This is a genomic window from Desulfuromonas acetoxidans DSM 684, assembly GCF_000167355.1.
GTDB classification, from domain to species: domain Bacteria; phylum Desulfobacterota; class Desulfuromonadia; order Desulfuromonadales; family Desulfuromonadaceae; genus Desulfuromonas; species Desulfuromonas acetoxidans.
Map to the genome: position 1 here is coordinate 1 of NZ_AAEW02000011.1, position 57,671 is coordinate 57,671.

Annotated in this window: 44 protein-coding genes, 1 tRNA gene and 1 riboswitch; of the genes, 26 read left to right on the forward strand and 19 right to left on the reverse strand. The window is 51.2% G+C overall.

What is annotated here, in order from left to right; all coding sequences use genetic code 11:
• Positions 1-60: 60 nt before the first annotated feature.
• The 7 genes from DACE_RS10135 (at position 61) to DACE_RS17360 (ending at position 14,467) form a co-directional block, all read left to right on the forward strand.
• A complete protein-coding gene (locus DACE_RS10135; protein WP_006000948.1) occupies positions 61-609 on the forward strand; it encodes an NADH peroxidase in 549 nt (182 codons plus the stop codon).
• 153 nt (positions 610-762) lie between these two features.
• Entirely contained in the window at positions 763-2,388 is a 1,626-nt protein-coding gene (locus DACE_RS10140) for a PfaD family polyunsaturated fatty acid/polyketide biosynthesis protein (RefSeq protein ID WP_040366964.1), read from the forward strand.
• The gene (locus tag DACE_RS10145; protein ID WP_006000952.1) at positions 2,381-9,484 is read left to right on the forward strand and encodes a type I polyketide synthase; all 7,104 of its coding nucleotides are present in this window, start codon (positions 2,381-2,383) and stop codon (positions 9,482-9,484) included. Before DACE_RS10140 ends, DACE_RS10145 begins: the two co-directional genes overlap by 8 nt.
• A gap of 91 nt (positions 9,485-9,575) precedes the next feature.
• Positions 9,576-10,433 carry a damage-control phosphatase ARMT1 family protein gene (locus tag DACE_RS10150; protein ID WP_006000954.1) on the forward strand — a complete coding sequence of 286 codons (858 nt, stop codon included), beginning with the start codon at positions 9,576-9,578 and terminating at the stop codon, positions 10,431-10,433.
• Positions 10,434-10,502: 69 nt separating this feature from the next.
• A riboswitch (cyclic di-GMP riboswitch) is annotated at positions 10,503-10,578 on the forward strand.
• Positions 10,579-10,711: 133 nt separating this feature from the next.
• Positions 10,712-11,794 (forward strand): two-component system sensor histidine kinase NtrB, encoded by a 1,083-nt coding sequence (locus DACE_RS10155; protein ID WP_006000956.1) that lies wholly within the window; start codon positions 10,712-10,714, stop codon positions 11,792-11,794.
• Positions 11,775-13,124 carry a sigma-54-dependent transcriptional regulator gene (locus DACE_RS10160; RefSeq protein ID WP_006000965.1) on the forward strand — a complete coding sequence of 450 codons (1,350 nt, stop codon included), beginning with the start codon at positions 11,775-11,777 and terminating at the stop codon, positions 13,122-13,124. Before DACE_RS10155 ends, DACE_RS10160 begins: the two co-directional genes overlap by 20 nt.
• 161 nt (positions 13,125-13,285) lie before the next feature.
• Positions 13,286-14,467 (forward strand): response regulator, encoded by a 1,182-nt coding sequence (locus tag DACE_RS17360; RefSeq protein WP_006000967.1) that lies wholly within the window; start codon positions 13,286-13,288, stop codon positions 14,465-14,467.
• 85 nt (positions 14,468-14,552) lie between these two features.
• On the opposite strand, the gene DACE_RS10170 is transcribed toward DACE_RS17360, so the two are convergent.
• Positions 14,553-15,167 (reverse strand): arylesterase, encoded by a 615-nt coding sequence (locus tag DACE_RS10170; protein WP_006000969.1) that lies wholly within the window; start codon positions 15,165-15,167, stop codon positions 14,553-14,555.
• 206 nt (positions 15,168-15,373) lie between these two features.
• Between DACE_RS10170 and DACE_RS10175 the strand changes: the two genes are divergently transcribed.
• The 5 genes from DACE_RS10175 (at position 15,374) to DACE_RS10195 (ending at position 22,489) form a co-directional block, all read left to right on the forward strand.
• The gene (locus tag DACE_RS10175) at positions 15,374-15,805 is read left to right on the forward strand and encodes a thermonuclease family protein (protein ID WP_162013602.1); all 432 of its coding nucleotides are present in this window, start codon (positions 15,374-15,376) and stop codon (positions 15,803-15,805) included.
• A 91-nt stretch (positions 15,806-15,896) separates the two neighbouring features.
• Positions 15,897-16,334, forward strand: a complete 438-nt coding sequence (locus DACE_RS10180; RefSeq protein WP_006000975.1) for a hypothetical protein — start codon at positions 15,897-15,899, stop codon at positions 16,332-16,334.
• 436 nt (positions 16,335-16,770) lie between these two features.
• A complete protein-coding gene (locus DACE_RS10185) occupies positions 16,771-18,030 on the forward strand; it encodes a TolC family protein (protein ID WP_162013603.1) in 1,260 nt (419 codons plus the stop codon).
• 3 nt (positions 18,031-18,033) lie between these two features.
• Entirely contained in the window at positions 18,034-19,374 is a 1,341-nt protein-coding gene (locus DACE_RS10190; protein ID WP_006000979.1) for an efflux RND transporter periplasmic adaptor subunit, read from the forward strand.
• 10 nt (positions 19,375-19,384) lie between these two features.
• On the forward strand, positions 19,385-22,489 hold the full coding sequence (locus DACE_RS10195) for an efflux RND transporter permease subunit (protein WP_006000981.1): 3,105 nt from the start codon (positions 19,385-19,387) through the stop codon (positions 22,487-22,489).
• A 333-nt stretch (positions 22,490-22,822) separates the two neighbouring features.
• Here the strand turns inward: DACE_RS10195 and DACE_RS10200 are convergent, their stop codons facing one another.
• From DACE_RS10200 to DACE_RS10215, 5 genes are all read right to left on the reverse strand, one after another.
• Entirely contained in the window at positions 22,823-23,380 is a 558-nt protein-coding gene (locus DACE_RS10200) for a TetR/AcrR family transcriptional regulator (RefSeq protein WP_006000983.1), read from the reverse strand.
• 3 nt (positions 23,381-23,383) lie between these two features.
• The gene (locus tag DACE_RS10205; protein ID WP_006000985.1) at positions 23,384-27,895 is read right to left on the reverse strand and encodes an efflux RND transporter permease subunit; all 4,512 of its coding nucleotides are present in this window, start codon (positions 27,893-27,895) and stop codon (positions 23,384-23,386) included.
• Positions 27,892-29,046, reverse strand: a complete 1,155-nt coding sequence (locus DACE_RS10210) for an efflux RND transporter periplasmic adaptor subunit (RefSeq protein ID WP_006000988.1) — start codon at positions 29,044-29,046, stop codon at positions 27,892-27,894. Before DACE_RS10210 ends, DACE_RS10205 begins: the two co-directional genes overlap by 4 nt.
• A 493-nt stretch (positions 29,047-29,539) precedes the next feature.
• On the reverse strand, positions 29,540-29,737 hold the full coding sequence (locus tag DACE_RS18170) for a hypothetical protein (RefSeq protein WP_155809093.1): 198 nt from the start codon (positions 29,735-29,737) through the stop codon (positions 29,540-29,542).
• Between the two features lie 7 nt (positions 29,738-29,744).
• Positions 29,745-29,975, reverse strand: coding sequence for a hypothetical protein (locus DACE_RS10215; RefSeq protein ID WP_040366977.1), 231 nt, complete (start codon positions 29,973-29,975; stop codon positions 29,745-29,747).
• 90 nt (positions 29,976-30,065) lie between these two features.
• On the opposite strand from DACE_RS10215, the gene DACE_RS10220 reads away from it, so the two are divergent.
• Positions 30,066-30,446 (forward strand): helix-turn-helix domain-containing protein, encoded by a 381-nt coding sequence (locus DACE_RS10220; protein ID WP_006000990.1) that lies wholly within the window; start codon positions 30,066-30,068, stop codon positions 30,444-30,446.
• A gap of 115 nt (positions 30,447-30,561) precedes the next feature.
• Here the strand turns inward: DACE_RS10220 and DACE_RS19010 are convergent, their stop codons facing one another.
• Both DACE_RS19010 and DACE_RS18175 read right to left on the reverse strand, forming a co-directional pair.
• Positions 30,562-30,846 carry a DUF4019 domain-containing protein gene (locus DACE_RS19010; protein WP_081449995.1) on the reverse strand — a complete coding sequence of 95 codons (285 nt, stop codon included), beginning with the start codon at positions 30,844-30,846 and terminating at the stop codon, positions 30,562-30,564.
• Positions 30,770-31,243, reverse strand: coding sequence for a DUF4019 domain-containing protein (locus DACE_RS18175; RefSeq protein WP_040366986.1), 474 nt, complete (start codon positions 31,241-31,243; stop codon positions 30,770-30,772). Before DACE_RS18175 ends, DACE_RS19010 begins: the two co-directional genes overlap by 77 nt.
• Between DACE_RS18175 and modA the strand changes: the two genes are divergently transcribed.
• Positions 31,242-32,015, forward strand: coding sequence for a molybdate ABC transporter substrate-binding protein (modA, locus tag DACE_RS10230; protein WP_050770009.1), 774 nt, complete (start codon positions 31,242-31,244; stop codon positions 32,013-32,015). The genes DACE_RS18175 and modA overlap by 2 nt on opposite strands.
• A 505-nt stretch (positions 32,016-32,520) precedes the next feature.
• Positions 32,521-33,630 carry a hypothetical protein gene (locus DACE_RS10235; RefSeq protein WP_006000994.1) on the forward strand — a complete coding sequence of 370 codons (1,110 nt, stop codon included), beginning with the start codon at positions 32,521-32,523 and terminating at the stop codon, positions 33,628-33,630.
• Positions 33,631-33,681: 51 nt separating this feature from the next.
• On the opposite strand, the gene DACE_RS10240 is transcribed toward DACE_RS10235, so the two are convergent.
• The 10 genes from DACE_RS10240 to DACE_RS10285 all read right to left on the reverse strand — a co-directional run bounded on the left by DACE_RS10240 (position 33,682) and on the right by DACE_RS10285 (position 44,706).
• A complete protein-coding gene (locus tag DACE_RS10240; protein ID WP_040367045.1) occupies positions 33,682-34,209 on the reverse strand; it encodes a lipocalin family protein in 528 nt (175 codons plus the stop codon).
• A gap of 59 nt (positions 34,210-34,268) precedes the next feature.
• Positions 34,269-37,265 carry an autotransporter domain-containing protein gene (locus DACE_RS10245; RefSeq protein WP_006000998.1) on the reverse strand — a complete coding sequence of 999 codons (2,997 nt, stop codon included), beginning with the start codon at positions 37,263-37,265 and terminating at the stop codon, positions 34,269-34,271.
• A gap of 154 nt (positions 37,266-37,419) precedes the next feature.
• Positions 37,420-37,494, reverse strand: a tRNA-Gly gene (locus DACE_RS10250).
• Between the two features lie 38 nt (positions 37,495-37,532).
• Positions 37,533-38,801 (reverse strand): tRNA nucleotidyltransferase/poly(A) polymerase-related protein, encoded by a 1,269-nt coding sequence (locus DACE_RS17365; protein ID WP_006000999.1) that lies wholly within the window; start codon positions 38,799-38,801, stop codon positions 37,533-37,535.
• A gap of 31 nt (positions 38,802-38,832) precedes the next feature.
• Positions 38,833-39,711: a peptidylprolyl isomerase gene (locus DACE_RS10260; protein WP_006001001.1), complete on the reverse strand. Its 879-nt coding sequence runs from the start codon at positions 39,709-39,711 to the stop codon at positions 38,833-38,835.
• Positions 39,712-39,765: 54 nt separating this feature from the next.
• A complete protein-coding gene (gene rsmA / locus DACE_RS10265; protein WP_006001003.1) occupies positions 39,766-40,557 on the reverse strand; it encodes a 16S rRNA (adenine(1518)-N(6)/adenine(1519)-N(6))-dimethyltransferase RsmA in 792 nt (263 codons plus the stop codon).
• Positions 40,550-41,062: a DUF2062 domain-containing protein gene (locus DACE_RS10270; RefSeq protein ID WP_006001005.1), complete on the reverse strand. Its 513-nt coding sequence runs from the start codon at positions 41,060-41,062 to the stop codon at positions 40,550-40,552. Before DACE_RS10270 ends, rsmA begins: the two co-directional genes overlap by 8 nt.
• 5 nt (positions 41,063-41,067) lie before the next feature.
• A complete protein-coding gene (tsaD, locus tag DACE_RS10275; RefSeq protein ID WP_006001006.1) occupies positions 41,068-42,111 on the reverse strand; it encodes a tRNA (adenosine(37)-N6)-threonylcarbamoyltransferase complex transferase subunit TsaD in 1,044 nt (347 codons plus the stop codon).
• Positions 42,112-42,179: 68 nt separating this feature from the next.
• Positions 42,180-43,499, reverse strand: a complete 1,320-nt coding sequence (locus DACE_RS10280; protein WP_006001008.1) for a PhoH family protein — start codon at positions 43,497-43,499, stop codon at positions 42,180-42,182.
• 43 nt (positions 43,500-43,542) lie between these two features.
• Positions 43,543-44,706, reverse strand: coding sequence for an aminotransferase class V-fold PLP-dependent enzyme (locus DACE_RS10285; protein ID WP_006001010.1), 1,164 nt, complete (start codon positions 44,704-44,706; stop codon positions 43,543-43,545).
• A gap of 283 nt (positions 44,707-44,989) precedes the next feature.
• Here DACE_RS10285 and DACE_RS10290 point away from each other — a divergent pair, with 283 nt between their 5' ends.
• Positions 44,990-47,206 carry a vitamin B12-dependent ribonucleotide reductase gene (locus tag DACE_RS10290; RefSeq protein WP_006001012.1) on the forward strand — a complete coding sequence of 739 codons (2,217 nt, stop codon included), beginning with the start codon at positions 44,990-44,992 and terminating at the stop codon, positions 47,204-47,206.
• 366 nt (positions 47,207-47,572) lie between these two features.
• Positions 47,573-48,729 (forward strand): IS3-like element ISDac1 family transposase gene (locus DACE_RS17920; RefSeq protein WP_155809094.1). Its coding sequence is split into 2 segments (ribosomal slippage): positions 47,573-47,822 and positions 47,822-48,729, totalling 1,158 coding nucleotides; the frame shifts between segments, so codons are not numbered across the junction.
• Positions 48,730-48,981: 252 nt separating this feature from the next.
• Here the strand turns inward: DACE_RS17920 and DACE_RS17925 are convergent.
• Positions 48,982-49,698: a helix-turn-helix domain-containing protein gene (locus tag DACE_RS17925; protein ID WP_006001015.1), complete on the reverse strand. Its 717-nt coding sequence runs from the start codon at positions 49,696-49,698 to the stop codon at positions 48,982-48,984.
• Between the two features lie 168 nt (positions 49,699-49,866).
• Between DACE_RS17925 and DACE_RS17930 the strand changes: the two genes are divergently transcribed.
• The 9 genes from DACE_RS17930 (at position 49,867) to DACE_RS10345 (ending at position 57,645) form a co-directional block, all read left to right on the forward strand.
• Positions 49,867-50,157 carry a helix-turn-helix domain-containing protein gene (locus tag DACE_RS17930; RefSeq protein ID WP_081449997.1) on the forward strand — a complete coding sequence of 97 codons (291 nt, stop codon included), beginning with the start codon at positions 49,867-49,869 and terminating at the stop codon, positions 50,155-50,157.
• Complete coding sequence (locus tag DACE_RS17370; RefSeq protein ID WP_050770010.1) at positions 50,150-50,623, forward strand: hypothetical protein; 474 nt, start codon at positions 50,150-50,152, stop codon at positions 50,621-50,623. Before DACE_RS17930 ends, DACE_RS17370 begins: the two co-directional genes overlap by 8 nt.
• Positions 50,624-50,640: 17 nt before the next feature.
• Complete coding sequence (locus tag DACE_RS10315) at positions 50,641-52,551, forward strand: transposase domain-containing protein (RefSeq protein WP_006001016.1); 1,911 nt, start codon at positions 50,641-50,643, stop codon at positions 52,549-52,551.
• A gap of 84 nt (positions 52,552-52,635) precedes the next feature.
• Positions 52,636-53,616: an AAA family ATPase gene (locus DACE_RS10320; protein ID WP_006001017.1), complete on the forward strand. Its 981-nt coding sequence runs from the start codon at positions 52,636-52,638 to the stop codon at positions 53,614-53,616.
• Positions 53,613-53,891: a hypothetical protein gene (locus tag DACE_RS10325; RefSeq protein ID WP_006001018.1), complete on the forward strand. Its 279-nt coding sequence runs from the start codon at positions 53,613-53,615 to the stop codon at positions 53,889-53,891. Before DACE_RS10320 ends, DACE_RS10325 begins: the two co-directional genes overlap by 4 nt.
• Before the next feature lie 44 nt (positions 53,892-53,935).
• The gene (locus DACE_RS17375) at positions 53,936-54,394 is read left to right on the forward strand and encodes a regulatory protein GemA (protein WP_006001019.1); all 459 of its coding nucleotides are present in this window, start codon (positions 53,936-53,938) and stop codon (positions 54,392-54,394) included.
• Entirely contained in the window at positions 54,394-54,648 is a 255-nt protein-coding gene (locus tag DACE_RS10335; protein WP_040366998.1) for a hypothetical protein, read from the forward strand. The genes DACE_RS17375 and DACE_RS10335 overlap by 1 nt, the downstream gene beginning before the upstream one ends.
• Positions 54,649-54,734: 86 nt before the next feature.
• The gene (locus DACE_RS10340) at positions 54,735-56,555 is read left to right on the forward strand and encodes a hypothetical protein (RefSeq protein ID WP_006001021.1); all 1,821 of its coding nucleotides are present in this window, start codon (positions 54,735-54,737) and stop codon (positions 56,553-56,555) included.
• The gene (locus DACE_RS10345; RefSeq protein WP_006001022.1) at positions 56,530-57,645 is read left to right on the forward strand and encodes a hypothetical protein; all 1,116 of its coding nucleotides are present in this window, start codon (positions 56,530-56,532) and stop codon (positions 57,643-57,645) included. Before DACE_RS10340 ends, DACE_RS10345 begins: the two co-directional genes overlap by 26 nt.
• Positions 57,646-57,671 lie beyond the last annotated feature (26 nt).

Genomic DNA, 57,671 nt, shown 5'->3' on the forward strand with positions numbered 1-57,671 from the left:
TTATTTATAACCCATTTTGTTTTCTAATCAACAACTCAACGATCAAGGAGAATTACCAACATGAAAAAATGGGTTTGCACAGTATGCGGTTACATTCACGAAGGTGAAACAGCTCCGGACAAATGTCCTCAATGTGGTGTTGGCGCGGACAAATTTGAAGAACAACAAAATACCGAGGGCTTGGCCTGGGCAGATGAACACCGCATTGGTGTTGCAAAAGATGTTGACCCTGAGATCCTCGAAGGTCTGCGCGCCAACTTTACCGGTGAGTGCACTGAAGTTGGCATGTATCTGGCCATGAGCCGTCAAGCTGACCGCGAAGGCTACCCTGAAGTTGCTGAAGCATACAAACGTATTGCCTGGGAAGAAGCCGAACATGCGGCAAAATTCGCCGAACTGCTTGGTGAAGTCGTGGTTGGCGATACCAAAACCAACTTGCAAATGCGTGTTGATGCCGAGCATGGCGCTTGTGCCGGCAAGAAAAAACTCGCCACTCGCGCCAAAGAACTCAATCTTGACGCGATTCACGACACCGTTCACGAAATGTGCAAAGATGAAGCACGCCACGGCATGGCTTTCGCCGGCCTGCTTAAGCGATTCTTCTCTTAATAATTTCTTTTACCTTTAAAAAACGCTGCCTGTTTCGGGCAGCGTTTTTTTTTGCCTTAAACGTCGGAAAGTGGCATAATTCCTCTTTTGCAATGTTTCCCGAGAGACTCCAAATTTACACGTTATTTTCACGACGAAAGTTTTAAGATTATCATGACTTATGAGCAATCTCCTTTAGGTCGTCTCATTCCGTCTACAGATCAATCTCTGTCGACAGTGGACACATCGACCTTGCGTGAGGCACTAATGCGACTTGCCACGCCGGTCTGCATGACCAACGAGGGGGTAACCACTCAAGGTACGGTGTGTTTCGACCCTCAGTCCACTCAGGGCACCCCTTTAACCGGATTGGCCCTGCCCCTGCCACTTGAGCGGTGTGGCGATGCCGTTTTTTGTGCTGCCCATGGCCTGCGCTACCCGATGGTCGGTGGTTCCATGGCCAAAGGGATCAGTTCCGCTGCCATGGTGATTGAACTCGGCCAACATGGCATGCTCGGTTTCTTTGGTTCTGCGGGCCTGCCACTTGAAACCGTGGATGCTACCATTACCCAGTTACAGCAAGCGCTTCCTGAAGGGCCGTTCGGGGTCAACCTGATCCACAGCCCCAATGAACCAGATCTGGAAAATGCTCTGGTTGATCTGTATCTGAAACGCAACGTGCACCTCATTGAAGCCTCGGCGTTTTTATCTCTTAGTCCGGCTGTCGTGCGCTATCGTCTTCACGGCATTCACCGTGATGGCCAGGGAAATATTGTCACACCGAACCGAATTATTGCCAAGGTGTCCCGAGAGGAAGTTGCACGCCATTTCCTGTCGCCACCGCCACAGAAAATACTCGACGAACTGGTTGCTCAACATGTCATCACTGCCGAACAGGCTGCGCTGGCACGTCAGATCCCCATGGCCGAAGACGTGACGGCCGAAGCGGACTCCGGCGGTCATACCGACAACCGTCCAGCGTTGTCGTTATTCCCGACCATCTGTGCCCTACGCGATACGCTCCATCAGGAGTTCGGTTATGCAACCAAACCACGTGTTGGTCTGGGCGGCGGCATTGCGACGCCGACTTCTGCCGCAGCAGCCATTGCCATGGGCGCAGCTTATCTGGTCACCGGAACCGTTAACCAGGCATGCTGCGAATCCGGCACATCTGACATTGTTCGCCAGATGCTGGCCGAAGCCCGTCAGGCAGACATTGCCATGGCTCCAGCCGCAGATATGTTTGAGATGGGTGTTGATGTGCAGGTATTGAAACGGGGCACCATGTTTTCGATGCGTGCAGCCAAACTGTATGAACTGTACAAACGTTATGCCAGCCTCGACCAATTGCCGGTTGACGAACGCGACAAACTTGAAAAAACTTTTTTCCGGGCGTCGCTCAACGATGTCTGGAACAGCACCCGGGAGTTTTTTCTCAAACGCGATCCACGCCAAGTTCAACGAGCCGAGCAAGACCCCAAACATTTGATGGCGTTAGTCTTCCGTTCTTATCTCGGCCAGGCCACTCATTGGGCCAACGACGGTGACACCAGCCGTCGCATGGACTTTCAAATCTGGTGCGGCCCGTCCATGGGGGCTTTTAACGAATGGGTTCGCGGCAGCTTTCTCGAGCAACCACACCAACGGCGGGTGGTTTGCGTCAATCTCAACATTCTTTTCGGTGCGGCCGTTCTGACACGGGCCAATACCCTGCGTCGGCAAGGCGTTGTCCTCAACGAAGCCGACGTGCTGACCACACCATTAACCACTGAACAGATCAAGGAGTGCCTACGTGACTGATTCGGGTGCACAGACACAGACCACGGACAAGAACACCGCAGCCAAACCACTGGCTATTATCGGTATCGGCTGCCTGTTTCCTCAGGCCAATGGCAAAGACGCCTACTGGGCCAACATCAAAGGTGCGATTGACAGCATCACCGATGTTCCGGAAACCCACTGGCGCACTGCGGATCTTTACGATCCCGACCCGAAAACACCCGACCATACTTACGGCAAACGGGGCGGTTTCCTTGACCCCATCGAATTCAACCCGATGGAATTCAGCATTCAGCCGAATATTCTTGAAGCCATTGACACCTCACAACTGCTTGGTCTGATTGCCGCGCGCGAAGCCTTGCGCGATGCCGGTTATGATCCGCAAAGCGATTTTGCCCGTGATCGCGTTAGTGTTCTTCTCGGTGTCACCGGTGCTCTGGAGATGGTGATCCCTCTCGGTGCCCGTCTCGGTCATCCCCAATGGCGCAAAGCACTCAAAGACGCCGGTGTCCCTGCTGATGTTGCTCAGGAGGTTGTTGAACGGATTGCTGACTCCTATGTGCCCTGGCAGGAGAACTCCTTCCCTGGCCTGCTTGGTAACGTGGTTGCCGGACGGATCAGCAAGCAGTTTGACCTCGGCGGCACCAACACTGTTGTTGATGCAGCCTGTGGCAGCTCTTTGAGCGCCGTGCACATGGCCGCTATGGAATTGGCTTGTGGGCGTAGCGACATGGTCATCACCGGTGGCATTGACACGTTTAATGACATCTTCATGTACACCTGTTTCAGCAAAACCCCGGCGCTGTCACCGTCCAATCTGGTCCGCCCGTTTGATCACCAGTCCGACGGCACCCTGATCGGTGAAGGTTTGGGATTGATTGCCCTCAAACGTCTGGAAGATGCCGAGCGCGACAACGATCATATTTACGCCGTTATCCGCGGTGTAGGCGCCGCCAGTGACGGCAAAGGTGGCGCTATTTACGAACCCAGTGCTTCTGGACAAAAACGCACCTTGATCGATGCATACCGCCAATCCCAGGTTGATCCACGCACGATCAGCCTTCTCGAAGCGCATGGCACCGGCACCAAGGTCGGTGATGCCACCGAGATCAAAGCCCTGCGCGAGGTGTACGGCGAAAGTGATGGTGCCCCCTGGTGTGCTCTGGGGTCGGTCAAATCACAGATTGGCCACACCAAAGCCGCGGCCGGTTCCGCCGGTCTGATCAAAACAGCTTTGGCTCTGTATCACAAAATTCTGCCGCCCACCATTAATGTGGAGCAGCCGCAAACCGTCATCACTGAAGGGAACAGTCCGTTCTACGTCAACACGGTCACCCGTCCCTGGCTGGCCAACCCGAATCATCCGCGGCGTGCCGCCGTGAGTGCTTTCGGCTTCGGCGGCAGTAACTTCCACTGCGTCCTTGAAGAGTACCTGAGCGAGCCGACCTGCTGCGATTTCAGTGACGCACCGCTGCTGTTTGCCCTATCCGGTCAGGACCGTTCCACATTGGAAACCGCCCTTGGTCAGCTTGCTTCAGCCCCTAAAGATGCTGTTCGTCGTCGGGCAGCGCAAAGCCGTCAGGCGTTCAATTCAAACGATCCACACCGTCTGCTGTTTGTCGTTGACAAGCCTGCTGATCTGCCTGGTGTCATCGACAAAGCGAAAAAGGTGTTAACCACACAAGCGCCCCTCAACGGCACCCCGCAGGGGATCTGGTATGGCCAGGGCCCGTCACAGGGAAAACTCGCCGTGCTGTTCCCCGGCCAGGGCGCCCAATACCTGCAGATGCTGGCCGACCTGTCGTGCCATGCACCACAACTTCTCGCCCAACTGCAGGATGGTGATGATGTACTGAGCCTCGACGATGGTACATCCCTGAGCAGCCTGATCTATCCTCACTCGTTGTTCAGCAGCGAGCAGCGCCAACAGGCCGAGCAGCGTTTGCAGGCAACACAACACGCCCAGCCTGCCATCGGCACGGTCAGCCTTGGTGCCTGGAACTATCTGCGCAACCATTACGGCCTTGAAGCTCAGGCGTTTGCCGGGCACAGCTATGGTGAATTGACGGCCCTGTGTGCGGCTGGCTGCTATGGCAGCGACGACCTGTTGCGCCTGTCTCGCTTGCGCGGCACCCTGATGGCCGGTGACGGCAGCGATAAAGGCACCATGCTGGCCATTTCCGCACCCTTGGATGAGATCGAACAGATGATTCGCGAGGAGAATCTGTGTCTGGTACTGGCCAATCACAACACCCCGAATCAGGGCGTCCTTTCAGGAGAGCGTGAAGAGATTTCCCGCGCCGAAACATTGTGCAAACAACGCAAAATGCGTTGTACACCTCTCGATGTGGCGGCAGCATTCCACAGCCCATTGGTTGCGGCAGCGTCCAAACCGTTCCACAATGCGTTGCAGGAGATTGACGTCCAGGTGCCGCAGTGCGCCGTTTATGCCAATAAAACCGCTCTGACCTACCCTCAGGAACCCGGACAGATCACCACCCTTCTGGCTGAACAGATCGCCAGTCCAGTCAAGTTTGTCCGCCAGATTGAACAGATGTATGCCGATGGCTTCACCACTTTTTTCGAGGTCGGCCCTGGAGCCCGCCTGACCGGAATGGTGAAAAAGATTCTCGCCGACAAAGAGGTTCAGACCATTGCCTTGGACGCCTCCAATGGTAAACGCTCCGGCCTGAGCGATCTGGCCAAAGCCCTGGTGCAACTGGCGGCACTGGGTTGCCCTGTCGACCTGAGTCGTTGGGATGACCAGTTTGTTACCCGGATGGAGCAATTGCCGGAACCAAAACCGGCCAAAATGACGGTAACACTGACCGGGGCCAACTACGTGAAAGAGAAACCGGCACGCCCGGCCAGCAAACGTCATCTCGTTGATGCCGACCAGATTCCGACACCGACACCAGTCGCTCAGCCGACAACGCAATCCGTCGTATCTCATGCCAGCAATGACGATGTTGCGGCACTGAAATCTCTGCAAGAGAACATGGCCGTTCTGCAACAGATGCAGGAAGATACCGCCCGACTCCATCAGAAGTTTCTTGAAGGTCAGGCCGCTGCCGTAGATACCATGCGCGTCCTGATGGATCAGCAACAACCGACGATGGCCGCAACACGCCCGTCTACGCCACCAGCAGCAGTACCCAAGGCCCCTCAAGCACCACGCATGACAGCGCCTCAGCCCTCTGCTGCTCGCCCCGTGTCTCAGCCCGCGCCCCAGCCAAACGCTGAACCGGGCAATAGCGTGCAAGACGCTCTGCTTGATGTTGTTGCCGAGAAGACCGGTTATCCGCAGGAGATGCTGGAACTCGAGATGAGTCTCGATGCCGACTTGGGCATTGACTCCATCAAGCGGGTTGAAATCCTTTCTGCCCTGCAGGAAGCGGTCCCCGGTTTGCCGGCGGTTCAGCCGGAACAACTCGGCAGCCTGGAAACATTGCGCCAGATCGTCGAAGCCCTGGGTGCGGTTGACCTGTCCGCGCCCCAAGTTGTGGCCTCAGCGACAGCTGCAGCTTCAGGCTCAGACACCAATGTTCAGGCCGCTCTGCTCGATGTTGTTGCTGAGAAGACCGGCTATCCGCAGGAGATGCTGGAACTCGATATGAGCCTTGATGCTGATCTGGGCATTGATTCGATTAAACGGGTTGAGATCCTTTCCGCGTTGCAGGAAGCGGTTCCCGGTCTTCCGGCGGTTCAACCGGAGCAACTCGGCAGCCTGGAAACATTGCGCCAGATCGTCGAAGCCCTGGGTACGGTTGACCTGTCCGCGTCACCCGCAGCTTCAGGCTCAAACACCAATGTTCAAGACGCGCTGCTCGATGTTGTCGCCGAGAAAACCGGTTATCCGCAGGAGATGCTGGAACTCGATATGAGTCTCGATGCCGACCTGGGCATTGATTCGATTAAACGGGTTGAAATCCTCTCCGCGCTGCAGGAAGCGGTTCCCGGTTTGCCGGCGGTTCAGCCGGAACAACTCGGTAGCCTGGAAACATTGCGCCAGATCGTTGAAGCCCTGGGTAGCGTTGAGATCGCAGCCCCAACTGTGGCTGTTGTGGCCTCTGCGGTTTCTCAAACAGCGGGCACTCTCCAGACGGCGCTGCTTGATGTTGTGGCAGAAAAAACCGGTTATCCGCAGGAGATGCTGGAACTGGACATGAGTCTCGATGCCGACCTGGGCATCGATTCGATTAAACGGGTTGAAATCCTATCTGCGTTGCAGGAAGCGGTCCCCGGTCTCCCTGCTGTCCAGCCCGAGCAACTGGGGAGCCTGGAAACGCTGCGTCAAATTGTCGACGCCTTAGGAGCAACAGATACACCACAACCACCTGCTGCGATTGATCAAGCGCCTCCTTCGGCACCTTCCGCCAGCACAACAGCCAAGTCCGTTCAGGAGGCTCTAATTGCCGTTGTCGCTGACAAAACCGGCTACCCGCAGGACATGCTCGAACTGGATATGAGCCTCGATGCCGATTTGGGGATTGATTCGATCAAGAGGGTCGAGATCCTCTCTGCGCTGCAGGAAGCGATCCCTGAACTTCCTGCCGTTCAACCGGAGCAACTCGGCAGTCTGGAAACCTTGCGTCAGATTGTTGAGGCGCTGACCCAACAGGCTCCCGGAGCTGAGGAACAAACAGCAATACAGACCCCGGTCGTCACGACGGAAACGCCTGCAGTTCCCTCCCCGTCTCAGGTCAGCTCGCAACCCGTCGCGCCTGCGACCGTGAAGGAACCTGATCCGAATGCAACGGTGCGCCGCGAAGTAATTCAACTCGATGTGGTCGGCCAACAACGCCAGCCATACACTCTGAGCACCAATGCTCCGCTGTGGTTGGTCGATGATTGCTCGTCTCTGGTGCCGACCCTGGCCTCCACATTGAAGGGCGAAGGCTATCCGGTCAAGATCGTCAGTCCGACCCAGACGGAAGTCCCGGATCAACTGGCCGGTCTGGTTATCATTGCTCCGGAAATCGGCACGGACAGTCACTTTCTCCGTGACGCCTTTTCCCTGGTCCAACGTTGTGCACCGGCTCTGAAAAAGCAATCTGCACAACAAAGCGCCTGCCTGGTCACCGTGTCACGCCTTGATGGCCAATGCGGGTTCGGCAGCCAGAGTCTATTGCGTGATCCATTGTCTGGAGCTCTGGCGGGCTTATGCAAAACCGCCCGTCTCGAATGGCCGGAACTCACGTGTAAGGCGATCGACGTCAGTGACACTTTGACGGACAAAGAGCTGAGCACAGCCTTGATTGACGAACTGCTCTTGACCGGGCCGATTGAAATCGGTATCAGTCGTGAGGGACTGACAACACCGGTTCTGGTTGATGCACCTCTGCCTGAAGACAGCGACTCCATTCAAATGACAGGCGATGACATTGTTGTCATCAGTGGCGGTGCCCGCGGTGTAACGGCTGAGGTGGCCACTCACCTGGCTCAGTGTGGGCAGCCAACCCTGCTGCTGCTTGGTCGCAGTGCATTGCCGGAAGTCGAGCCCGACTGGCTGGCGGCAGCGCGCACGGATGCGGACATCAAACGGACCTTGATGGAGCATGCCGAAGCACCGCTTAAACCACGCGAGCTCAATGATCAATGCACGCGGGTGCTGCAACAGCGCGAATTGACTGCCAACCTTGATCGGCTGCGTCAGGCCGGGTCCAAAGTGATCTACAAAGCTCTTGATATCCGCGACGAAAAAGCGGTCGCAGAGGCACTTGACGAAGCTCGTCAAGAGGGCACGGTTCGCGGCATTATTCACGGAGCCGGCGTTCTGGCAGATCGCAAAATCGAAGACAAAACCCTTGAGCAATTTGACCAGGTCTATTCCACCAAAGTGGCCGGATTACAGGCTTTGCTGCATGCCAGCGCAAACGATCCGCTACGTTTTATTGTGATGTTCTCCTCATCAACCGGCCGTTTTGGTCGCGTTGGCCAAGTTGATTACGCCATGGCCAATGAGGTACTGAACAAAACAGCCCAGGCCCTGTCTCGCCAGAAAACAGACTGTCGCGTCCTGGCAATCAACTGGGGGCCATGGGACGGTGGTATGGTTACTCCGGCGCTGAAGAAACTCTTTGCTGATGAAGGCATTGAAGTGATCGATCTGGCTGCGGGTTCCCAATATCTGTTACAGGAGCTGACCCGCCAAGATGGTCAGGTCGAAATTGTCATCCTCGGTGAGCATAAAAAACCCAACGACCATGACCAACAGGATGCAGAGACTTCGGTTGATCTGAGCGCCAGCCCCATTACCGAATGCTATCCGGAGCTGGCGTTAACCCTCCAGATTACGCCTCAAACTATGGCTGTGTTACAGGATCATGTCATCGATGGCATGGCGGTCGTGCCGACGGCTTTAATCATTGAATGGATGGCGCATGGGGCCATGCACAATTATCCCGGAATGCAGTTTATCGGCTTTGATAACCTGCGCATTTTCAAAGGGATTCGCCTGACCGCGGATGAAGAATACGACGTGGAGTTGCGTAACCAGCAGGGCCGCTTTGAAGAGGACCTGATGCGTATTCCCATGCAGATTGTTGCGGCCAACTCCAAGCGGATTCACGCCAGTGGCGATATTCTACTGTCATCGTTCCGCGAACTGACCGCGCCAACCATCACACCGCTCTCAGTCGATACGGAGCGAGCGCAATCTCACGAGCAGATTTACGCTTCAGGCCAACTGTTCCACGGCGCGCTTTTGCAGGGGATTCAACAGATTACCGGTGAAGGGCCGGAAGGAATCGTGGGCGTTGCAGAATCGGCCCCCTCGCCGCAACAATGGATGGCATCACCGTTACGTTATGACTGGCTGACCGATCCGATGATTCTTGACAGCAGCTTTCAGATGATGATTCTGTGGAGCTTTGCAGAGAAAAGTCAGGGGTCGTTACCCATGTTTGCCGGACGCTATCGCCAATATCGTGAATCGTTCGGCACAACCCCGATTTATATTCAATGCCGCGTGGTCAAACAGAGCGGCCAGGTTGTCGAAGCCGATATTGACTTTATCGATGCGAACACGCGTGAGATCGTCGCTCGTCTTGAAGGCTATCAATGCACCATGACACCGACCCTGGAACAGGCCTTTGCCAACAACACCTTAGTCTAACAAGCCTGAAAAACCCTCACATGGGACCTTTTCAACATCATCCTCATACAAAGCCCGGTTAAACCGGGCTTTGTGATTGAATGTCAGTGCTATGAAAACATCTCATCGTTGCTTACCGTGTTTTGTCGAACAAACCCTGAGTGTGTTGCGTATGACCGACGCATCACCGCAACAGACGGAAACCATTCTGCGTCAGGCTTTATCCCTGCTCAGCCAGATCGATTTCGATGCCACACCGCCGCAGACCGCCCGTCTGTTACACGCCCTGATTCGGGAAAAACTGGACAACCCGGATCCCTATGCCGATGAGAAAAGCCGCTATCAGACTCTGGCTCTGCAACTTTATCCAAAACTCGAACAACAGGTAAAAGAGAACACAGATCCGCTGCTAACCGCTTTAAAGCTGTCTATTGCCGGAAACAGCATTGATCATGGCGTGTATCACGCCATGGATGAGGCGCGCGCTCTGCAGGCGATTGACAGTGCCCTTCATCTGCCTCTGGTCGGTGATATTGAACGACTACGCCATGATATTGCTTCTGCGGAATCGATTCTTTTTTTGGCTGACAATGCCGGTGAAATCGTCCTTGATCGCTTATTGATTGAGCAGTTGCCGTTGAATAAAACAACAGTGGTTGTTCGAGGAACTGCGATTATCAACGATGCCCTTTATGCAGAAGCCCGTGAGGCGGGTTTGACGCAGATTGTTCGCGTTCTCGACAATGGTGACAATACTCCCGGAACCGATCTGTCCTTGTGTCGGCCCGATGTACGAAAAGCTTTTGACAGTACTGATCTGATCCTGGCCAAGGGACAGGGAAATTACGAAACACTCAGTGAGATAGATGCCAATATCGTCTTCCTACTCAAAGCAAAATGCCCGGTTGTCGCAGAACACATCGGTTGCCAACTCAACGATGCTCTAATCTTGCACCGTCTCCATTGTTAAATCGTATTATCTATATTGACAAAAATTAACCGCCTCTATAATATCCCCATCTCTATAAGAATCATTCATGCAAGATAAAGGCAAAACCGAAGTAATTCGGTGACGCAAAGCCACGGGTCCATAACTGGATCGCCGGGTTGCTCAACTGGTGGAGATCTCTCATCACCGTGATAAACAGACACTGATTTCAACGGCCGGCGTCCTGTTTCTTTCACCCGCCCTTTGCGACTTGCCCTATCAACGATACACACGTGTTACCTTTGACAGGAGCAGTGACCATGCCTCTTCATCCATGTCGCGAAAATCACATCTGTCCGATCGGAAAAGGCGCCTGTCCTGGCGTGTGCATCTTTGCCGATATTTTTGAAGACATCAATCTGGGAATAATGGTCTTTGACCTGGAACATGAAAAAATTGCTTTTTTCAACCCTGCGGTCGAAAAACTGCTTACACCACAGCTCGACATTGAGGATTATCCGTCCCTCAAAGAACAACTGTTTAAAGACCTTGAGGCCGATATTCCGGTGACCGCACCCGTTTCATCGTCATTTCAATTCTATGACAAAGTACTCGGCTATTCGGTTTACCCGATTTCCGCTAACCGCTTTTTGTGGGTGTTTATTCAGGACATCACGGAAAAAATACGCCTGGAATCCATCGCTGATGCCGTGAACACCATGGATAATCTTGGTTATGTGTTTTCCGGGATTCGCCATGAAATCGGTAATCCGATCAATTCAGCCAAGATGGCTCTGAGTGTTCTCAAGGATAATTTTGCCACCTTTTCCAATGACACGGTTCTCGAATTTGTCGACCGTTCTCTGGACGAACTGAAGCGGGTGGAATTTCTGCTGAAAAGCTTACGTAATATTAACATGTACGAAACCCCGGATCTTTCCCATATCAATCTGTCCCATTTCCTGGACAACTTTATCTCCTTGGCGTGGTCTGACTTCTCAGACAAGGGGATCTGCATCAATACCGATTTTCATCTTAAGGCCAAATGGGCCTTTGTCGATCCACGTCCTTTACAACAGGTGCTGTTAAATATTTTCACCAATGCTGCCGATGCCCTTGAAAACAGGGAGCCCAAAACCATTGAGCTGTGTACCCGCCTCAATCACGGTTTTATCTGGATTCATATTACCGATTCAGGGTGCGGTATTGCTGAAAAAGAGCTCAACAATCTGTTCAAACCATTCTTTACCCTCAAACCACAGGGCACCGGACTGGGCCTGGTTATTTGTCGCAAAATGCTGGCGCGGATGAACTGCACCATCGAAATCACCAGTGAAGAAAACATCGGGACCACCGTGTCAATTTCAATTCCGGAGGGTTGCAGTGACACCTTGCTCGGCTAAAAAAAATCTGTTGATCATTGATGATGACGAATTGTTCTGTGATGCGGTGAAAATCGGCCTACACAGTGCCGACCTGGCCATTCACGTTGCCCACAAGGGACAGGATGGTTTGGCGTTCTGTAAAAAGAACCATGTGGATGTCATCCTGTTGGACCAAAAATTACCCGACGGAGAAGGACGCAACTTCTGCCCGCAATTGCTTCAGGTCAACGATCAGGTCAAAATCATTTTCATCACAGCCTACCCCAGCTTTGACAATGCCGTCAGGGGAATACAGGTCGGAGCGCATGACTACCTGTCTAAACCATTTGAGCTGGAGGAACTTCGTCTGACCATTGACCAGATGTTTCACACCCAGAAGCTGGAAAAAAACGTTGCCCTGCAACATTACAAGCGCCATCGTGAGCACAGTGATACCGTTCTGATCAGCCACGGCGGTTTAAACGACACCCAGGATGTTGTCCATCGAGCCGCGCAGAGTCAGGCGCCGGTCATCATTACCGGAGAAACCGGCACTGGAAAGAATGTTGTCGCCAAATACATCCACTTTCACAGTCAACGTAGCGATAACGGTTTTCTCAATATCAATTGTGCAGCCCTGCCGGAAAACCTCATTGAGGCGGAACTGTTCGGCACCACCAAAGGAGCGTTTACCGGTGCAACCGAAACCCGCAAAGGGATTTTTGAAATAGCCGATGGCGGCACTTTGCTGCTTGATGAAATCGGCGAAATGCCTCTACACCTGCAAACCAAGTTGCTGAGCGTTCTCGAAGAGGGGCAGATCAGGAAACTGGGCAGCCACAGTGTTAAACCGGTAGATGTGCGGATTATCGCCGCCACCAACCGTGATCTTGAGCAGGCGGTCAAAGAGAATCGTTTTCGTGAAGACCTCTATTTTCGCCTGAATGTCTTGCGTATTCATGTGCCGCCGTTACGCCAACGACAACAGGATATCCCTGATCTTTGCCGTCATTTTTTGCAGAAAATCCCTGATGCGACCCACATGGTTCTCCCCGAACAGGAACTCGATCAATTGTGCCACTACCATTGGCCGGGCAATGTCCGTGAACTGAAAAACATCATTGAGCGGGCCGTCATCTTCCAGCGTCAGGGGACCATCTATCCTTCACAACTTCTTCAGACCACCCAGGAGAGTTCAGCACCCTCTTCGGCTGCTGTCCATCTGTCTCTGGAAGATGTGACCCGGCGCCATATTCTCCAGGTACTTGATGCCCATCAGGGCAACCAGACACAAACCGCCACCGTTCTCGGCATCTCTTTATCAACGTTAAAGCGCCGTTTGAAGCAGTACGACACCCGTTCAAACTGACCTACCCGTTCAAACTGACCCAGTCACTCTGATCTTCCTGGGTTCCCCGTAGACCCATCTAAGTCCATAACTACCTATTATTAAAAGACTAAATAGCGATTAACGCTTATGGCACAGCGGTTGCTCTACTTTGAGGTCAAACTCAAACCGTAGAGGAGCCCATGAAACAGATCCTCATCGTTGACGATGAAAAGAAATTTCTGCTCAGCCTGACCGAAGGACTCAAATCACGCCTCAATGACGTCAAGGTCTTTACCGCCCACAACGGTAAAGAGGCGCTGGAGGTTTTAAAGTTCACGACCGTCGATCTGTTGGTCACGGATCTGAAGATGCCGATCATGGATGGCTTTGAATTATTGGCCATCATGAGCACGCATTTCGCATCAACACCGGTCATTGTAATGACCGCATTCGGCACGCCACACATTGAAAAACACATCCGTCAATTCGGCTCCGTCCAATATCTGGAAAAGCCTACAGAACTTGCTGTCATGGCCAACAAAATCCGCCAGACATTGGCAGATAAAGCGCAGGGTTTTATCCAGGGGATCACCTTGCCCACTTTTGCCCAGCTCATGGAACTGGAAAAGAAAAGCTGCACATTGCGGATCAAACAGGGCGACAAGATCGGCCAGCTCTATTTTTATCAAGGCGATCTGGTTGATGCCACGTGCAATGGCCAAAACGGTGATGAAGCGGCCTATGCCATTTTCAGCTGGAAGGATGTCGTGATCGAGATGCAACCCGCCGACCGCCAACGTCACCGTTGTATCACCACCAAGTTAAGCCACATTCTGCTTGATGCGTTGCGTCAGGAAGATGAGAAACAGACACCTCAAAAGGAACAAACTAACGATAGCGTCGCGTTGGACCCATGCGGACCACAACCCGACACAATCCCCGGTAACCAACCGGACTCTAACACCCCAACCAAGGAGATCAATATCATGACTGTTCAAGAAAAACTCAAAGAATTCAATCAAGTTGACGGATTTGCCGGTGTCGGCGTTTTCACACCCTCCGGAGAATCACTGGCACTGCTGACCTCGGAAGCCAAAGGCAACATGAAGGAAGTTGGTGTTCTGGCCAACAATCTGCTGATGACCGCACAAAAAGCCACCATGGAAATGGGTATCGGTCTGGGGCAACTGGTTCATATCGAATCTGAGCATGCCCATATCTTTGCCTGTTGCTTCAACGAAGGCAGTGACCCGTTAAAATCACAGCCGGGGAAAGCCCACATTCACCTGGTTCTGGTGCTAACGTCGGATTCAGGCGTCGGCATGGCTAAACTAAAAATCGAAAAATTGACCAAAGTGATCGCTGAAGATTTCCGCATCTGATCTAACAGAACATCAGCGAAAAAGGCCACAGTGCAAATCGTTGCATCTGTGGCCTTAATTCATTTTTACTCTCTTCAAACAACCGTTAAAAAGCTCCTTCCCGCTCCAGGACCGAATAGATCTCTTCGGCCATCACCCGATAACCACGGGCATTGAGGTGGATGGTGTCCGATTTATACGATGGTGTACGCAACAGATCAGAGATCATATCATCAATCAACACCACCTGATACTCTTCCGCCAGTTCCCGGTACAGCGGGGCCTGTTCAGAAAACAGATTTTTTTCGGGAACCGCGATTAACACCACTTGCACACCCTGGTTCTGGGCATATTCGATCATAGTGGCGAGATGATTCCGGGTTTGAGTCAGGTTATGATTGCGCAGAATGTCATTGCCGCCTTCAAGCAAAATCAGCAACTCCGGTTCCGTATCGGCCAGAACCTCCGGCAGCCTCTTAGCCCCCTCGGCTGTGGTTTCTCCTGAGATCCCGGCATTGATCACCTGACGCCCGGTAAGCTGTTGCAACACGCTGGGGTAACTGTCGGAACGATTGGCGCCAACCCCGACAGTCAGACTGTCACCAAAAGCCACAATCACCCCGTCTGGTGAAACTTCAGAAAGATGAGAGCGTTGACAGCCCGACAGCAGACTAAGGGTCATCACCACCCCCAACAACCATGTCACAGTATGTCGCTTCACATTCAACCTCATAATTTCAGTTGTCTTTTCAATTTAACCACCATGCTACGGCGCTTTTCGCGACAGGTCAACATTACAAAAACATAACAAACTATTCGCACCAAACGGTCGACAAGAAACTCACGGTTTTTCGGTTATTTTTACGGAGTCACATTTTGAAAAAAATGATACTAATTCTAATTTTCATTGCAGTGGCTTTGCTGCCAATGTTCTCATTTGCAGCATCGTCTATCGTTGTTGAAAACATTGACCGCCAACATACCCTGACAATTGTGATCGATGGTTTTCACCGTAAACAGGTACGTCTCTACGGCATTGACATTCCGGATGAAGACCAACCTTTTGGCGTTGCCGCAACTCACCGTTTGAAACAGCTCACCCGCCAGCCGTTTCAGCTCAAAACCATTCGTCAGGATGAACAGGGCCGAGCCATTGCCCTGCTTACCCTCACATCTGGCCATTCAATCAATGGACAAATGGTTGCTCAAGGTTATGCGTGGGTGGATAACAAGCAGTACCGCAAAGAGATCTGTTCGGAGTGGCTGGATGCACAGATTGACGCCAAGCAGAAAAAGATCGGACTGTGGTCACAACACAATCCGCTCCCGCCCTGGCAATGGCGCAAGAAACAACACTGATCCGACTCAAAACATGCCGCTGTGCGGGCATTATTCTCCAGGATAAAAAAGACCTTGCCCTTGCGCTACCACTCCGATTAGAGTAGCAATCATGACCGTGCGCAAAAGCTACAAACATATTTTTTCCACCCTGTGCCTGATCCTCATGCTGTTTATCTGTCAGACGAACATTTACGGCTTCGTCTGGTGTTTTTGCGATCAGGACAACACCAAACTTGAGCAGCTTCATTTTGGTTGTAACCAGCAATGCGCATCAGAACAGAACAATCAGGCTGACGATCATCAGTCTCACCATATCGCCCAGGAAGACCATACCGGCCCATGCCTGGACCTCTTAACCTCCGGCAGTTATACCTCCCGTCAGCGTCATGATCTCTTTAAACAATCGATTACGCCACTGATCCTTCCGACGGCTCCGGTTGTTAAAATGGTGAAAGAACCCGCCGGCCTTCCGCAGCTCACCCAGCTTGACAAGCCACGTGTTTCTCAACACATCCTTCATCACCGCACCATCGTGTTACGTCATTAAACACTCCTGAAACGCCCTAGTACTCTGGCAACACTAAATCTTCGGATTTGGCTTCGCTTCGCACCATTCCCACTGCGTTGCAAAATCTTGTAGTGAGTGGCCACTTCGTCGATTTCGCGCCTTGTGTGAATGACACGATGCTGTGCCATTCACTCGAATTTTCAGCATTGACAGAGCACTAGTTAGATCATCGCCCGCACAATCGACAGCACAATTGCGTCTATGACGCTTGTGTTTGCACCACCACCTGCGGACCGTAAACACAACAAGTATTCAATGATGGAGGTGTACGATGCCCTGTACGGCAAAGTCCCTTAGCAGGCAGCTGAAAAACAGCCTGTGGAACCGATGGACGGGACGTTTTCAACATCCTGTTAAATCGCTGTGGCTGGTTTCTGGCGTTTTAGCGACACTGCTGTGTCTGCCGACGTTGGGAATGACGTTTCCCTCTGAACAGAAACACCCACAGGCGCACAATAAATCGGTTCAACGCTCTATAACCCTGGAGCAAGCCACTCTTTTAGCACTTAAAAATAATGCCGGCCTCAAAGCAAGCTACCATGAAGGTCTGGCGATCGAAGCCGAAGGCCGACAACGTTCTGTGCTGCCAAATCCCGAAATTGCCCTCGAATTCGAAGAGTTCGCCGGTAGCGGAGAGCATTCCGGCAGTGAGGCGATGCAAACCTCATTGACCATCAGTCAGCGCATTGAACTTGGCCACAAACGTGCCCGCCACCAACAGGTTGCCGTGCGCAAAAACGATGTCACAGCCGCTCAACAAGCATTACAGGCGACGGAAGTCATCCGCCAAACCCGGCAGTTTTATCGTCACGCCCTCGTCGCGCGCGAACAATTGCGTCAGGCGAATAAAAATGTGGTTCAGTGCCAAACCCTGATCACCAGTATTGAAGAATCGATCCGGGCCGGCAAAAAAGCCCCAATTGAAGCCCAGCGCATCATGCCACTTCAGGCGCAAGCACAATTACGCCTGCTCGCTGCCCAGACCACACTGAAAGCCAGCCGACAACAATTGTGCTCGATGTGGCAGGGCCGCGAAGAAGAGCTGGGTGTTCTGGACGGGTCATTGAGCGACATTCAGCATCTTCCCGGTCTCGCGGAGTTACACAACCAAATCGACCAGACCACAACAGTGCGACTGGCCCGGAAAAACCATCACCTCAAACAGGCCCGATTCGAACTTGAACAGGCCAATAGAATTCAGGATGTCACACTGTCTGTCGGCGTCAAACACGACAGTTCAACAGAAGACACTGCACTGATCGCAGGCCTTTCCGTACCATTCCCCCTGTTTGACCGCAACAGCGGCAACATTGACGCGGCCCGGAACCGCACCGATCAAGCAGAACAAGCGCTGCTGCAAGCCCGACAAACGGTCTGGCAGAAGCTTATTGAAAGTCATCGACTGGCATCCATTGCCCAACAGGAGATCGTCACCTTTGAGCAGCAGTTATTACCCACGGCTCAAGCGGTATTTGAGTCGGTAACGTTTGGCTACAACCAGGGCAAATACACTGTTTTGGATGTTCTGGATGCGCAAAACCGTCTGATGAAAAGTCAAGATCGTTACCTGAACGTCCTTGCCGATTATCACAGCAGTCTCACCAACCTGGAAGCTCTGTTTGATTTTCAACTCACTAAAACAACAGCAGCTTTTGCTGATCCTGATGAGGAATAAAAAATGACGAAGAACTGGAAAAACAGTCTGGCTTTAACAGCGATCACCCTGCTGTCAGTCGGCATGATGACATCACCCATTCAATCGGCAACACATGACCATGCTCACGAACAGGAGCATGTTGAAACAACCCACGATGATCACGGTCACGAAGCGGATGAACATGAAGGCCATAATCACGGCAGTGCCACCGACTACTGTCCGGAGCATCAGATGCTGGAAAAGGTCGATGCCCTGTGTCAGGCCGGTCATATTGGCGATTTGCCTTTGGGCCAAGGGATGATGGTTCGGCTGTACGATGAAAATGTTGCCGCAAAAACCGGCATCGTCACCGCCCGTCCGCAGCCCATTCACAGCCTGGGAGGTGAAACCTTTCTCGGCCAGGTGGCCCTCAACCGCAATCGACTGGCAAAGATCACTTCCCCGGCTCCGGGTCTGGTGACAACCGTCCATGTCCAACCGGGAACACAGGTCTCACAGGGACAAGCCCTGCTGACCGTGGACATTCCCCAACTGGCCACACTGAAAAGTGACTATCTTGCCGCCCAGGCCAGAGTTGAGCAAAGCCGCACCCACTATGAACGGGAACAACTCCTGCTCGAAAAAGGGATCACCTCAAAACATGAATTTCAGCAGGCACGCAGTCTGGCGCTTCAGGCCGGAAGTGATGCCGACCGCTATCATCAGCAATTGCTCAACACCGGTCTGACCAGTGACGAGATCAACCAACTTATGGAACAGCGCCACACCGAAACACGCATCACCTTGCGGGCGCCATTTGCCGGTACCGTCACGGATGTGGCCACCGCTCAAGGGGAGCGGATCAGCGATCAAACGGCCGTCATTACTCTGGCCAACCTCGACACCCTGTGGCTAGAAGTCGCTGTCCCGGAAACACAGCTTCAGCACCTGCACGCCGGAGCGCCGGTTCAGGCACGTTTTGCCGCTCTGCCCGGCAGAGTTTTTACCGGCAAGCTGTTTTTTCTCGGCACACAAATTGACCCGCGCAGCCGCATGCTAACGGCCCTGGCTGAAATTGACAACACAACCCACCTGCTCAAGGCCGGTCTCTACGGTGATGTGGCTCTGGTCGCAGAAGAGTCAGAACAGGAGCTGGCCATTGATGCCAATGCCGTTCAGATGCTGAATAACACACCCTATGTGTTTATTGCCCATGAAGACGATCTGTTTGAAATCCGCCGGGTTGAGATTGGCACCCGCACCAATCATCTGGTTGCCGTGACTGGTATCAACGCCGACGACGCCATTGTCGTGCAACAGGGCTATGCACTTAAATCAGAAGTGCTCAAAGCCAGTCTCGGCGCCTCCTGCGCGGATCACTAGGGGGGCGCTGATGTTCAATAAACTGATTGAAATCTCCCTGCGTAATCGTCTGGTGGTCGCCCTGCTGTTTGCCGTGGCCTTTGCCAGTGGCAGCGTGGCTTTGCTTAATCTGCCCATCGATGCATTTCCCGACACCACGCCGGTTCAGGTACAGATCAACACCATTGCTCCGGCCCTCGGACCGGAAGAGATCGAAAAGCAGCTTTCGTTACCCGTTGAACTGGCGGTGTCCGGCCTGCCGGGGCTGGTGCATGTCCGATCCATTTCAAAATTCGGCCTGTCACAGGTGGTGGCCATTTTTGAAGATGAGATGGCGATTCTCGACTCGCGCCAATTGATCATGGAACGCCTCGCCTCTGTGCAGTTACCGGAAGGGATCGACCCACCGGAACTGGGGCCGATCTCCACCGGGCTCGGCGAAGTGTTTCACTACATGCTGCGCTCCGACAATCCCGAACGCACCCTGGCAGACCTGCGCACGTTGCACGACTGGGTGATCAAGCCTCAGTTGCGCAAAGTGCCCGGTGTTGCCGAGATCAACTCCTGGGGTGGCAAAGAGAAGCAGTATCACGTCATTGTGTCGCCGACATCCCTGATAAAATACGGTCTGACCTATGACGATGTGGCCACCGCCCTGCGCGACAACAACGCCAATGTCGGTGGTGGTCAGGTTGAAACCGGCGGCCAAACGCTGCTGGTTCATGGCCTCGGTCGGGTCAGCAACACCGAGGAAATTGGTGCAATCGTCATTGATGCCGTTGATGGTGTGCCGATCCGCATCAGCGATGTCGCCAAGGTCGCCATCGATCATGAGCTGCGTCGTGGTGCCGTCTCGGCCGGTGGCCGTGGGGAAGCGGTGATGGGTCTGGGCTTTATGCTCATGGGCGAGAACAGTCGCGACGTTACCCTGGCACTGAAACAGGCGCTGGACACGGTGGCCCAATCCCTGCCCGACGACGTTATTCTCGAAACCGTCTATGACCGCACCGAGTTGATTGATCAGGTCATAGCCACGGTGGAACACAATCTGATCGCCGGAGCGATTCTGGTGATTGCCGTGCTCTTTTTGCTACTCGGCAATCTGCGCGCCGGCCTGCTCGTCGCTGCGACCATCCCCATGGCCATGCTATTTGCCGCGCTGGGCATGCAATCGCTCGGCATTACTGCCAGCCTACTGTCTCTCGGTGCCATTGATTTCGGCATTCTCGTTGACGGTTCATTGGTCATGACCGAAGCCAACCTGCGTCGTTTGACCGCGCGTCAGATCGAGCTTAATCGCACCCTGACCGCCGGGGAACGCTTTGCCGTCATCCTCGAATCCAGCCGCGATGTGGTGCGGCCGATTATCTTCGGCATGGCGATTATCATCATCGTCTTTCTACCGGTGCTGACCCTGGAAGGGATTGAAGGCAAGATGTTCAGTCCCATGGCCCTCACCTTCATTGTCGCGCTGGTTGGTGCTTTGCTGGTTGCTGTATTTCTGACGCCGGTCTTGTCTTTTGCCTTTCTGCCGCGCACGTTCAAGCCACGCACGCGGGCGATGACACAACGGATGAAAGACCTATACGCCAGCCTGCTTTGCCACGCCCTACACTGGCGTAAAGCCTTTTTCAGCGTGGTGGTGCTGGTGTTCCTTGCCACCATGGCCATCTCATTTCGCCTCGGCGGTGAATTTTTACCCAAGATGTCGGAAGGCTCCCTCGTCGTCAGTGTTGTCCGCCTTGCCGGTGTGTCCATCGAGGAATCCATCGCCTACAACACCCGCATGGAGCAACTGCTGATCGACGAGTTCCCCAATGAAGTGCGAACGGTATGGAGCCGCATCGGCAGCGCTGAAGTTGCGACTGATCCGATGGGCACCGAACTAACCGACATGTTCCTTGCCCTGACGCCCAAAGAACAATGGACACGAGCGTCCAGCCAGCATGAGCTGACAACGCAGGTTGAGCAGGCCTTGCACGGACTGCCCGGAATCCGCAGCGTCTTGACCCAACCCATTGAACTGCGGGTCAATGAAATGATCTCCGGCATTCGCGGTGATGTCGGCATTAAGATCTACGGCGAGGATTTTGACACCCTGGTGGAACTCGGGGAACAGGTCGAGCACGTCATGACCACCATCCCCGGTGCCGCCGATGTCGCCGTTGAGCAGATCACCGGCCAACCCACCCTGCAGATTGAAGTGGATCGTCAGGCGTTGGCCCGTTACGGGGTTGCTGCCAAAGATGTGCTGGATATTGTCAGTGCCATCGGCACGCCGAAAGTTGGTGAAGTTTATGAGGGGGAACGCTCGTTTCCCCTGGTTCTGCGCGTGCCCGACCAATTGCGTCATGATCCGGTCGCTCTGGCCAACACCCTGATTCCCACCCGAACCGGAGCAGTGCTGCCGTTGAAGCAACTGGCCACTCTGAGCGTGGTTGACCGCCCTTCCACCATCAACCGCGAATGGGGACGTCGTTTACTTAAAGTGCAGGTCAATGTCCGCGACCGTGACATTGCCAGCTTTGTCGATGAAGCCCGAGCACGCATCTCAGATGAGATTATCTTACCCGACGGCTACCTGATTGAATGGGGCGGCCAGTTTGAGAACCTTGAGCGTTCTCAACAACGGCTGATGATTGTCGTGCCCATCACCTTGCTGCTGATTTTCATCCTGCTCTATTTCAGCCTCAAGCGATTCAGCGATGTGCTGATTATTTATACGGGGATTCCGCTGGCCGCCATCGGTGGTGTGATCATGCTCTATGGTCGCGGTATTCCGTTCAGTGTCAGTGCAGCCATCGGTTTCATTGCTTTGTCCGGCATTGCCGTACTCAACGGCCAGGTGCTCATCGCAGCCATCCGCAGTATGATCAATGACGGCATGGCACTGCGTCAGGCCGTGGTTGCCGCATCACGCCAACGGCTGATTCCGGTGTTGGCCACAGCGATTACTGATGCGGTCGGCTTTTTACCCATGGCTCTGTCGGTGGGCGTCGGTGCTGAAGTTCAACGCCCTCTGGCCAGTGTTGTGGTTGGCGGAGTGCTCACGTCAACAGTGCTGACACTGTTTGTGTTACCGAGCCTGTATCTGATCATCCATGAACGATCGGCCCGAAAAATAGAGACAGAATAAAAACAACCTACCCATTAACGACTCACAAAAGGTCTCTCGGAGTTTCCAGGAGACCTTTTGTATTTTATCGGTAACGCCTTATCATTCCAAACATGGAATATACGGCGTGGAATCGACGTCTTTCCACATCTACCTATAAGGGCTGGCACAAACATTTCCCATTGATGTGCAGCCTGTTTTTCACCTCAACGCGTGATGACAGTCAGTACGATATCTGGAAGTTGAATCTGTAGGTAGAAAAGACGAGAAAGAAACAAGCCAGGCAGCAACATCACGATTCCCGGCTCTTTTAACAGAGAGGATGGCAAAAGATCGCACTCATGGAAACTCTTATCACGGCTTTGTCATCTCAACAAGCCGGTCCAAAAGAGCAAAATAGTCCTCAGAACTAATCGCTCCCATAAGGTTGGCCGACCAGACACCGTCAAACGCATAACGGGCAATATGCAGAGCTGGATCCTGATCTGTCTCCTGATGAGACGCCAGACGGCCGTGAATCCATTCGTTCCACAAAACTCTGAATTGCGGTTCGGTCAGGGCACAGAGTGAGAAGGCTTTCCACACATCCGCTTCCCGTTGCGGAGCGATATTTTGAAGAGCCACCATGATATAGGCGCGAGTAAAGCGTCCATACGCCACGGGATCCTGCTCAAGCGCCTGGTCAATTTCCTCGTCCAACTTTGTGAGAAAATCCTTGAAGACCGATTCAATCAGTTGCCGTTTATCACTGAAATGGTGAAAAAGTCCACCTTTTGTCACCCCGGCGGCGTCGGCGACAGCCTGAATGGTCAGGCCTCCCGGTCCCTGTTCAGCGGCAATGCGTGCCGCACATTCGATCAGCTTACTGCGGACTTTTTCAGGTTGTTTTTTGCGTCTAGACGGGGTGGTCATTATTTACCTCATTTCCATCTCTTGTAACGCTTCCATCGGCGTCCAACCGCCGCCCATAGCGCGATAGAGACGCACGATATTTTGGCTGACGGCACCTTCACTGACAACTCGTTGCTCCTGAAAGGAGAGTAACGAGCGTTGCGCATCAAGCACAGCATTGAAGTCGGTCAGCCCGTTACGATATTGGTCTTTGGCCAAGAACTCGGCTGTTTGTGCTGCGGTCACGGCACGATTCAGCGCAACATAACGCTCCTGCTCTTTGCGGTAATCCATCAGTGCATTACGCACCTCTTCCACTGCGGTCAGCACGGCGGATTCATAGGCTTGTAAATATTGTTCGCGAACTGCTTGCTGAACCTTGATGTTGTTGCGGATGGAGCCAAAGTAAAAGATCGGCCATTGCACCCCGGGGATAATGCTGTAGCGTTCACTTTCCGAGGTCAGCAAATCCGAGGTGTTGAGAGATTCGAGACCAATGGAACCGGTCAGGGTAAAGCGTGGGTAGAGATCAGCCGTAGCCACACCTATCCTTGCGGTCTGAGCGGCGAGCTGACGTTCGGCACGCTGAACATCCGGACGGCGACGAAGCAGATCCGCAGGAATGCCTTCAACCTCCACCGTGGAACGGGGAATTTGACTCAAAGGTTCCAACGCCACGCTACCCGGTAAGACCCCGATCAGCACGCACAGTGCATTGTAGGCGGATTCCACCTTAGCTTCGAGGGTGGGAATGGATGAACGGGTACTTTCCAAATTGTAGGTGGCCTGCTGCAGAGCCAGGTCATTGTCCAGTCCCGCCTGCCTGCGGTCAGCGAGAATGGCATGGGTTTCCTGCTGGATGGCCAGATTGTCGCGCGCCACGACCAGTTGATATTGCACGGTGCGCAATGCGATATAAGCCAAAGCGGTCTCAGCGGCAACAGAAACCTGCACATCGCCTAGATCGATCAACATGGATTGCCAATCGGCATTGGCTGCTTCAACACTGCGGCGGGTGCCTCCAAACACGTCGATCTCCCATGCCGCATTCACACCGGTATCATACAAAGTCGATTCACCGGCATTCTCAGATGCATTCTCAGACGTTTTGCTGCGCGAAACCGAACCGAGCGCGTCCAATGTCGGCCACAAGGCGGCTTTGCTACGAGCCAGCGTCGCACGCGCTTCGCGCACCCGTGCCACTGCCGTTTTCAAATCACGGTTGTTGGCCAGTGCCTGCTGCACCAGTTCAGTCAACAGTGGATCATTAAACTGGGTCCACCAGTCACCAACATCCACTGCTTGTTCGAAAGCACCTTCAATCACGACAGGATCAGGACGTTGATAATCAGGCCCGACTGTTATGCACCCGTTCATGATAAACGGCAGGATCATCAGCACCAGGGTGGTCAGATGAGAGCGACTGTGGCGCAAACGGAACGCATGGCCTTTCTCCCGCCAGGTCTGAAACATCACGTAGAGTGCCGGCACCAGAACAATGCCGACCAGCGTCGCGGCAACCATCCCGAAAAATACCGTCGTGCCGATGGAACGGCGGCTGGCAGACCCGGCACCAGAGGCAAACACCATGGGCAGCACACCGAGGATAAAGGTAAACGCGGTCATCAGCACGGCTCGAAAGCGCTGTCCGGCCCCTTCGGATGCGGCTTCAAGGATTGACAGCCCCTCTTCACGTTGGGTTTTGGAAAATTCAACAATGAGTATGGCGTTTTTACTGGCCAGACCAACCAGAAGAATAATACCGAGCTGGGCATAGATACTCAGTGGCAAACTGACCGCGATCAACCCGGCCAACGCACCAAAGATGGCAACGGCGGTTGATACGATAACCGGCAGTGGAATAATCCAGCTTTCATATTGCGCGACCAGAAACAGATAACCAAACAGCACGGCCATCAGCAACAGAACATAAGTGCCACCGGAAGAACGCGCCTCCTGATAGCTCAGGCTCGACCAGTCAAAGGTGTAGCCACGCGGCAAATTCTGTTGCGCAACGGCGGCGACCTTAGCCATTGCATCGCCACTGCTGGTTGACGGCATGGCAACGGCGTTGATGCTGGCCGATGTAAACTTGTTGTAGCGCTCGATATTTCGCGGTGCCTGCATGGTATCTATGGTGACCAGACTGCGCAACGGCACCATGGCACCGGTGGTGCTCTGCACATAGATGCCCTCAAGGGCATCGACATTGTTGCGAAACGGCCAGTCCGCCTGAATCACAACCTTATTGACCTGACCGGCAAAGTTGACATCATTGACATACAACGAGCCAAAATAATTTTGCAGCACACCAAACAAACGATTGACATCGACATTCATCAAGGCCGCTTTGACCCGATCCACCTCAAGATGCAGGTGCGGCGTGTTGGACGAATAGGTACTGAACGCCATCATGATCTCCGGCGCCATGTTCAGTTGCATGAGAAAGCTGTTTAACACCGCCTGCAGTTTCTGTGGATCGTCTTCTTCCGTGGACAGTAACCGGATATCCATACCGCCGCTAACACCGAGGCCCATGATGGCCGGTGGCGTAAACAGATTGATTTGGGCACTCGGCACAGCCGCCACGCGCCCCTGAAGCTTTTGTTGAATGGCAGAAATCGTCAAATCCGCGGAATCGCGCTTGGCCCAGTTTTCCAAGCCGACTAGAAAAAAGGCAACATTTTCACCGGAGCCTCCCATCATGCTGAAACCGGTGATCTGCATAACAAAATTAACGCCTTCCTCATCTTTCAACGGCGACACCACCTCATCCAAAACCCGGCTGGTTCGACCAAGACTGGCCCCTTCGGGCAACTGCAACATGCCGAAAATAATCCCCTGATCTTCATCGGGCAAAAAGGTGGTTGAACTGTGCGAAAACAGAAAATAACTGCCGCCGATGGCTCCGAGCAGAATGAGTGCCGTCACCACCAGTCGACGGGCAATTCCCAGACTGAGCGCTACATAATGGCCACGCAACCGTCCCAGGGTCGTGTTAAACCATTTCAACGGTCCATGCTCTTTAGGAGGAACAATACTGAGCATCGTGGCGCACAACGCCGGACTGAGGGTTAAAGCGTTCACGGTTGAAAAAAGGACGGCGGCGGAAATGGCAACGGAAAACTGCTGATAGATTTTACCGGTAATGCCTTCCATGAAGCCCACCGGGACAAAGATCGCCAGCAAAACCAGTGTCGTGGCGATAACCGCGCCACTGACTTGCTCCATGGTCTTAATCGTCGCCTCTTTGGGACTGAGCCCTTCGCGGGTCATCAATTCCATGACCCGTTCGACAACGACAATCGCATCATCCACCACCAGTCCAATCGCCAGCACAAGACCAAACAGCGTGAGGATGTTAATACTGTAACCCAGCACACTCAGCACCATAAAGGTGGCGCACAACGACACCGGAATCGTCAACGCAGGAATCAGGGTAGCACGCCAATTCTGCAAGAAGACATAACACACCAGAACGACCAGAAAGAAGGTCAAGCCCAGCGTGGTGGCAATCTCCCAGATACTGGTACGGACGAATTCCGTCGCATCATAGGGCAACACAAGTTCCAGCCCTTCGGGAAACTGGGCTTTCAAATGCTCCAGCTCGCTGCGCACCGCATCCATGGTATCAAGAGCGTTCGAGCCCGGCGTACGGTTCAAGCCCATGGCCACACAATTGTCGCCATTGTATTTGGCGTTATACAGGTATTGATCGGCGCCCTTTTCCACACGGGCAACATCTTTGAGATAGACCACAGCACCATCGGCAGCGGTGCGAATCACGATATCAGCAAACGCGTCCGGATCATTGAGGCGGCCCTCGGTTTTCAAGCTATACACCAGTTTGGACGAACCATCACCCGGTGTTGCTCCAAGTGAACCAATGGATGCCTGGAGATTTTGAGCCCTGATGGCTGAGGCAACATCTTCCGGGCTGAGGTTTAGAGCCGCAAGACGATCAGCATCCATCCACACACGCATGCTGTATTGAGCGCCCCACACCTGAGCACGGCTGACACCCGCGATACGCTCCAGCGCCGGCTTGATGATCTTTGACGCATAGTCACTCAGGTAAAGATCATCCAGGCTGCCGTCCGTTGAACGCAGCAGCATAAACCCCAGCATGTCACTAGATTCCGTCTCAACGGTCACCCCCTGCTGAGTAACTTCACTTGGTAACAGCGGCTCAGCCTGGGCAACACGGTTCTGTACCTTGACCTGCGCCATGTCGGTATCCGTACCAACCTCAAACGAGATGGTGAGCTGATAACTGCCTGTGTTATCCGAACTCGACGACATGTAGATCATGTTTTCAACGCCGTTAACCGCATCTTCAATCGGGCTGGCCACCGTCGCCGCCAGCACTTCGGCACTGGCACCGGGATAACTGGCCCGAACATTGACCTGCGGTGGTGTCACTTGCGGATACTGGGCAATTGGCAGAGCAAAAACCGAAAGAATGCCCGCCAGCATCAACACGATGGAAACAACACCCGCCAGACGGGGACGTTCGATAAAAACGCGAGAGATCATTGTGCCCCCTCTTGCAGAGTCACTTGGGCCGTGACACCCGGCTGCACCTTCAGCAAGCCTTCGATCACAACACGATCCCCCTCCTTAAGGCCTGAAAGCACCTCCCGGTCGCGACCGAGGGTTTTCCCCAGGGTGACACGTGCCACGCTCAACAAGCCGTTGTCATCCGCCGTCAGCACATAATCCCCTTGCGCATCAACCAGCAATGCCTGTTGCGGCACACTCAACCCCATGGGCCGCTGCGTTTTTTCGAGGAAAATATTGACATAACTACCGGGAATCAGAAGTCCGTCAGGATTGTCAAACTGAAACCGCAAAGCAATGGTGCCGGTTTGTGCGTTCATTTCGTTATCAGCAAACGCCTTGCTGCCAACCCCGTCATAAAGCGTCTTGTTCGGCAAAAGCACCTTGGCGGCATAATCATCAGCCGTGCCAGACACTTCACGCTGGCGTAGTGAGACATACGAACGATCCGTCATGGAAAAAACCACCCGGATGGGATCCATCTGAACAATTTTGGCCAGCTCACCCGATGCCGGGGTGACATAATTGCCTTTGGTCACCAACGCCGCACCAATGCGACCACTGATCGGCGCATGAATCTCACAAAAGCTTAGATCAAGCTTTGCCAGATTCAGGGTGGCGTGCGCCTGCTGCACAGCCGCGCGAGCCTGTTGTTCAGCGCTCTCCGCCGTATCAAAATCCGTTTGTGAAATACTTCGTTCACTGGCCGCGCGCAACCGATTCAGATATTTTGTTGCCCGTTCCAGCTCAGCACGCGCCTGGGCCAATTCCGCCTGGCGCACCTCAACAGTGGCCTGGTAACGCCGCTTATCAATGGTGAACAGCAGCTCACCCTGCTTAACAAGATCCCCCTCCTTAAAACGAACCTCATTGAGATAACCGGAAACTTCAGGCTTTACCACCACATCCTGAATCGACTCCACCATGGCGATATATTTATCCTGCGTATCTAAAGGCGTCATACCAATCACCTGCGCCACCACTTTGGGCTGCGGCCTTTGACCGCCGGCCATCGGTGCTTGCAGAACCTGCCCCGGCCCCATCAGGCTATGGGCAAAAAATCCCGCTGCCACAGCAACTGCGATGCCAATCAAATAGCTCAATGTCTTTGCGGCATTGTTCTTCATAAAATGAACAGCTCCTTCAAATAAAAATATCAACACGCTCCGCCGGAATTGGCCTTTCAAATCGACCGCGGGTATGGTGATAAACGCCCTGCCCCCGCTTTTCGCATCAACATACCGACCATACGGTATGTTTTCAACTTAAAATAGCCTGTCGGAAAATGTTTTTTTGCCGACAAACAACGGTTGGCAACTGTCATCCCTGTTGCTATCAGACAAAAGCTGTTACTCATAAAGGATTAAAAATACGATGATTTCACCTGACAGGCTGTTGAAAAACAGCCTGCGGAGCCCATGGACGAGCGACCAACATCAAGGACCGTTTTTCACGTCCTTGATGTTGTCAGTAAGACGGAAATTGCATTTTCGGCTTGCGCCGCTAAAAAAAACCGGATGGTTTTTTTTCAACACCCTGCTAAAAAAGCCACAAAAATTTGGATGTTCACGATCCCAATGAAAAAGATAGGCTGACCTCTACGTTGATAAGGTCAGTGGACTATTCTCTGTCAGAGCACAACGGCTCAAAAGCCAAACGTTCGTGCCGCAGCAACCGCAACACCCGCCGATACGCCAGATACGATCCATAATCGGACCAGTAGATGGAGAAATGGCCGTGCGATCGTGCCTTACGGTACGACTCCCGAGCAGTCCAGGCATTTCGAATAGTGACGCAATAGGCAAAGGTTTTTTTCATAGCACCACTACCTCGCAGAATCACGTCGATAATGCTTATTGCGCCAGGCAATCACTTCGTCCCTCACCCAATGCAGTTTCCCCTTTCTTGCTGGATGGCCGATGGCTACAGGAAAATTCGGCAGGGTTTTGATCTCGGTCATAAAGGTGTGATAGCTGCAGCGAAACACCTGAGTCGCCAATTCATCCGCCGTCAATAGATCACTCTCCAATTCACCGGGTGAGTTTTTCCTGTCCATCCCCCCTCCTCTTTTGTGCTACTATTTTGTTTCTTTTGCTTTTGTTTGCTTTTTTTAAAATATAACAATTAATAACACTGAGTGATATCTATGTCAAATGAAAAATCACGCCGTGATATTGGCTTACGTTTGAAAGAAGCCAGAAACACCTTGGCAATGACGCAGACAGCCTTTTCCGAGCCGCTAGGAGTCAGACAAAGCCATATCAGCGGCATTGAAAAAGGGGAAAGAGAGCCTTCCGACACCCTGATTCTTTTAATGGAATATCACTATGGAATAAGCCGCACATGGATCAAACATGGTGAAGGCTCGATGTTGCTGGATAAAAAGCACGATGACATAAACCTGCCCCAAGAGCAGCAACGGTTGCTGAATGCTTACAGTGTTGCCGAAGATTCCATCAAATATGCCGCATTGACCATGCTGGAAAATTCAGCGGAAAAATCACAATCAGCGAAAAAGCACAAATAAGCGGAACCGGTGGCATAAACGGTGCCCCCCCCCCTGATCGGTAAAAGGATTGCAACGTAAAAAGGACTGAGCCTCAAGGATCAGTCCTTTTTACGTTGAACATTCTGCGTGTGAACTACCGAACGTAATAGCCTGAAACGCGCCACTTACCATCGTTTTCAAGCATGGGAGTGATTGTTTCTAGTGAGTTTTTCTTATTTTCGAACTCTGTTGTAAATTGGATCACCACGTAGTCACCGTCGGGTGCACCGGGCAATGATTTTGTGTAGTTCCGTCCTTTTATTTCTCGCTTGAGCAGCGCGCCGAAAAGAGGATGCATTTGTTCAAGTTGCGCGATCCACTGCTGTTTTTGAAACCTGTGCTTTAAAAAGTTTCGAAGTGGCCTCCCAACTTTCACCATAGTGCCCGGAATCAACAAGTTGCAGAAAGCTTTTTGCCGAAGAAATGGCCGCAGCTTCTTGCGACTGATTCGCGAATAACACGTGTGGTGCCACGAGCATAATTACGACTGCTGCAATAACGGAAAAAACTTTCAAAAGAGCCCCCTTCTTATCAATTTTGCCTGTTTTGGTTAAGCCTCGGACATTCTGCTTCAGCAAGAGACGATCAAAGTCCAAAGATTTCCATCTGCTGAAGTGTAGCAAAAACCCATCGGAGAACAAAATATCTTGGATAAAAAAAACCAAACAAAGTAACCTTGAGCCGTGTCCCTGATAGAAATGCACACGATCAAAGCTCAGGGGCAATTTTTCGTTGTTCACATTGAGAACGGCCCCTGCCTCACAGAGAGAAATCATGAAAAACAACCTGACAAACTACGCCATTGTCTTCGGTACAATAATCGCTCTTCTCCTCTGTGCCTGTTCCAAGGAGGACGAGAAAACACCGCTTATGGTCTATGCCGCCGCAGGAACGGCTCCGGCCATGAAAGAGATCGGAGCCGCGTTTACAGCGCAAACCGGTATCCCCGTTGTGTTTAATTTTGCCAATGCCGGATTCCTTGCTCGCCAGATCTGTCATGAAGACAAAGCCCATGTGTTCTTTTCCGCCAATGAAAAGTGGATGGACTATGTTGAACAGGCGGGTCGAATCGTGCCGTCGTCCCGACAGATTCTACTTCAGGATGTGATGGTGGTCGTTGTTCCCAAAGGGAAAAATCTTGCCGTTGACTTAACCAAACCGCGCCGAGAACAGACCTTTGACGGATGGTTTGTCATCGGCGACCAGACGACGCCATTAGGAATCTATGCCAAACAAGCTCTGACACAACTCGATTGGTGGGAAACCTTGAAGGCGCATCGTGTTGAAGCAACCACCGTCACCGCTGTTCTCAATTACGTGGTTTTGGATGAAGTTGATGCGGGAATCGTGTTTCGTTCCGTGGCATCCTGCTCGGCGGACAAGGTGGAGATTGTCGCAAAAATGCCCGAAGAGCTGCATAAACCGATACGCTTTCCTGTTGCGGCATGTAAGAACAGCCACCCAGCCACACAGCAATTTTTACGTTTTTTAAAAAGTGATGTGGCTGGCGAGACCTTCAAAAACTATGGATGGACTCTTCATCAATAAAGAGTGTCGGTCCTCATTTGAGCCTGTATCTCTTGGCGCATGAACGCGTCACACGTAAAAAAGCCAGGGCATAGAGCGCGAGAAATATTTGCCATAACCTTCTGGGGCCGTTCTTGATCACATTATGAGAACAGCTCCGAATGGCACTAGTTTAAGCACTTTCGTAGCAAACTCGCGACTGTCCCAACCCCTATCTGGGGCAGCCCCGGTTTTTCTGCTCCTTCCCCCTTAAACGAGTGCCATTCAGAACAGCTTCCCAATCTCCTTTTACCTGACAGTCTATTTTTGCAGGAACAAAACCACGCCTTAAATCATTCCACAATAGCTTTTTTCTCATCATCAATGATATGATTATTAATTAACACTAGACAGCACGTTAGCTCTGGCGCTAATGTTGTGTTTGCAAGTAAAACACCCATGTCTACACCACCAGTCGCTCTGGACTCTTTTACGAGATACGCCGTAGGCAGGTTGACAAGGAAATCTTAACCAGACAGGGTTTTAAATGTACGAAGACATCCTCAGCATCCCAACGTCTCAATTATTTGAACGATACAGACGTGAAAACCAAGGGATCATCCTTGGATTTACAGCCGGATGGTTATCCGCATTTTTAGATGGAAATCCTTTGCGGGCCTTGCCGGGTTATATTAAGCAATATCGTTCTAATGCCTTGGACGTTCTGGAAAATTCTTCTGAAAAAGCACAAATCCCGTATGGCAACAAACTGGAAGCCCTGAACGTATTATTTCTGACCATTGCACCGGAAATCCGTCTGATCGAAAACGGACCTCAGCTTCTGCGCTATGCTTTTATGCCTCTTGATCAGCTTACGGCTGAGGATCAAGCCTTGATGGACTTGGAGTTAAAATCATTGGACTATGAAAGTTTCGCCTCCGATGACGAACGCCTCAGATTTGTCGATACCTGTGCATTGATTCTGGAAAAAATCATAACAAGTTTCGAAGTCGCTGATCGATGGCCCGGGCATCCAGCTCAGCAGCTCACGTTTAAAGAAGCTGGCAAAGCGTGGGATGAAGCCCACCCCACCAACAAAAAATGGAGCCATAAAAAATCGGACAGGTTATGGCGCCACCGGTTGTTTGAGGTTGATATTTACCAGTCAAAGAATCAGATCATTGACAGTCTGACGGGCCTTATTGAAAAAGCTCAGGACGAGGTAGGGATCAAGGATGGCTTCAACGACAAGAGTCCTGAACAGACGCCGTCAGAAGAAAATCCCATCGATATTGATGATAAATTGCTGGCCTTTTATATCGTTTATTTTCTGGGTTGGAACTTCAATTTGGAAAACATGGATTTTCTGCGCAGCGTCTCGGTTTTTCTCGCCATCAAAAAGTTATTAAACCGACTCATCATTGGTGAACACGGAGATCTGGGAGATATTAAGAAGAAAATCATCAACGCGGAAAATGACAATCGCCCTCATGACGCCGCAGACATTCTCATACAATGGATGGAAGACGATCCACAGGTCTATGACAATTGGCGTTCCGTGAGAATCCAGATCGAGAGAAGGCAGAAAGAAGCACAGAATGCTTTAGACGCAATCAAAGAAGGACTGCAGGTCGATGAAAGTTGGCGTCTTGATTAATACAGTTGTATTTCACATAGTTCGGGCAGGTGTGAACTCCGTATCGAATTTTTAACTTGAGCCACCTGTGTGCTCAACAAAAATCAGTTCGCTTGTGTCGAATCCAAGGCCTTCGGCTTTAATTTTAAACTCTTCAATTAATTGCTGTGACACTTCCGGCGTTCGAGAGAGTAACCACAAATAAGAATAATCAGGACCACAAACAAATGAATATTGATAGCCCGCACGATCAATATCAAAAACAATATAGGAACCATAAAATGGTCCAAAGAAGGATACTTTAAGATATCCTGTAGTTTCGCCTTCGACAAAGTAAGCCTTGCCCTTTGCCTCTTTCCATTGATTGTTTTTCGACGAATATCCTCGATTTACGACCGCCACTCCACCACCGTCACGCAGACGGTATTCGGCCGTTACTCTTTCCAGACCACGCTCAAAAGAATGACCTAATCTTGCTATTTCATACCATTTCCCCAAATAGCGATTTAACTCAAAGTTATCTACCGGAGTGACTTTCGCCGGCACTCCAGTACAACCTGAAAAGAGCAATGAAAGGAGTGCAGGTATCAGAACCTTGATCATTCAACAGCCCTTTATAAAAAACGAACCCAGCCAAACCGTGACATGGACGAAATAGATCAAAACAACCACTCCAATCCCAAGCTGAACTGACCTGTGCGGTATCCGCCACTTTCCTGAACCGTTCGCTGATAACCCAGCCGGGTCGTGATGCCATTGGTGAACGCAGCATTGACAAACAGGCTCAGCTCCACACCATCATCGGCACCATCACGACCATCAATGCGGAAGCTCTCTCCACTGTCGATAAAAGCCGCTTCCGACTGCTCGCCATCTGCATTAAAAGCATGGTGCCACACCGCACCCAATTGCGTCAGCAAGGTCACCTCTTCATGGCGATAGCTATGTTCAATCTTAAAACCGGTCACGCTGCGCAGAAGCTCTGAGTCTTTGTCCGATATCCGCAAGGATGCACTTTGTGCTCTTTGCTCCGTGAAACCATCCTCCTGCATCCACAGATATTCAAGTCCGACAGTGGGCACAATATTCCAGGACGCCATGGTGACGCGATAGCCGCTATTGACGTGAATTGCACCGTGGCTGGCATCGTGTTCACTTTCGGCCTCACGACCGAGAAAGGCAATGGCACGTTTGGTGTCAATACTGTCGGTGCCGATGCCAACAGCTGTTTGAGCAAACCAGCCACCTTGACTGTTCGGATTGTCCCAGTGACTGTAGAGATAGCCGTCCCATGACAGGCGGTCTGCCGTCGAAGCACCATCCAGCTCATGCAGATCACTGTTGGTGTAGGCTCCGGCCATACCGACCAGCAGCGCAGGCGTAACCTGCTGTTCAACGCCCATCATGATGCCGGTGGTTTTGGCGCGAAAGGCCGGGCTTTGGGCAACGTCGTCATAGCGAGCATTGTCGCCGACCATCCGCACCCACACACGCTGCTGCTTGGATTGGGGCTGATCGGTTCCAAGGCGCTGTAACAGCTGTGTGTTTCGTTGATGGATGGCATCAAGTGTGGCAGCGGTTACAGACGTGTGGATGCGCGGCGTCAGGTCATCCATGGCTGTGTGCAGATCGGACAAGGAAAGACTATCGAGGGTGTTAAGGATGACGGCTTCATCACCGCTAGCGGTCGGACGCTGACCATCCAGCGCTTGGGCAAGACCGACCTGTTCGGCAGTTGCAGCCAGTGACGCGTAAGTGTTGCGCTCGATGTCGAGAGCAAGGCTGTTAGCCAGACTCTCGTTAAGGACAGCGCTAAACACGGCCGGATTCCACAGCCCATCAAAGGTGCCTTGCAGCGTTCCGGCCTCAAGGATGGTGTAGTGTCCGCTGGTCAAGTAACCGGAAGGAAGCAGCGCCAGTGTGCCGCCCTGCAGATCGGCGGTGCCGGTAACACGCAGCAGGTCAGAAGAGCCGTCGCCGGCTTCGATTTCAAGTACGGCGCCGGATTCCTGGGTATAATCACCATCGATGGTCAGAGTTCCGATGGAGTTGCCGGGCGCAACAGCACCTTGGTTGATGACCGGGCCATAGATGGTGCCGGTGCCTTTGAGGGTGCCCTGCTCGCAAATGGTCAGGGCTTCAAAATCGGCATGACCATTCAAGCTCAGTTCTCCAGACCCCAGATAGCCCAGCCAATTGCCGACGATGTCATCATCAAAACGAAAGTGGAAATCCGAGTCCAGCCCGACGGTAGAGCCTTCTTCATCAATCACATAACCAAACCGAACCACCGCAGGATAGCCCTCGGCGATCAGATCACCATCGATCTGGCAGCCACTCCCGAGAAAGAGTCTATTGAACATCCTAAAATACACAGCTGTATCAGCAGTGATTGTGGCTTCAGACAAAACAATGTCGTTTGTTTGGTTCGGCACATAGATCCCAACAGCACTCTCTCCTTGCACAAGAATCTCTCCACGAACAGAAATCCGGTTATCACAACCATCAAGGTACAAAGCGGTGGAGTGATCGCCTGTCGCTGTCAGGCTTCCGGTCAGATCAAGAACATTATTCTCGCCGACCAAACGCACTGTATCGGAGAAATCACCGCGCGACTCTAAAGCGCCTTTTTGGACGATGCGATTTCCATCACCATTGACATAAAAGGCGTAGGTATAATCGTAATCGGTCAGAAAATCGTCATTTTCTTCAATAGTGGCATCATCACGGTAATAGGTCGCGCCAAAGGCGTTGTAGAAATCCATATTGATTCCCCAGCCCAGATCACGCAACACATCGAGTAATAGCTTATTCGGGGCGCGAGTCACCTTACCTTCATGTCCAAACCAAGACATCAGTTCCCCATCGGGGCCAGTATGAATCAGGCTACTGCCAGATTTGAATTGATCTTCAAGTGTTGTAATTGGCATCTGCCCACCATAGGTGGAATTGGCATACTCACCCAACCAAAGCAGTGTTCCTTCCGGGCCAATGACGGTCAACGCTTCCGGTGTGCCAAAGGTTCCAGCTTGCGGACGATTGCCGTCAACATCCTCAATCAGTGAGTCCCAGCGGCTCAGCGCTAGAAAGCCAAGTTCTTCCGAATAGCCGGAAGTGATTCCCAAACCATGAAAAATTTCATGGATGACAACGCTGGAAAAATCGCTTTGATTGCCAGGCAAACCATCGTCAAAATAATACGACTCATTTACATTGTATCGAATCAGAACATCCGCTGCTTGCGGGAAATAATCGGTTGTGTCACCATCACGCCAAGCGGCTCCGGCCGTGCTCACCCCTTGTCCGGCATCAAGATCAGTCAGTGCTGTTGTGTAAGCACCACCGAGGTTGTCTTCAGGAAGATCATCGCGCCAGGCCATGGCAATGCGGATGGTACGACCCGGTTGATTGGTGATGGTGCTATTCAGAACCTCCAGACTGCGAATAACAGCGTCTTTCTGTTCCGCGCTCCAGGCGGTTGTCCCAGTGAACATGTCCGGATCGTCAAACTGGATAAATTTACCACCAATCGCCGAGTCACCGGGGCCGAGAAATTCAATCTGGAATACGCCGACCTCGACAATGTCACTGGCCTGTAACGGCTGAGCAAAGAGGATTGCAACACAGAGAACAGCAAGGAGAAAATATCGCGTCATCGACAAAACCTTTTACCTGAAAGAGGTAAGATTACGTGAACAGCTGACGAGTTATTCACGATTTTACACTTCATAATGAAGCGAGCAGCAAGGATTGTCCAAGAAAAAAACAAAAAAGGGTTAGTCGATATCACGACTAACCCTTTGACTTTATTGGAGCGGGAAACGGGATTCGAACCCGCGACCTTCAGCTTGGGAAGCTGACACTCTACCACTGAGTTATTCCCGCAGTGCGAGGGCGAGTATAGGAGATTGGCGGAGCAACTGTCAATGGCTTTCACACCACTGAATCAGATAATTTTCAGCCTGTTGCAGCGTGGCGATGGTCCCTTTCAATTCAGCCTGACGCAACTTTTTCAATAGCTTGCCCAGGGCTTGACCAGAACAGTCTGGACAGAGTTCCTGCAAACGCGCACCACTGACCAACGGACGAACCCGACCGTTAACAAGTAACTCGTCGCAAAGAGCATAGAGACGTTGCCAGCAGGTGAGCATTACTTCCCTTCTTTCCATGACACCGAGCAAAAGCAAGGCTTCCGGTAGTGGTGCCCGCAGATCTTCCAACCACAACAGACGCACTCGATCTGGAGTAACTTGATGATGAATCATCGTGGTATCAGCTCGGCAAAACCGATGAACAAATGTCGCAAGACGGGCACCTTTTCGGCTCATTTTCACCCGCGACAAAAGTTCATCCAGCTTAGAGGTATCTTCTGTTAACAGACTAAAGTAATGGCATAGTTTAACAAATGAATCAAAGTTGAATTCATCGCATAAATCGTGGAAAAACGCTTTTTCAGCCTGCGGGAAGAAGCGTCTCAGGCGTGCCCGATCAACAGATGGAAAATTCCGATCATTATCTAGTTCCGGAAAGCCAACTGCTTGCGCAAGACCACTTTGATGAAACAGATGCAGCGCGTGCTGTGGGGATGGCTGAGCCAACAGAACAGCCAGCTCCTGACGAATTCGCTCCCCGGCAACGTGAACCAGTTGCGGTGCTTCATTTTGACAATGCTGCCAGGTGGTTTGATCAATAGACAAACCAAATTGTGCACAATGACGCAACCCTTTAAGCATACGTAAAGGGTCATCTGAAAAACTTTGTTCACTGCACTCCCGCAGCAGACGATTTTCAAGATCAGACTGACCTGACAACGGATCAACCCACTGTGTCAGGTCATCCACAGAGCAGGCTATCGCATTGATGGTGAAGTCGCGCAGGCGCAAATCTTCATCAAGGGTGTCGGCACGAAATGGTGCAAAATCATATTGCAGGGCGGTATTGCCCTCATTGACGATAACGCGGCTGTAAAGACGCTGTTGGTCAAGCCAGAACCAATGGCCAGACTGCTGCTTGGAAAAAGCTTGAGCAATGGGCGTAGGATCACCGGGCGTGATCAGATCGATATCTTGACAGGCATGACCGAGCAGAGCATCACGCAACGCCCCACCGACCACATAGATCGGCAGGGCGTGGTGTTGACTCAGATGTTGCAGTGTAGCCAGATGAGGAATGGATGGAGTTCTAAACGACATCGGTTCTCTTTATTCTGGCGAGACAGCCAAATCAGGCAATCTCAATGTCTGCTTTTTCTTTCATCTCTTCCACCCAGGCTTGCAGCAGGATGGCACCTTTTTGATCCTTGATGAAAGATTCAATCTGCGGAGCAACTTCTTCAAGGGTCAAGGACTCGGGATCTTTACGCTCGGTAACGAGAATGAGGTGATAGCCGAACTGTGTTTCGACAATATCACTGATCTGGCCGGGTTCAAGTGAAAACGCCGCCTGATCAAATTCTTTGACCATGGAACCGGGACCAAAGAAACCGAGATCACCGCCTTTGTCCTTGCTCGGGCAGGCGGAGTGCTGGCGGGCCAGATCGCCGAATTGGGCGGCATCTCCGGTCACCTCATTTTTAAGTTCTTCGATCTTCTTTTGCGCTTCTTCACGGTTGTCTTCAGTGACTTTGATGAGGATATGACTGGCGCGAACCTGACCCGGTTTCTTCATTTTATCCGGATTTTCATCGTAAAAAGCCTTCACTTCTTCGGCTGCCGGAGACGGGGCATCAGCGAGTTTCTTTTCAGTCATCATCTTGACGGAAAGATCCTGACGCAGCATGCGGTAGTAACTGTCCTGATCAATGCCGGCTTTTTCCAGCGTGGCGAAAAATTCCTCTTCGCTGGGAAAGTTGGCCATTACTTTGTCCATTTCAGCCTTGATCTGCTCGTCGGTGGCAATGGCTCCTTGCGCCAGAGCGGTCTGAAAAATAAGCTCACGGGCAATGATCTGCTCAACCGCCAGGCCTTGAACTTGCTCGATCTCCTCTTCGCTGAGTTGATCAGCCGTCTTACGGTACAACTCCATGGAATAACTCTGCATGGCGTTAACAAAATCAAACTGGCTGATGGGGGTACCGTTTACGGTAATGTTTTGTTCCTGCACGTAATTCTCCTTGTGGGTTTATGTGAGGCGCTATGCGACGCCTCTTGCTCGTGATCAAATATTTTGCAGCCCATGGGCCAACTGGGCAAACTCTTCAATCGTGAACGTTTCACCACGTCGACCGAAATCCAAACCGGTTTCAGCAGTGACCTTCTCAAGTTGCTCCGCAGTGAATCCTGCAGCAACAAGACAGTTGCGCAATGTCTTGCGCCGCTGGGCAAACGAGGCTTTGACCACCCGGGTGAAAAAGGCCGGATCATCCACCTGAGCCCTGGGTTGTTCACGCTGCTTAAAGCACAAAACCTCCGACATCACCTTGGGTTGCGGAAAAAAAGCGGTCGGTGGCACCAGCGCAACACGGCTGACATCGAACCACAGCTGGCACAACACTGTCAAGGCGCCGTAGTCTTTACTGCTCGGCTCGGCGCGTAATCGATCACCAACCTCTTTTTGAAACATCAGAACCATGCGCTCTATCAGGTGGCGATGTTCGATCATTTTAAACAGAATCTGACTGGAGATATTGTAGGGAAGATTCGCCACCAGTTTATAGGGCGGATCAAGAAGAATCGCTGACCAGTCAAGACGCAACGCATCGCCGACATGCACGGTCAAGTGCTGTTCGGGGCGAGCCTGAAAGAATGTGGCCAGATCGCGGTCAATTTCAATGATGTCAAGACTGGCAACCCGACCGATCATCTGATCGGTCAGAGCGCCCTGCCCTGGTCCGATTTCGAGCACGTGATCATCGCCGGTCAGTTCTGCAGCGGCTATTGTCGCGGCAATGACGTTTTTATCTTTGAGAAAATTTTGTCCAAAACGCTTACGGGGGCGGTGGCTAGCCATCCAGGTCACCATGCTTTCGTTGATGCTTTCGTTGAAAAGGACGCGGCCAGCGCGGAATACGACAGGTCTTCAATGTGGGAACCATGCGCAACACCATGGCATAACTGACAGCCCCAAGCAATATGCCGTAGATGAGACTGCCAAGGCACATGGGAATCATCAGTTCGTAGCCGAAATGTTGGATGGTTTCTACGGTCATCATGGCAGGAAGCTTTAAATGGGGCATACCGAGGATAAAGCGGCCCGTCTCATACTCTGCGGCATAAATAAACGGCGCGGTCACCGGGTTGCTGATCCACACACCAATGACGGCAGCCAGTTTGTTTTCACGCAGTAACATGGCGAAAAAGACCGCCAGAATCATCTGAAAACCCAGGGTCGGCGTCATGCCGATAAAGATACCGAGGGCAAAGCCCTTAGCGATTTCGTCAGGTTGGCCGCGCAGGCGAAGAAACCGCAGCAGCAGCAATTTTGCTTGTCGAATAAACCCCCAACGCCGCCACATACCCGTTACCCGTGTTTTTCCCCGTTAAGAAACTCCGTCACCCTGACCTGTTCCAGTGGCCAGTTGGAGCGGGCGTTGAGATCAAGATCAGCCCGACAACCTTTACTCAGGTAATAATCACCGGCCACGGCAAGCATAGCAGCGTTGTCAGCACACAGCAGCGGTGCCGGAAAGAATACCTCAACAGCGTTTTTTTCAGCCATCTGGCCAAAGCGCTTGCGCAGTCCGCTGTTACAGGCCACACCGCCGGCAACAACAATCCGAGACAGGCCATACTCTTTGGCAGCTTTAAAAGCTTTTTTACTCAGGACATCAACCACGGCTTCTTGAAACCCAGCAGCCAGGTCTTGCAACAGTTGCCCTTCGAGTGGCTCATCGAGCTTTTTGATCTGAGTGAGGACAGCGGTCTTGATGCCGCTAAAGCTGAAATCGAAACCGGGTCGGTGCAACATGGGGCGTGGAAACTCAAAGCGGCAGGCATCACCCTGTTGCGCCAGTTTGTCGATCAGAGCCCCTCCGGGATAGGACAGGCCGGACATTTTGGCCACCTTGTCAAAAGCCTCCCCCGCTGCATCATCAAGGGTGCGACCAAGCAAAGTGTATTGGCCAATCCCATCCACTTGATACAAATGGGTATGACCACCGGATACAGCCAGGGCCAGGTAGGGAAATGCAATGGGCTGTTCAAGTAACGGGGCAAGGATGTGTCCCTCAATATGGTGGACACCGACCAAAGGAACATCAAGACTGTAAGCCAACGCCTTGGCAGTCGACAAACCGACCAGCAAGGCACCGATCAAACCGGGGCCGCTGGTGACAGCGACCCCGTCAATATCTTCAAGGGATACCCCGGCCTGGCTCAGGGCTTGATCAATCACGACCGGACAAGCTTCAAGATGTTTGCGTGCTGCAAGTTCCGGCACCACACCGCCATATTGGGCATGGACATCCACCTGTGAGGCAATAATGTTGCTCAATACCCGGCGTCCGTCGCGGACAACCGCAGCGGAAGTTTCATCACAGGAAGACTCAATGGCTAGAACGAGCATGTGTTTCTTTCGCGTGTGTGCGTTCTTGCAAAAAAAAGCGATCTTTGCCTTTCTGCAAGAGGCTCTTGTTACAGCAGATTGGCGGCGAGCTCTGCCAACCCGGACCGCTCTCCATGGGTCAGGGTCACATGTCCGGCAATGGTTTGATCCTTAAATTTCTCAACAATATAGGCCAAACCGTTACTCGACGCATCCACATATGGATTGTCAATTTGATACGGGTCGCCGGTCAGAACAATTTTGGTGCCCTCCCCGGCTCGGGTGATAATGGTTTTTATTTCGTGCGGTGTCAAGTTTTGTGCTTCATCAACGATCATATATTGGTTGGGAATCGACCGACCGCGAATATAAGTCAGTGGTTCGATCTCCATCAGTCCCATATCCACAAGTTCCCGATAACCGCGTTTGCGTTTACCGCGTTCTTCAACGGAACTGAGCAACAACTCCACGTTATCAAAGATCGGTTGCATCCATGGTGCCAGCTTTTCTTCCACATCTCCGGGCAGAAAACCGAGATCGCGTCCCATTGGGAACACCGGGCGAGAGACCAATAAACGGTTGTAATGGCCGTCGTCTGCAGCTTTTTGCAAACCGGCGGCAATGGCGAGCAAGGTCTTGCCGGTACCGGCTTTTCCGACCAGGGTCACCAGTTGGATATTCGTATCAAGGAGCAGATCAAAGGCAAAATTCTGTTCGCGATTGCGGCTGGTGATTCCCCACACGCCCTCTTTAGGTATTTTGATCAAAGGCACACAGCGATTTGAAGCCTGATCATAGCGAGCCAACGCTGTGTGCGAGGTGTTGGTTTCATCGATCAGGGTAATGCACTGATTGGGTTTGAAATCCTGATCCGGTAGTTCAACATAGCCCTGACCGTAAAAACGGTCTATCTCGGCCATGCTGACGTGCAGTTCGCAGGTTCCCGAATACAGCTCATCAATGGACACTTTGTCGTTCTGATAATCCTGAGCAACCAGTCCGAGGGCATTGGCTTTGATCCGCAGGTTGGTATCTTTGGTAACAAAGATCACTTTGTTTTCGGTTTTTTCTTGCAAGGACACCGCCACGGCCAGAATGCGGTTATCTCCTCGTTCAATACGTAATTCCGGTGGCAACAGCCGGGCATGGTCATCGGTAAATAAAATGACAGTCAGCTTGCCGCCACTCTCCAACTCAACGCCTTGAGTCAAGCTGCCCTGATTGCGCAGCGCATCAAGCATCCGCGAAACATGACGGGCGTTACGACCGATTTCGTTCAGGTCTTTTTTGAAGGTGTCGATCTCTTCGATAACCGTAATGGGAATGACAACATCATTGTCCTCAAACTTTAATAACGCCTGAGGATCATGCAACAGAACATTGGTATCGAGAACATACTTTTTCGGCATACGACCTCGCACTAAGGGGTAATGGAAGGATCTTGCTCCAGGCTTACGATGCGTCAGCGATTTCGCGCACGGCTTCGATCAGCCGCTCAATGTGTTGTTCGGTGTTAAAAAAACCGGGACTGACTCGAACGGTTCCCAAGGGGAAACTGCCTATGGTTTTGTGGGCTTCCGGAGCGCAATGCAATCCGACACGGACCGCTATTGCAAAATCACGATCCAGGATGAAACCCATCTCAGCCGGATCGCATCCAGACAGGGTAAACGACACCACTGTCGCGTTTTCCGGTCCATAGAGTGTGATACCGGAGATCTCGCCAAGACCTTGACGAAGACGTTGCGCCAGCAGAAATTCATGCCGATGCACCTGGCCCAACCCTTGCGCCATGAGAAAATCGATTCCTGCGGTCAACGCCGCTAATGCCGGCGTATTTAATGTGCCGCTTTCAAAACGTTCCGGCATCTGTTCCGGTTGTTCAAGATGACTGGACAAGGTGCCGGTGCCGCCATAGACGAGCGGTTTTAAGGTAATGTCGGGACCAACATAAAGAAAACCGGTCCCCTGGGGACCAAACAGGGATTTATGGCCGGGCGCCGCCAACAGGTCAATGGCCATGCCCTGAACATCAATAGGATACACACCTGCACTCTGCGCGGCATCGACCATAAACAGAATCCCCTGCTCGCGACACCAGGGGCCAATGGCGTCTATCGGCTGCACGGTGCCGGTAACATTGGAGCAGTGATTGATAACCACCAGTTTTGGTTTGGCTCCGGCGGAGCAGACCTGTTGCACCTGTTCACAGGTGATCTGGCCCGCTGTATCACCCTGCACTTTGTCAACGATCACTCCCCTCTCTTTAAGGGCGTGAAGAGGGCGGGCGACGGCATTGTGCTCCATGGATGTGGTGACGACACGATCTCCCGATTCCAGAAGACCAAACAACGCCTGATTGATGGCCGAAGTGGCATTGCCGGTAAAAACAACACGGGAGCAATCGGCAATGGCAAAAAGGGAGGCAACAGCAAGGCGTGCCTTAAGGACAAGTTGTGCAGCCTGATTGGCAAGGGAATAGCTGCCCCGACCCGGGTTAGCACCACAGGTGCGGCTGATATGATCAAGAGTCTGATAAACCGATTCGGGTTTGGGGAAACTTGTAGCGGAATTGTCCAGATAGATGATGGACTCGTCGTTATGGGCTGAGGTCACTCTTCCCCCTGGTATATGAGTTTTTTGCCCTCCCCAACTATGAAAAGTCCTAAACAAACATCTCGATTTATAGAAAATTCCATAATGGTAATTTACGTGTAGGGCTACGTTTTCATTGAAAACTACCATCAAGAGAGTGCAAAGGCAAGCGATTCTCCACCCGTGTTTTTCACAAACAGGCACCTAACATTAAGCTTGTTGACACACACGATATATTGTGTTTTAAATCCTCTTCAACACTCCATGTGGTACAAAAATCAACATTCAGCAAAGGATCCCCTACATGTCAAAATCCGCTAAAAACACGACTTTACCGCTTACCAACAACGCCTTGACGGTACTGGAACGTCGCTATCTTAAACGCGACGAAAAAGGTCGCGCACTGGAAACTCCGGCGAATATGTTTGAACGTGTCGCCAATGCGATCGCCGAGGCAGAAAAAAAATTCGACAAAAAAGCGGACACGAAAAAAGTTGCAGCGGAATTTTACGACATGATTACCAACCTGGAATTTTTGCCCAACTCACCGACGCTGATGAATGCCGGTCGTGAATTGGGTCAATTATCGGCATGTTTCGTCCTGCCGGTTGCGGATTCCATGGAAAGCATTTTCGAAGCCATCAAAAACACCGCCCTAATCCACAAAAGTGGCGGCGGCACCGGTTTTTCCTTCAGCCGTATCCGTCCGGCTAATGATGTCGTGCTGTCGACCAAAGGCGTGTCTTCCGGTCCGTTGTCATTTATGAAAGTGTTTGATGCTGCCACTGAAACCATCAAGCAAGGCGGTACTCGCCGTGGTGCCAACATGGGTATTCTGCGTGTCGACCATCCCGACATCATGGATTTCATCATGTGCAAGCGTGATCAGACCGTGCTGACCAACTTCAACATCTCCGTCGGCCTGACCGAAGAATTCATGGAAGCGGTTAAGACTGACGGCGAGTATGACATCATCAACCCGCGCACCGGTGAGGTGTGTGACAAGATGTCCGCAGCTAAAGTGTTTGACCATATCGTTGATCTGGCCTGGAACAATGGCGAGCCGGGGATCATCTTCCTCGACCGTCTCAATCGTGACAACCCGACACCGCACATCGGAGAGATTGAAAGTACCAACCCGTGCGGTGAGCAACCCCTGTTGCCCTACGAATCATGCAACCTGGGGTCAATCAACCTCAACCGGATGGTCAAAGACGGTCAGGTCGATTGGGACAAACTGCGTAAAACAGTGCAGAAGTCCGTCCGTTTTCTCGACAATGTCATTGAAGTCAACAACTACCCGATTCCGGAAATTACCGAAATGTCTCTGGCCAACCGCAAGATCGGTCTCGGCATCATGGGGTGGGCAGACATGCTGATTCGGGTCGGTATCTCGTATTGTGATCAGGAAGCTGCTGAGCTGGCAGCCAAGCTGATGAAGTTCATCAACGATGAAGCCCATCAAGCCTCACGCGATCTGGCTAAAGAACGTGGTGCCTTCCCTAACTTTGAAGGCAGTATTTTCGAGCAACGCCAGGAGCCGAAAATCCGCAACGCCACCTGTACCACCATTGCTCCGACCGGCACCATCTCCATCATTGCCAACAGCTCCAGCGGCATTGAACCGCTGTTTGCCGTATCCTATGTGCGTCAGGTCATGGACAACGATATTCTGGTTGAGGTGAACCCGCTGTTTGAAGAAGTCGCCAAAGAACGTGGCTTCTACTCGCCGGAACTGATGAAGCTGATCGCTGAAAAAGGCACCATTCAGGATTTTGACCAAATTCCGGAAGATGTGCGCCGTGTGTTTGTTACCGCTCACGACATCACTCCGGAAGAGCATATCCGCATGCAGTCGGCGTTCCAGAAATACACGGACAACGCGGTCTCCAAAACGGTTAACTTCTGCAACAGCGCCAACCGCGACGATGTGGCTCAGGTCTATCAGATGGCATACGAAAGCGGCTGTAAAGGCGTGACCATCTATCGTGACGGTTCACGTGATGCTCAAGTGCTGTCGGTCAAAAAAGAGGAGAAAAACGAATCCACGGTACCGATGGAGAGCAAAAAAGCAACACGCAAGCGCGATCGCCCGCGCACTCTCGATGGTGCCACCTACCAGATGGAAACGGGCTGCGGACCGCTTTATGTCACCATCAATGAAGACAAGCATGGTCTGTTCGAAGTTTTCACCACCATGGGTAAGGCCGGTGGTTGTGCGGCATCACAGTGTGAGGCGTTGGGGCGTCTGGTCTCCCTGGCGTGGCGTAGTGGTGTTCAGGCGCGCCAATCGGTGAAGCAACTGATCGGCATCTCCTGTCATAAGCCTTCCGGTTTCGGTAACAACCGCATCACCTCTTGCGCCGATGCACTGGCTAAGGCGATTCAGATGCACATGCAGCAGGAAGTGGAAGAAAGCCATCAGCAGAATGGCGGTGCCTGCCCCGAGTGTGGTGGCCCGGTTGAGCATGAAGGTGGCTGTTGTGTGTGCCACGCTTGTGGCTATTCCGAATGCGCTTAGCAATCGGTTAGCGATCAAGAGTTTCTGCAAAAAAGGCCACGTGAAAACGTGGCCCGACTATCCCCTTAAATGGAATGTGGCAGGAAGGTATCCCCTTCCTGCTTTTTTTATTTTCGCGACAAAATGTTTTTCCCGCGATAGTAGGCCTTGCCACGTTTTATCGTTTCACCGTGCATACCAGCTCCGAACACACCCATAATTCGTATGAAACCACAATAAACACGCTGAAAGTCAAAACCGCCGGGTTTCGCCCCGGCAGGCGACATCCTTTTGATTTGCCGCTCAAAAGGATTGTAGTGGTCTACTAAACTTGGACACCCACAAAGGTGGTAACATCCACCTAAACGAGAAAGGGGTCTAAGGACTATGGGAAGAAAAATATTCACAAATGAATTCAAGGTAGAATGTGCCAGCCTTGTTTTGGATCAGGGATACAGTGTCCCAGATGCTGCCCGAGTTATGGATGTTGGAGAAACGGCCATGCGTCGTTGGGTAAAGCAGCTCAAACAGGAACGAGCTGGGACGACACCGGAAACTCCAGCCCTTACAGAGGACAAAAAGCGTATCCAGGAACTCGAAGCCCATATTCGTCGTCTGGAGAAAGAGAAGCAAATCCTAAAAAAGGCTACCGCTCTCTTAATGTCGGAAGACAAGCTTCGTTTGAGTTGATCAGTACATTGAGAGAGCATGACTGCGTTTGTGTCCTTTGCCGTCTTTTTGATGTTTCGCGTTCTAGCTACTATGCCTATTTGAATCGTCGAGCTCATCCAGATACTGAACGCATCAAGTTACGTATTCGGATCAAGGAGTTGTTCAATAAAAGTCGTTATTCAGCTGGAAGCCGCAGTCTTACCAACATGTTACGCAGTGAAGGCATCACCATAGGACGTTTCAAAGTACGTCGTCTGATGCGTGAGGCGAGCTTATTCAGTAAACAACCTAAACCACGTTTGTACAGAGTTGCCAAAGTAGAACATCCAAAGATTCCGAACCTGTTGAATCGGGATTTTGATGCGAAGAGGAAAAACCAGACATGGTGTAGTGATATTACCTATGTTCGAGTTGGAAAACGTTGGATTTATGTCGCTGCGGTATTAGATCTTTACACTCGGCGCGTTGTTGGGTTGAGCTTATCAGAAAACTGTGACGCACAACTTGCAGTTAACGCTATCAAAAACGCTTATCGGACAAGGAAAAAGCCAACTGGGGTTTTGGTTCACACAGACCAGGGACAACAATATGGCAGTGATTTGTTCTGTCGCCAGCTTCGATGCTATCAGATGAAACAGAGCATGAGTCGGCGAGGAAATTGCTGGGATAATGCACCAATGGAGCGTTTGTTTCGCAGTTACAAAAGCGAATGGATGCCAAAAGGTGGCTATCAAACGTTTGCAGAAGCACAGCTCGACATAGAGCACTATTTTATGAACTATTACAACTGGAGCAGACCTCATCAAAGAAATAAAGGAATGGCTCCGGCTGTAGCTGAAAAAGAACTTATATCTGTGTCCAAAAATAGTTGACCACTACATATGCAAAAACCGGCTGAACTTCTCCTGAACCTTGTGGGGAGACACTTGGTATTGCAAATAAGACAGTATAGGTGGGAATGGATGGGCAAGGATGGTTAATGCTGGGATTTTGGGGTTTAGATGGATATTTACAGGTTGGAAAATCCTGGATACTTTAAACTTTAGAAATTCAAAATTTAACAAATAAATAAGTTATAGACATTTGAATTTGAAAATTTCCCCACCCGGCAAAAGAGATTAAAACTATTCGCCAGTTGACTTAGATTCCATTTTCTTTATTTCCCCTCGAAGGTATTCGATCATTTCATCTCTGTTATGACGAGGGTGTGGCTGAACAATGTTGCCAAACTTTTCTTCTAGCAAGTTATACCAATATTGATCTTTTAAAAATTCGGTTTTTTCTTCAGGTAAACTCGTAAGGTCTATTAATTTTCCTATTGTCTCATCACGGTAAGGCACGAAAAATTGTGAAATATATCCGTCGAGGATGCTCTTCACAACGTGAGGATATACGCCTTTTTTCTTCACGGAAGTCTTCAATATATCAAGATAAACTCTTGACAAGATCTCTGGAGGATACAGGTCCTCTGGCTCATCTTCTATTTGAATTGAAACTGCAATAACTGTATTTATAAATAATTCTTCAACATCAATAACGCTATTATTGAAAACTCCTTCAAATACACTGTTCTTCCCATTAGTCATGGGCCCTTCTCCAGTCGCAAGCCACTGAACAGTGACATTTGAAGCATCTGCTAAGGCAATTAAAACGGGCCTGGTAGGTTCACTTTTCCCAGATAAATATCTCCTGATTACTCCCTCAGATACACCACTTATAGACGAAAACGCACGAATACTTTTGTCACCAATTCCCATTTTCAATCTATCAGGAAATTGTCCGTTTCCACCATCTTGAATTGGACGATCTTCGCCACCTTGGATGTCTTTTGATTTTCTCAAGAAATCACCTATAAATTAATAGTTTGCGCAATATGATAGTAAATTGACAATCAGACGCGCAATTTATGATTGACAATGCGTTACATGTGTCGCACCATGACTGCATCAAAGTTTGTATTCCCATGTTCAAAAAAAAGCCAGGTGGTGCTGGCTCGTTAGGAACGCGTTATGAAAAATACTGAGAAAAAAAGTTCCTTTCCTAGTGATTGGCATCCGGCTGATATTAAAGCCGCTCTTGAGAAAAAAGGCTTTTCACTGTCTCGCATAGCCAGAGAACATGGCTATGCGCCAACATCTCCAAGCAATGTTTTTCGGAGACGTTGGGCTGCTATGGAGAAAATCATTGCAAACATTGTAGGGGTTTCTCCACACATAATATGGCCATCAAGATATTCGGATGATAGTTCTCCTTATCGCTTTGTAAGAGTAGCAAGAGCGAAAAGGAGGTGCAATGACTAAACGGCATGTCCCCGTAGACGATGGCCAGTTATCCCTTCTTGACCTCATAAAAGAATCTGAGGAACTTCGTCGAAGCACGCCAAGTGAAGGGTCGATGAATATTCATTCTCGATTCTGTCACGTTTTAACGCAAGCAATAAAAGATTCAGGATATTCAAGATTCGAAATCGCTGGCCGAATGTCTCATTTGCTTGGGATTGAAATAACCAAGTTCATGATTGATTCATGGACTAGTGAATCAAAAGAAGGTCATCGCATACCAGCTGAGTATCTCCCCGCCTTTTGCTCCGCTACAGAGAGCCGAGAATCAATCCAAATACTCTCAGAACTTGGAGGGATGTTTTGCTTGCCTGGGCCAGAAGCTCTTAGAGCTGAGATACATAAGCTCTCGGAAGAAGAAAAGCAAATTCGTATAGAGAAACGCAAGCGTGAACAGTTCCTCAAAGAAATGGAGGGGCGACGCTAAGCGGAGCCAGCGAACACATGGGAAATACTTTAGCCAATTCCGGTTGGGGAACCGCAAAAGAATATTGTGAAGAAGGTCTTCCAGGTCTGCCAACGACTGAAAGACGTTGTTTGGACCGTTTGGGGAAGTTTGCAGAAAGTTTCGCTAACAAGTCCCGTCAACGTAACGGCTCTAAGGCAACTGAATTCCACTACTCGATACTCCCGCCCAAGTCACAGGCTCCATTGGCACAGAGATATCCCGAATTATTCGTTAGCCGTCAGTTTCAGCCAAATCAAAATAATTCTGAACACGAAAGTAGAGACATTCTTTGGGACTATTACAGCCGTAAAACAGACAAGGCTAAAGCGGCAGCTCAAGTTCGTCTTGAGGCAGTGCAAATGTGTACCACATTACTTTCTAATGGATGGAAGAAAACAGAAGCCAAAGAGCAGGTTGTTGAAGTCTTTAAAGGAAGAACAAAGGTCAGTTTTCATACTCTTGGGAATTGGCTGAAAAAAATTAACGGTGTTGATCAAGCAGACTGGTTGCCCGCTCTGGTTGATGGATATACCGGACGCCAAACGGATTCAAAAGTCAGCCCTGAAGCGTGGGATTACATCAAGGCAGATTATTTGCGTCGCGAAAGGCCAACCTGGTCAAGTTGTTACGAGCGCCTTGAACGTGCAGGCGCGAAGCCTGGATGGGTGATCCCCAGTTCCAAGACGCTCCAAAGAAAACTGAACAAAGAGATCCATCCGGATTTGATCACGCTACTTCGTGATGGTGAAGATGCCTATAAAAAGACACTGCCAGCGCAAGAGCGGGATCGCTCCGTTTTCCATGCTTTGGAAGCGGTAAATGGAGATGGCTACACCTTCTTTAAATATGTCCGCTTTGAATCTGGAGAAGTCTGCCGTCCTGTTTGCTGGTTCTGGCAAGACATCTATTCCGGCAAGCTCCTCGCCTGGCGGGTTGACGTTTCTGAAAACAAGGACTCAATTCGTCTTTCAATCGGTGACCTGGTTGAAAACTATGGCATTCCGAAAAAGTTCTGGCTCGATAACACCCGTGCTGCAGCTAATAAAGATGTGACCGGAGGTGTCAAAAACCGCTACCGCTTTAAGGTCTCAGAAGATGAGCCTTTGGGGCTCATTCCTCAGCTGGGCGCTGAAGTCCATTGGGCAACCCCTGCTCATGGTCAGGCAAAGCCTGTTGAGCGTGCCTTTGGTATCGGCGGCATCGGTGAATATACCGATAAACACCCGAGTTTTTCAGGGCGCGGCACTAAGGGAACCCCCATCCCCATAGCAGAATTCGAAGAAATTCTCACAGCAGAAGTTGCGGCCTTCAACGCCAGACTTGGCCGTCGAACAAAGATCTGCAATGGAAGAAGCTGTGATCAAGTCTTCAATGAATCGTACGAGGTCAGCCGGATAAAAAAAGCAACAAAGGAACAGCGATCCCTGTGGCTATTGTCACCAGAACCGGTTACGGCCAACAAAAACAACGGCTCGATCAAGATCATGGATAACCGGTACTGGTGCGAAGAGTTGTCCCATTACAAGGGGCAAAAACTTGTTGCCCGTTTCGATCCGGCAAATATGCATGGTGAGGTCCTGGTTTACACCTTGGATGGGCGAAGGGTTGCTGAAGCTGAATGTGTTCTGGCTGCTGGCTTCAATGATCGTGAAGCAGCAAGAGAGGTTGCTAAGCAAAAACGCAGACGCAAAAAAGCATTACGAGAAGCTGAAAAGGCTGAGCTTCGAATTTCAGCCAGAGAGGCATCAAAAAGTCTGCCGCAAGTTGAATCACCAAAGCCTCTTGAAGCGAAAATTGTTGAAGCCGTGTTCGAGAAAAAGAAATTTGAGCAAGGCTTGTCGGATAGCGGTGACCGGTTTGATCGCGCCGTTGCCATGATGAAACCGGCAAAGAAGAGCTTGCTATAAAAAAGTAATGCCCGGTTGGGGTCGCATCCCACCGGGCACTAGGTGACGAAGTCACCTCAAACTGAATCTATTGGAGGTTAACAGATGGATAATTCAGCAGCAACAGTTTTAAGTCCTGACTTTGGTAACGAGGCAGAACTGCAGCCTTCAGTTAAGACGCAAATTCAACAAGTTTTGGACAACGAAGAAATCAAGCAATCCCAAATCGCACGCGAAGCGGGACTGACGGCTCCTGTGCTGTCGAGTTGGTTAAAAGGCAATTATAAGGGCGATAACAAAGCCGTTGAAGCCAAATTAAATCAATGGTTGGCAGCCAGAGGTCGGAAGGCAGAAGTTTCTATGGTGTTTCCCAAAGCCCCAGAATGGATTGACACTCCAACCGCTAAAAAGGTCACAAGCGTCCTGACCTATGCACAGCTCGCTGGTGATATCGCTGTGATCTACGGAGGTGCAGGCTTGGGAAAAACTTGCACATTAAAAGCATACGCAGAGCAAAGCCCTAATGTCTGGGTTGTCACGATGAGTCCGGCACACGGTGGTGTTGCCTCAACCTTGGAGGAGATTGCTGAGGTGTTGGGGCTGCGTGGAATTCCAGGGCGTGCCGTTCGATTGCAACGAGAACTGGTAAGGAAGCTCAGTGGCACCGGAGGGTTGCTTGTTATCGACGAAGCTCAGCACCTAAATGTTAATTCCCTGGAAGCCATTCGATCTTTACACGATGCCACAGGGGTTGGGCTTGCACTGGTCGGAAATGAATCTGTCTATGCCCGTCTGACTGGCGGTTCACGATCAGCCACCTTTGCCCAGCTTTTTTCAAGGTTGGGAAAACGGCTGAGATTGAATAAGCCACGCAAAGAAGATGTGGTCGCAGTGGCCAACAGTTTCTCAGTTGCTGGTGACCAGGAGCAGAAGGCTCTTTACGAAATATCTCAGAAGCCAGGTGCCCTTCGCGGCGTGGTCAAGACCCTACGTTTGGCAACCATGTTTGCCGCTGGTGATAACGAAGCAGTTCAGCTGGAGCATATCCGGGCAGCTTGGCACGACTTAGGGGGCGCGAATTCATGAGCTTCGACAGGAATAAAGCGGAGAAACAGGCCTGTGGTATCTACTGCGAGCTCTCGAAACTGCGTTCGATGTTGAGAGCACTTGAGTTAGCCGCTTGGGGTGAAGATGGTCGACCATCGGATGGAGGAGATCCTATCGACTGGATTGATGTCATCGAATTGGTCAAAAGAGATGTAACGGAGATCGCCCAGAAAGCTGAAGACATGGAGCACTATATTCGTCATGGAGAAGAGCGAAAACAAGCTGAGTGTCCATTGACTGAAAAGGCAGCGTAGCAAGGTGTTGCTTTGAACATTGCACAAACAATCAGGAGGTCGGCATGAGAACAAAACAGGAGATCAGGCCCATCACGAAACAGCAGGTCAAGATGATCCATACACTTAAAGAGGCTCTTGGACTCAATGAGTCGATCTACCGTGGCACCTTATATGACGCCTTTGGTGTAACCAGCAGCAAAGAGCTAAATGAAACTCAAGCCTGTGGCGTTATTGATTGTTTTAAGAAGGAAGCTATCAAGGCTGGAATCTGGGAACAAGAACATGACTACTCCAGCTTTGGCAACCGCCCGGACCATGCAACACCGAAGCAGCTCAAGTACATCTGCTGCTTGTGGAATCAGGTCTCACGAGTCCAACCGGATCGCCGCGATGCTGCTCTGAGAAAGTTTCTCATGCGTCAGGCCGGAGTCGCGGATCTACGCTTTCTTAAGCGTTCATCTGCCACCAAAGTAATCTCGGCGCTCAAGGCCATGAAGACACAAGCCGGGAGTGTGCATTGATGCCTGAACCTGTTTGCGGCCATTGCCGGGCCAAACGCCCCAATCTGCATTGCTTTCACGAGAATGCGTACAAGGGCAAGTTTCAGGTTGTGCGCTGTCTGCTGTGTGGCTGGCAGATCAGCCGTTATGTTCCTTCGAAAAAGTATAACGCGGCATGGCGCAGACAGCTTTTGCTGACCTTCAGAGCCGAAATGGAAGAAAGCCGTCAGGAGGCTTCTGAATTCACAGACCTTTGGCGAGGTAGGCATTTTTAAAGATCGTCGAACACAGGCGAATTTAAACGGGGTTTAAACACCATTATGATTGGTGGTTGTGATCTGAAAAAAGAAAGGAACGCTGTATGCCTGGAAATAAAGGGAAAGACCTCAAACTGAGAGCAACTCTCTCAACAGAAGATGTCAAAAGAGGAACGGAACAAATAAAGGCTGACTTGGCCAAGCTGAAAACAACAGCCACAGGCTGGACCGAACAGCTTACACAGGCAAGTAAAGCGTTGGATGTGCGACCTCTACAGCAAATCAATCTTGAAGCGCGCAAACTCCAGCGGCAATACGAGATCCTCAAAAACTCCGGTGGACTAACCGGACGGGAACTGAGCCAGGCTGCAGAAAATCTTAAACGAAAGACTGCTGAACTCTATAGCCAACAAAAAAAGATGAACGCCTCTTTGGAGAGTGGCCAACAAATCACAGGCCGAATGGCAGGTAGTGTCAAGAATCTTGTTGCCGCCTATGTCGGACTTCGGACCATCACCGGACTTTATTCAACGATATCAACTGCCAGCAGAGACGCAGAGCAGGCCCAGTTCAATTTGACCTCAAGTGTACAGGCTGCAAGTCGAGAATTTGAAAACACGGGTGGACTGGATGCCTGGCAGTCGAAAATCAAAGAGCTTTCTGCCGATTTACGGATTTATTCTGAATCCGATGTTGCTAACGCAGCCGCACGAACCATTGATATGACGAAGCGTCTCGGCCTGAGCGCTGAGCAAATGAATATCCTCATCCAGCGTACGGCGGATTTGTCGGCAGGAAAAACAGATCTCGAAGGTGGTATCGAACGCGTCACAGCGGCACTGCGTGGTGAGGCGGAAGCATCGGAATACTTGGGTCTTACGCTTAACGAAACATACGTCAAGTCTTGGTATGAAGCCAATAATGCCAGCGGAAAAGCATGGAAAACGCTTACAGACATCGAGAAGGCACAGATTCGTTACAACGTTCTCCTGGAACAATCCGACGCCATCCAAGGCCGTGCCGCAGCGAGTTCAAATACCTACAACGGTGCTCTGCAATTGGTTCAGGCCAGTGTGCACAACGCGGTCGCCAACAACGAAGACTTAACTGAAGCGATGACAGGAGTAGCCAATATCATCAGCGAAAATGCTGACGAGATCGGAGAATTCGCAACGGAAATTGCCACGGCTATTGGTGATGTCATTGAGTTTACAATCGAAAACAAAGAGCTTGTCACAGCACTTATTGGTGCAGGTGGATTGGTTTTCGCTTTGGGAAAGACGGCAAAAACGATCAAAACCGTTAGCACCATTATGAAAGATATGTCGATGGCCAAGACACCAGAGTTGTTGAGCTCTGGAATGGCGAATAGCCGTTTGCCTAAGCTCAATAATGCCCTTGGTAAAGCAGGTTTGGCCGGAGCTCTCTTTTCTGTTGGATATGCAATTGGTGAGGCACTCCCCTTCATGACCGAGAGTGAAAAGATCATGGAATCCACGCTTCCGTTGATCGACGAATACGCCGATCTTCATGCTGCCGTTGCTGAGAAAATCCAGCAGATCAGTCGAGAAACGGGAATCCTGATTGAAAATGAGGAACATCTCTACCAATTAGAGAAAGACGGCGTCCTTGTTTACAACGAGAAGGTAGGAGCTTATGAGGCGGTTACTGAATCTACCCGCCAGATGACCGCAGCGGAAAAAGCATTACAAGAACAGCGGGTTGAATCCTTTGCTTCAATTGCCACATATGTTGACGAAGTTCAGAAAAAATACGGGGATCTTAGTGTTGAGGCTTTTGAGGCTTCACGAAAACAGAGTGTGCTGAATGAAGCTTTGGCAAACAGCAAAAATCCGGTCGAAGCGGCAAAGCAGAACGTTGACAAGCTTGCAGAGACCTATGTCGAAGCCAAAGACGCTTCTTGATCAACTGAATAAGGGTGAAGAAGGCTACGAGGATGCTCTTAAGAAAAAACTCAGTGCTGAAAAGTCCTACCTGGATAGTGTCGAACAGTTGAAATCCCGCCAACTTGATGCCGTTGAAACCTCTTTGGATAACGAAGAACAGGCCCTCAAGAATTCTCTCGACCAGCGCCTGATCACCCTGGAAGAAGAACTTCAAGATGAATTGCTTACTAAGAAAGAATTCGACTACGAAAAAGCCAAAGCTGAGCAACAACACGCCGAGCAGGTTCTGTCGATCCGTCGCCGCATGTACGACGAGGCGGCCCGTCTTTACGGCAAAGACAGCCAGGAAGCCATCGAAGCGCATAACGATGTCATTGCCGCTGAAAATGATTTGGCCAAAGCCACCAATGGGACCGACTCCGCGTTTGATCGGCTCCATGAAAAAATCAAGCGAACTGGTGAAGAAGGCGAACGCTCAGGAAAACGGGCCGCTCAAGGAATGCGTGATATCGGACATGCGGCCAAAGAGGCCAGTAAAGAAGTGGAGAAACTCACCCACAACCAGAAGATGGCCGCTGAATCGGCAGAGCGCCGTGAAAAACGAGAGCAACAGTTTCGCGATGGCCTTGGTGGCGTTGCCATCACTGGCGCGAATGCTGCCGAGGTCATGGGTGGTTGGAACCTGTCCAGCATTGGCAAAGAATACGCTGACGCTATGAATACAGCACGAAATTACGATGGTGGGTTCAAAAGTTATTTCAAAAACTATTATCGCGATATGGCTGCAGGAATGCAGGAAGCTGCTGTAGCCAGCGTCAAAAACGCCTTAGCCGATGCCGCCAGCTATGATGATCTACAACAGCAAGCAAAGCAGATCACCGGTGAGTTGCGCCTGATGGCTGATCAGGCGGGAAAAGTTATGACCGAAGGCCAAGTTCAGGCGGTTGCTGCCGAAGTTGCCAACGCAATGGGTCTAAAAAGTCCAGCGAAGCAGATGACAGTTAAGCTCCAAGGCCCAAGCGGAGCCACTGTACCAATATCAATGCATGAAAATGACGCGGGTCGATTTATTCAGCAGCTCGAAGATTCTGGGATGGTGACGAAATAGAGGGACAAGGCCGGGACGGCTCACAT

Excerpts from the sequence above, each read along its gene's own strand:
- DACE_RS10220 (WP_006000990.1), top strand. The coding sequence starts at position 30,066 with ATGTCAAATGAAAAATCACGCCGTGATATTGGCTTACGTTTGAAAGAA.
- DACE_RS10320 (WP_006001017.1), top strand. The coding sequence starts at position 52,636 with ATGGATAATTCAGCAGCAACAGTTTTAAGTCCTGACTTTGGTAACGAG.
- tsaD (WP_006001006.1), bottom strand. The coding sequence starts at position 42,111 with ATGCTCGTTCTAGCCATTGAGTCTTCCTGTGATGAAACTTCCGCTGCG.
- DACE_RS10155 (WP_006000956.1), top strand. The coding sequence starts at position 10,712 with ATGCCTCTTCATCCATGTCGCGAAAATCACATCTGTCCGATCGGAAAA.
- DACE_RS10190 (WP_006000979.1), top strand. The coding sequence starts at position 18,034 with ATGACGAAGAACTGGAAAAACAGTCTGGCTTTAACAGCGATCACCCTG.
- DACE_RS10325 (WP_006001018.1), top strand. The coding sequence starts at position 53,613 with ATGAGCTTCGACAGGAATAAAGCGGAGAAACAGGCCTGTGGTATCTAC.
- DACE_RS10200 (WP_006000983.1), bottom strand. The coding sequence starts at position 23,380 with ATGACCACCCCGTCTAGACGCAAAAAACAACCTGAAAAAGTCCGCAGT.
- DACE_RS10335 (WP_040366998.1), top strand. The coding sequence starts at position 54,394 with ATGCCTGAACCTGTTTGCGGCCATTGCCGGGCCAAACGCCCCAATCTG.
- DACE_RS10205 (WP_006000985.1), bottom strand. The coding sequence starts at position 27,895 with ATGATCTCTCGCGTTTTTATCGAACGTCCCCGTCTGGCGGGTGTTGTT.
- DACE_RS17930 (WP_081449997.1), top strand. The coding sequence starts at position 49,867 with ATGAAAAATACTGAGAAAAAAAGTTCCTTTCCTAGTGATTGGCATCCG.
- DACE_RS18170 (WP_155809093.1), bottom strand. The coding sequence starts at position 29,737 with ATGAAAAAAACCTTTGCCTATTGCGTCACTATTCGAAATGCCTGGACT.
- DACE_RS10340 (WP_006001021.1), top strand. The coding sequence starts at position 54,735 with ATGCCTGGAAATAAAGGGAAAGACCTCAAACTGAGAGCAACTCTCTCA.
- DACE_RS18175 (WP_040366986.1), bottom strand. The coding sequence starts at position 31,243 with ATGATTTCTCTCTGTGAGGCAGGGGCCGTTCTCAATGTGAACAACGAA.
- DACE_RS10140 (WP_040366964.1), top strand. The coding sequence starts at position 763 with ATGACTTATGAGCAATCTCCTTTAGGTCGTCTCATTCCGTCTACAGAT.
- DACE_RS10150 (WP_006000954.1), top strand. The coding sequence starts at position 9,576 with ATGAAAACATCTCATCGTTGCTTACCGTGTTTTGTCGAACAAACCCTG.
- DACE_RS10290 (WP_006001012.1), top strand. The coding sequence starts at position 44,990 with ATGTCAAAATCCGCTAAAAACACGACTTTACCGCTTACCAACAACGCC.
- DACE_RS10315 (WP_006001016.1), top strand. The coding sequence starts at position 50,641 with ATGGGAAATACTTTAGCCAATTCCGGTTGGGGAACCGCAAAAGAATAT.
- modA (WP_050770009.1), top strand. The coding sequence starts at position 31,242 with ATGAAAAACAACCTGACAAACTACGCCATTGTCTTCGGTACAATAATC.
- DACE_RS17365 (WP_006000999.1), bottom strand. The coding sequence starts at position 38,801 with ATGTCGTTTAGAACTCCATCCATTCCTCATCTGGCTACACTGCAACAT.
- DACE_RS10215 (WP_040366977.1), bottom strand. The coding sequence starts at position 29,975 with ATGGACAGGAAAAACTCACCCGGTGAATTGGAGAGTGATCTATTGACG.
- DACE_RS10180 (WP_006000975.1), top strand. The coding sequence starts at position 15,897 with ATGACCGTGCGCAAAAGCTACAAACATATTTTTTCCACCCTGTGCCTG.
- DACE_RS10175 (WP_162013602.1), top strand. The coding sequence starts at position 15,374 with ATGTTCTCATTTGCAGCATCGTCTATCGTTGTTGAAAACATTGACCGC.
- DACE_RS10245 (WP_006000998.1), bottom strand. The coding sequence starts at position 37,265 with ATGACGCGATATTTTCTCCTTGCTGTTCTCTGTGTTGCAATCCTCTTT.
- DACE_RS10270 (WP_006001005.1), bottom strand. The coding sequence starts at position 41,062 with ATGTGGCGGCGTTGGGGGTTTATTCGACAAGCAAAATTGCTGCTGCTG.
- DACE_RS10235 (WP_006000994.1), top strand. The coding sequence starts at position 32,521 with ATGTACGAAGACATCCTCAGCATCCCAACGTCTCAATTATTTGAACGA.
- DACE_RS19010 (WP_081449995.1), bottom strand. The coding sequence starts at position 30,846 with ATGGTGAAAGTTGGGAGGCCACTTCGAAACTTTTTAAAGCACAGGTTT.
- DACE_RS17360 (WP_006000967.1), top strand. The coding sequence starts at position 13,286 with ATGAAACAGATCCTCATCGTTGACGATGAAAAGAAATTTCTGCTCAGC.
- DACE_RS10345 (WP_006001022.1), top strand. The coding sequence starts at position 56,530 with ATGTCGAAGCCAAAGACGCTTCTTGATCAACTGAATAAGGGTGAAGAA.
- DACE_RS17370 (WP_050770010.1), top strand. The coding sequence starts at position 50,150 with ATGACTAAACGGCATGTCCCCGTAGACGATGGCCAGTTATCCCTTCTT.
- DACE_RS10185 (WP_162013603.1), top strand. The coding sequence starts at position 16,771 with ATGACGTTTCCCTCTGAACAGAAACACCCACAGGCGCACAATAAATCG.
- DACE_RS10195 (WP_006000981.1), top strand. The coding sequence starts at position 19,385 with ATGTTCAATAAACTGATTGAAATCTCCCTGCGTAATCGTCTGGTGGTC.
- DACE_RS10210 (WP_006000988.1), bottom strand. The coding sequence starts at position 29,046 with ATGAAGAACAATGCCGCAAAGACATTGAGCTATTTGATTGGCATCGCA.
- DACE_RS10280 (WP_006001008.1), bottom strand. The coding sequence starts at position 43,499 with ATGCCGAAAAAGTATGTTCTCGATACCAATGTTCTGTTGCATGATCCT.
- DACE_RS17375 (WP_006001019.1), top strand. The coding sequence starts at position 53,936 with ATGAGAACAAAACAGGAGATCAGGCCCATCACGAAACAGCAGGTCAAG.
- DACE_RS10135 (WP_006000948.1), top strand. The coding sequence starts at position 61 with ATGAAAAAATGGGTTTGCACAGTATGCGGTTACATTCACGAAGGTGAA.
- rsmA (WP_006001003.1), bottom strand. The coding sequence starts at position 40,557 with ATGGCTAGCCACCGCCCCCGTAAGCGTTTTGGACAAAATTTTCTCAAA.